This window comes from Pseudoalteromonas aquimarina (assembly GCF_049257255.1).
GTDB lineage: Bacteria > Pseudomonadota > Gammaproteobacteria > Enterobacterales > Alteromonadaceae > Pseudoalteromonas.
In genome coordinates this window covers 288,357-344,893 of record NZ_JBMMUG010000005.1, presented here as the reverse complement: position 1 = coordinate 344,893, position 56,537 = coordinate 288,357, and the positions used below count along the sequence as shown (strand labels likewise).

The 56,537-nt window shown below is 40.2% G+C and carries 57 protein-coding genes, 2 tRNA genes and 1 pseudogene (2 of these 60 cut by a window edge); 31 read left to right on the top strand and 29 right to left on the bottom strand.

Annotated elements, in window-relative coordinates:
• Together AAEU29_RS14815 and AAEU29_RS14810 are read right to left on the bottom strand one after the other, a co-directional pair.
• On the bottom strand, nt 1-1,038 hold the 5' portion of the coding sequence (locus tag AAEU29_RS14815; protein WP_421974044.1) for an ATP-binding protein. 849 nt of this gene lie to the left of the window's left edge; the window shows 1,038 of its 1,887 coding nt (coding positions 1-1,038); its start codon is at nt 1,036-1,038; its stop codon lies off the left edge, out of view.
• The gene (locus AAEU29_RS14810; RefSeq protein WP_421974043.1) at nt 1,031-1,990 is read right to left on the bottom strand and encodes an ABC transporter substrate-binding protein; all 960 of its coding nucleotides are present in this window, start codon (nt 1,988-1,990) and stop codon (nt 1,031-1,033) included. The genes AAEU29_RS14815 and AAEU29_RS14810 overlap by 8 nt, the downstream gene beginning before the upstream one ends.
• A 198-nt stretch (nt 1,991-2,188) precedes the next feature.
• Between AAEU29_RS14810 and AAEU29_RS14805 the strand changes: the two genes are divergently transcribed.
• Nucleotides 2,189-2,929, top strand: coding sequence for a helix-turn-helix domain-containing protein (locus AAEU29_RS14805; RefSeq protein ID WP_421974042.1), 741 nt, complete (start codon nt 2,189-2,191; stop codon nt 2,927-2,929).
• Between the two features lie 55 nt (nt 2,930-2,984).
• Here the strand turns inward: AAEU29_RS14805 and AAEU29_RS14800 are convergent, their stop codons facing one another.
• Nucleotides 2,985-3,404 carry an MAPEG family protein gene (locus AAEU29_RS14800; RefSeq protein WP_421974041.1) on the bottom strand — a complete coding sequence of 140 codons (420 nt, stop codon included), beginning with the start codon at nt 3,402-3,404 and terminating at the stop codon, nt 2,985-2,987.
• Nucleotides 3,405-3,498: 94 nt separating this feature from the next.
• On the opposite strand from AAEU29_RS14800, the gene AAEU29_RS14795 reads away from it, so the two are divergent.
• Nucleotides 3,499-4,491 carry a GlxA family transcriptional regulator gene (locus AAEU29_RS14795; RefSeq protein ID WP_421974040.1) on the top strand — a complete coding sequence of 331 codons (993 nt, stop codon included), beginning with the start codon at nt 3,499-3,501 and terminating at the stop codon, nt 4,489-4,491.
• A gap of 345 nt (nt 4,492-4,836) precedes the next feature.
• Here AAEU29_RS14795 and AAEU29_RS14790 read toward each other — a convergent pair whose 3' ends face one another.
• The gene (locus AAEU29_RS14790; protein WP_421974039.1) at nt 4,837-6,111 is read right to left on the bottom strand and encodes a Xaa-Pro dipeptidase; all 1,275 of its coding nucleotides are present in this window, start codon (nt 6,109-6,111) and stop codon (nt 4,837-4,839) included.
• Between the two features lie 188 nt (nt 6,112-6,299).
• Here AAEU29_RS14790 and AAEU29_RS14785 point away from each other — a divergent pair, with 188 nt between their 5' ends.
• The 4 genes from AAEU29_RS14785 (at nt 6,300) to AAEU29_RS14770 (ending at nt 11,990) form a co-directional block, all read left to right on the top strand.
• Complete coding sequence (locus AAEU29_RS14785; protein ID WP_421974038.1) at nt 6,300-7,448, top strand: efflux RND transporter periplasmic adaptor subunit; 1,149 nt, start codon at nt 6,300-6,302, stop codon at nt 7,446-7,448.
• A gap of 9 nt (nt 7,449-7,457) precedes the next feature.
• On the top strand, nt 7,458-10,586 hold the full coding sequence (locus tag AAEU29_RS14780) for an efflux RND transporter permease subunit (RefSeq protein ID WP_421974037.1): 3,129 nt from the start codon (nt 7,458-7,460) through the stop codon (nt 10,584-10,586).
• A 172-nt stretch (nt 10,587-10,758) separates the two neighbouring features.
• Complete coding sequence (locus AAEU29_RS14775) at nt 10,759-11,790, top strand: GGDEF domain-containing protein (protein WP_421974036.1); 1,032 nt, start codon at nt 10,759-10,761, stop codon at nt 11,788-11,790.
• An 8-nt stretch (nt 11,791-11,798) separates the two neighbouring features.
• Complete coding sequence (locus AAEU29_RS14770; protein WP_421974035.1) at nt 11,799-11,990, top strand: hypothetical protein; 192 nt, start codon at nt 11,799-11,801, stop codon at nt 11,988-11,990.
• A 42-nt stretch (nt 11,991-12,032) separates the two neighbouring features.
• Here the strand turns inward: AAEU29_RS14770 and AAEU29_RS14765 are convergent, their stop codons facing one another.
• Nucleotides 12,033-12,923, bottom strand: coding sequence for a sulfite exporter TauE/SafE family protein (locus AAEU29_RS14765; RefSeq protein WP_421974034.1), 891 nt, complete (start codon nt 12,921-12,923; stop codon nt 12,033-12,035).
• A 320-nt stretch (nt 12,924-13,243) separates the two neighbouring features.
• Here AAEU29_RS14765 and folM point away from each other — a divergent pair, with 320 nt between their 5' ends.
• From folM to folX, 3 genes are read left to right on the top strand one after another with little or no spacing between them, the layout of a single operon-like run.
• Nucleotides 13,244-13,951, top strand: coding sequence for a dihydromonapterin reductase (folM, locus tag AAEU29_RS14760; RefSeq protein ID WP_421974033.1), 708 nt, complete (start codon nt 13,244-13,246; stop codon nt 13,949-13,951).
• A gap of 9 nt (nt 13,952-13,960) precedes the next feature.
• Nucleotides 13,961-14,515: a GTP cyclohydrolase I FolE gene (folE, locus tag AAEU29_RS14755; RefSeq protein ID WP_372766650.1), complete on the top strand. Its 555-nt coding sequence runs from the start codon at nt 13,961-13,963 to the stop codon at nt 14,513-14,515.
• 2 nt (nt 14,516-14,517) lie between these two features.
• Nucleotides 14,518-14,880: a dihydroneopterin triphosphate 2'-epimerase gene (gene folX / locus AAEU29_RS14750; protein ID WP_274762757.1), complete on the top strand. Its 363-nt coding sequence runs from the start codon at nt 14,518-14,520 to the stop codon at nt 14,878-14,880.
• Here the strand turns inward: folX and AAEU29_RS14745 are convergent.
• Complete coding sequence (locus AAEU29_RS14745) at nt 14,877-15,299, bottom strand: YqaA family protein (protein ID WP_274762756.1); 423 nt, start codon at nt 15,297-15,299, stop codon at nt 14,877-14,879. The two genes, folX and AAEU29_RS14745, sit on opposite strands and share 4 nt — an antisense overlap.
• Nucleotides 15,300-15,390: 91 nt before the next feature.
• Here AAEU29_RS14745 and AAEU29_RS14740 point away from each other — a divergent pair, with 91 nt between their 5' ends.
• Nucleotides 15,391-15,888, top strand: coding sequence for a TlpA family protein disulfide reductase (locus AAEU29_RS14740; protein ID WP_372766654.1), 498 nt, complete (start codon nt 15,391-15,393; stop codon nt 15,886-15,888).
• A gap of 117 nt (nt 15,889-16,005) precedes the next feature.
• Nucleotides 16,006-16,455, top strand: coding sequence for a c-type cytochrome (locus AAEU29_RS14735; protein WP_421974032.1), 450 nt, complete (start codon nt 16,006-16,008; stop codon nt 16,453-16,455).
• Between the two features lie 87 nt (nt 16,456-16,542).
• Here the strand turns inward: AAEU29_RS14735 and AAEU29_RS14730 are convergent, their stop codons facing one another.
• Nucleotides 16,543-17,196 (bottom strand): cytochrome b/b6 domain-containing protein, encoded by a 654-nt coding sequence (locus AAEU29_RS14730; RefSeq protein WP_421974031.1) that lies wholly within the window; start codon nt 17,194-17,196, stop codon nt 16,543-16,545.
• A 227-nt stretch (nt 17,197-17,423) separates the two neighbouring features.
• Between AAEU29_RS14730 and AAEU29_RS14725 the strand changes: the two genes are divergently transcribed.
• From AAEU29_RS14725 to AAEU29_RS14715, 3 genes are read left to right on the top strand one after another with little or no spacing between them, the layout of a single operon-like run.
• Nucleotides 17,424-18,239 (top strand): AraC family ligand binding domain-containing protein, encoded by an 816-nt coding sequence (locus AAEU29_RS14725; protein ID WP_421974030.1) that lies wholly within the window; start codon nt 17,424-17,426, stop codon nt 18,237-18,239.
• Entirely contained in the window at nt 18,236-18,919 is a 684-nt protein-coding gene (locus AAEU29_RS14720; RefSeq protein WP_372771546.1) for an AzlC family ABC transporter permease, read from the top strand. Before AAEU29_RS14725 ends, AAEU29_RS14720 begins: the two co-directional genes overlap by 4 nt.
• Entirely contained in the window at nt 18,916-19,218 is a 303-nt protein-coding gene (locus AAEU29_RS14715; RefSeq protein WP_421974029.1) for an AzlD domain-containing protein, read from the top strand. The genes AAEU29_RS14720 and AAEU29_RS14715 overlap by 4 nt, the downstream gene beginning before the upstream one ends.
• Nucleotides 19,219-19,248: 30 nt before the next feature.
• Here AAEU29_RS14715 and AAEU29_RS14710 read toward each other — a convergent pair whose 3' ends face one another.
• Nucleotides 19,249-20,403: an iron-containing alcohol dehydrogenase gene (locus AAEU29_RS14710; RefSeq protein WP_421974109.1), complete on the bottom strand. Its 1,155-nt coding sequence runs from the start codon at nt 20,401-20,403 to the stop codon at nt 19,249-19,251.
• Between the two features lie 138 nt (nt 20,404-20,541).
• Here AAEU29_RS14710 and AAEU29_RS14705 point away from each other — a divergent pair, with 138 nt between their 5' ends.
• The 3 genes from AAEU29_RS14705 (at nt 20,542) to AAEU29_RS14695 (ending at nt 22,415) form a co-directional block, all read left to right on the top strand.
• Nucleotides 20,542-21,414 carry a LysR family transcriptional regulator gene (locus AAEU29_RS14705; protein ID WP_421974028.1) on the top strand — a complete coding sequence of 291 codons (873 nt, stop codon included), beginning with the start codon at nt 20,542-20,544 and terminating at the stop codon, nt 21,412-21,414.
• A 75-nt stretch (nt 21,415-21,489) separates the two neighbouring features.
• On the top strand, nt 21,490-21,972 hold the full coding sequence (locus AAEU29_RS14700) for a glutathione peroxidase (protein ID WP_274762748.1): 483 nt from the start codon (nt 21,490-21,492) through the stop codon (nt 21,970-21,972).
• A gap of 2 nt (nt 21,973-21,974) precedes the next feature.
• Nucleotides 21,975-22,415: a MarR family winged helix-turn-helix transcriptional regulator gene (locus tag AAEU29_RS14695; protein WP_421974027.1), complete on the top strand. Its 441-nt coding sequence runs from the start codon at nt 21,975-21,977 to the stop codon at nt 22,413-22,415.
• Here AAEU29_RS14695 and AAEU29_RS14690 read toward each other — a convergent pair.
• Nucleotides 22,412-22,591: a PA3496 family putative envelope integrity protein gene (locus tag AAEU29_RS14690; RefSeq protein WP_274762746.1), complete on the bottom strand. Its 180-nt coding sequence runs from the start codon at nt 22,589-22,591 to the stop codon at nt 22,412-22,414. The two genes, AAEU29_RS14695 and AAEU29_RS14690, sit on opposite strands and share 4 nt — an antisense overlap.
• Before the next feature lie 278 nt (nt 22,592-22,869).
• On the opposite strand from AAEU29_RS14690, the gene AAEU29_RS14685 reads away from it, so the two are divergent.
• Nucleotides 22,870-23,688, top strand: coding sequence for a DUF2884 family protein (locus AAEU29_RS14685; RefSeq protein ID WP_421974026.1), 819 nt, complete (start codon nt 22,870-22,872; stop codon nt 23,686-23,688).
• Between the two features lie 58 nt (nt 23,689-23,746).
• Here AAEU29_RS14685 and AAEU29_RS14680 read toward each other — a convergent pair whose 3' ends face one another.
• Both AAEU29_RS14680 and AAEU29_RS14675 read right to left on the bottom strand, forming a co-directional pair.
• Nucleotides 23,747-26,509, bottom strand: coding sequence for an HD domain-containing phosphohydrolase (locus AAEU29_RS14680; protein WP_421974025.1), 2,763 nt, complete (start codon nt 26,507-26,509; stop codon nt 23,747-23,749).
• 16 nt (nt 26,510-26,525) lie between these two features.
• Nucleotides 26,526-27,389, bottom strand: coding sequence for a diacylglycerol/lipid kinase family protein (locus tag AAEU29_RS14675; RefSeq protein ID WP_421974024.1), 864 nt, complete (start codon nt 27,387-27,389; stop codon nt 26,526-26,528).
• A gap of 221 nt (nt 27,390-27,610) precedes the next feature.
• Between AAEU29_RS14675 and AAEU29_RS14670 the strand changes: the two genes are divergently transcribed.
• The 3 genes from AAEU29_RS14670 (at nt 27,611) to AAEU29_RS14660 (ending at nt 30,441) form a co-directional block, all read left to right on the top strand.
• Nucleotides 27,611-27,751, top strand: coding sequence for a hypothetical protein (locus tag AAEU29_RS14670; protein ID WP_157813522.1), 141 nt, complete (start codon nt 27,611-27,613; stop codon nt 27,749-27,751).
• Between the two features lie 409 nt (nt 27,752-28,160).
• A complete protein-coding gene (locus AAEU29_RS14665) occupies nt 28,161-29,777 on the top strand; it encodes a sensor histidine kinase (RefSeq protein WP_421974023.1) in 1,617 nt (538 codons plus the stop codon).
• On the top strand, nt 29,758-30,441 hold the full coding sequence (locus AAEU29_RS14660; RefSeq protein WP_421974022.1) for a response regulator transcription factor: 684 nt from the start codon (nt 29,758-29,760) through the stop codon (nt 30,439-30,441). The genes AAEU29_RS14665 and AAEU29_RS14660 overlap by 20 nt, the downstream gene beginning before the upstream one ends.
• A 76-nt stretch (nt 30,442-30,517) precedes the next feature.
• Here AAEU29_RS14660 and AAEU29_RS14655 read toward each other — a convergent pair whose 3' ends face one another.
• Nucleotides 30,518-30,820: a DUF3718 domain-containing protein gene (locus AAEU29_RS14655; protein ID WP_421974021.1), complete on the bottom strand. Its 303-nt coding sequence runs from the start codon at nt 30,818-30,820 to the stop codon at nt 30,518-30,520.
• 277 nt (nt 30,821-31,097) lie between these two features.
• Complete coding sequence (locus AAEU29_RS14650) at nt 31,098-31,400, bottom strand: DUF3718 domain-containing protein (protein ID WP_274762739.1); 303 nt, start codon at nt 31,398-31,400, stop codon at nt 31,098-31,100.
• Between the two features lie 241 nt (nt 31,401-31,641).
• Here AAEU29_RS14650 and AAEU29_RS14645 point away from each other — a divergent pair.
• Nucleotides 31,642-31,732, top strand: a tRNA-Ser gene (locus AAEU29_RS14645).
• A gap of 19 nt (nt 31,733-31,751) precedes the next feature.
• Nucleotides 31,752-31,844: transfer RNA gene (locus tag AAEU29_RS14640), tRNA-Ser, on the top strand.
• Nucleotides 31,845-32,279: 435 nt separating this feature from the next.
• Here AAEU29_RS14640 and rraA read toward each other — a convergent pair.
• From rraA to AAEU29_RS14620, 4 genes are all read right to left on the bottom strand, one after another.
• A complete protein-coding gene (gene rraA / locus AAEU29_RS14635; RefSeq protein WP_421974020.1) occupies nt 32,280-32,765 on the bottom strand; it encodes a ribonuclease E activity regulator RraA in 486 nt (161 codons plus the stop codon).
• 110 nt (nt 32,766-32,875) lie between these two features.
• Nucleotides 32,876-33,193, bottom strand: a complete 318-nt coding sequence (locus AAEU29_RS14630) for a YbjQ family protein (protein ID WP_421974019.1) — start codon at nt 33,191-33,193, stop codon at nt 32,876-32,878.
• A gap of 131 nt (nt 33,194-33,324) precedes the next feature.
• Nucleotides 33,325-34,002, bottom strand: a complete 678-nt coding sequence (locus tag AAEU29_RS14625; RefSeq protein ID WP_372768211.1) for a LipL32 family surface lipoprotein — start codon at nt 34,000-34,002, stop codon at nt 33,325-33,327.
• A 97-nt stretch (nt 34,003-34,099) separates the two neighbouring features.
• Nucleotides 34,100-34,978: a helix-turn-helix transcriptional regulator gene (locus tag AAEU29_RS14620; protein ID WP_421974018.1), complete on the bottom strand. Its 879-nt coding sequence runs from the start codon at nt 34,976-34,978 to the stop codon at nt 34,100-34,102.
• 167 nt (nt 34,979-35,145) lie between these two features.
• Between AAEU29_RS14620 and exaC the strand changes: the two genes are divergently transcribed.
• Both exaC and AAEU29_RS14610 read left to right on the top strand, forming a co-directional pair.
• Nucleotides 35,146-36,666 carry an acetaldehyde dehydrogenase ExaC gene (gene exaC / locus AAEU29_RS14615; protein ID WP_421974017.1) on the top strand — a complete coding sequence of 507 codons (1,521 nt, stop codon included), beginning with the start codon at nt 35,146-35,148 and terminating at the stop codon, nt 36,664-36,666.
• A 176-nt stretch (nt 36,667-36,842) separates the two neighbouring features.
• Nucleotides 36,843-37,820, top strand: a complete 978-nt coding sequence (locus tag AAEU29_RS14610; protein ID WP_421974016.1) for a tetratricopeptide repeat protein — start codon at nt 36,843-36,845, stop codon at nt 37,818-37,820.
• Nucleotide 37,821: 1 nt separating this feature from the next.
• Here AAEU29_RS14610 and AAEU29_RS14605 read toward each other — a convergent pair whose 3' ends face one another.
• From AAEU29_RS14605 to AAEU29_RS14585, 5 genes are all read right to left on the bottom strand, one after another.
• A complete protein-coding gene (locus tag AAEU29_RS14605; RefSeq protein ID WP_421974015.1) occupies nt 37,822-38,307 on the bottom strand; it encodes a hypothetical protein in 486 nt (161 codons plus the stop codon).
• A gap of 32 nt (nt 38,308-38,339) precedes the next feature.
• Complete coding sequence (locus tag AAEU29_RS14600) at nt 38,340-40,514, bottom strand: cation:dicarboxylate symporter family transporter (protein ID WP_421974014.1); 2,175 nt, start codon at nt 40,512-40,514, stop codon at nt 38,340-38,342.
• A gap of 42 nt (nt 40,515-40,556) precedes the next feature.
• The gene (deoD, locus tag AAEU29_RS14595; protein ID WP_421974013.1) at nt 40,557-41,294 is read right to left on the bottom strand and encodes a purine-nucleoside phosphorylase; all 738 of its coding nucleotides are present in this window, start codon (nt 41,292-41,294) and stop codon (nt 40,557-40,559) included.
• Nucleotides 41,294-42,073 carry a deoxyribose-phosphate aldolase gene (gene deoC, locus AAEU29_RS14590; RefSeq protein ID WP_421974012.1) on the bottom strand — a complete coding sequence of 260 codons (780 nt, stop codon included), beginning with the start codon at nt 42,071-42,073 and terminating at the stop codon, nt 41,294-41,296. The genes deoD and deoC overlap by 1 nt, the downstream gene beginning before the upstream one ends.
• A gap of 349 nt (nt 42,074-42,422) precedes the next feature.
• Nucleotides 42,423-43,319: a DUF808 domain-containing protein gene (locus AAEU29_RS14585; RefSeq protein ID WP_421974011.1), complete on the bottom strand. Its 897-nt coding sequence runs from the start codon at nt 43,317-43,319 to the stop codon at nt 42,423-42,425.
• A gap of 79 nt (nt 43,320-43,398) precedes the next feature.
• Between AAEU29_RS14585 and AAEU29_RS14580 the strand changes: the two genes are divergently transcribed.
• Complete coding sequence (locus AAEU29_RS14580) at nt 43,399-44,061, top strand: MliC family protein (RefSeq protein ID WP_421974010.1); 663 nt, start codon at nt 43,399-43,401, stop codon at nt 44,059-44,061.
• Here the strand turns inward: AAEU29_RS14580 and AAEU29_RS14575 are convergent.
• A complete protein-coding gene (locus AAEU29_RS14575; RefSeq protein ID WP_421974009.1) occupies nt 44,058-44,405 on the bottom strand; it encodes a thiol-disulfide oxidoreductase DCC family protein in 348 nt (115 codons plus the stop codon). The genes AAEU29_RS14580 and AAEU29_RS14575 overlap by 4 nt on opposite strands.
• A 105-nt stretch (nt 44,406-44,510) precedes the next feature.
• Between AAEU29_RS14575 and AAEU29_RS14570 the strand changes: the two genes are divergently transcribed.
• Nucleotides 44,511-44,810, top strand: coding sequence for a DUF6482 family protein (locus AAEU29_RS14570; protein WP_274763353.1), 300 nt, complete (start codon nt 44,511-44,513; stop codon nt 44,808-44,810).
• On the opposite strand, the gene AAEU29_RS14565 is transcribed toward AAEU29_RS14570, so the two are convergent.
• Nucleotides 44,791-45,387 carry an acyl carrier protein phosphodiesterase gene (locus AAEU29_RS14565; protein WP_421974008.1) on the bottom strand — a complete coding sequence of 199 codons (597 nt, stop codon included), beginning with the start codon at nt 45,385-45,387 and terminating at the stop codon, nt 44,791-44,793. The genes AAEU29_RS14570 and AAEU29_RS14565 overlap by 20 nt on opposite strands.
• 117 nt (nt 45,388-45,504) lie before the next feature.
• Between AAEU29_RS14565 and AAEU29_RS14560 the strand changes: the two genes are divergently transcribed.
• A complete protein-coding gene (locus AAEU29_RS14560; protein WP_274763355.1) occupies nt 45,505-45,999 on the top strand; it encodes a glutathione peroxidase in 495 nt (164 codons plus the stop codon).
• A gap of 53 nt (nt 46,000-46,052) precedes the next feature.
• Here the strand turns inward: AAEU29_RS14560 and AAEU29_RS14555 are convergent, their stop codons facing one another.
• The 4 genes from AAEU29_RS14555 to AAEU29_RS14540 form a co-directional block, all read right to left on the bottom strand.
• Entirely contained in the window at nt 46,053-48,869 is a 2,817-nt protein-coding gene (locus AAEU29_RS14555) for a TolB family protein (RefSeq protein WP_421974007.1), read from the bottom strand.
• A gap of 94 nt (nt 48,870-48,963) precedes the next feature.
• The gene (locus AAEU29_RS14550; RefSeq protein WP_421974006.1) at nt 48,964-50,478 is read right to left on the bottom strand and encodes a PH domain-containing protein; all 1,515 of its coding nucleotides are present in this window, start codon (nt 50,476-50,478) and stop codon (nt 48,964-48,966) included.
• Nucleotides 50,465-50,989, bottom strand: a complete 525-nt coding sequence (locus tag AAEU29_RS14545) for a PH domain-containing protein (RefSeq protein WP_421974005.1) — start codon at nt 50,987-50,989, stop codon at nt 50,465-50,467. Before AAEU29_RS14545 ends, AAEU29_RS14550 begins: the two co-directional genes overlap by 14 nt.
• Before the next feature lie 84 nt (nt 50,990-51,073).
• Nucleotides 51,074-51,925 (bottom strand): D-hexose-6-phosphate mutarotase, encoded by an 852-nt coding sequence (locus tag AAEU29_RS14540; RefSeq protein WP_421974004.1) that lies wholly within the window; start codon nt 51,923-51,925, stop codon nt 51,074-51,076.
• 256 nt (nt 51,926-52,181) lie between these two features.
• Between AAEU29_RS14540 and AAEU29_RS14535 the strand changes: the two genes are divergently transcribed.
• The 3 genes and pseudogenes from AAEU29_RS14535 to AAEU29_RS14525 all read left to right on the top strand — a co-directional run bounded on the left by AAEU29_RS14535 (nt 52,182) and on the right by AAEU29_RS14525 (nt 55,221).
• Nucleotides 52,182-53,108, top strand: coding sequence for an endonuclease/exonuclease/phosphatase family protein (locus AAEU29_RS14535; protein WP_421974003.1), 927 nt, complete (start codon nt 52,182-52,184; stop codon nt 53,106-53,108).
• Nucleotides 53,109-53,366: 258 nt separating this feature from the next.
• Nucleotides 53,367-54,446, top strand: coding sequence for a DUF2157 domain-containing protein (locus AAEU29_RS14530; RefSeq protein WP_421974002.1), 1,080 nt, complete (start codon nt 53,367-53,369; stop codon nt 54,444-54,446).
• Nucleotides 54,443-55,221: pseudogene (locus AAEU29_RS14525) on the top strand (DUF4824 family protein). Before AAEU29_RS14530 ends, AAEU29_RS14525 begins: the two are co-directional and overlap by 4 nt.
• 62 nt (nt 55,222-55,283) lie before the next feature.
• Here AAEU29_RS14525 and glmS read toward each other — a convergent pair.
• A protein-coding gene (glmS, locus tag AAEU29_RS14520) for a glutamine--fructose-6-phosphate transaminase (isomerizing) (RefSeq protein ID WP_274763300.1) crosses the window boundary here: on the bottom strand, nt 55,284-56,537 show its 3' portion. It continues 570 nt past the right edge of the window; only the last 1,254 of its 1,824 coding nucleotides appear in the window; its start codon lies beyond the right edge, outside the window — the gene reads right to left on this strand; the stop codon is at nt 55,284-55,286.

Genomic DNA, 56,537 nt, shown 5'->3' with positions numbered 1-56,537 from the left:
ATTTTTCAGCATTTGGTTAATTTCACAAGGTACAGGGTGAAGTAATAATTTGCCTGCTTCAATTTTTGAAATATCTAAAATATCGTTAATCGTTGCTAATAACTGTTGTCCGGAGCTTGTGATTACATCGAGGTGTTGTTGTTGTTGTTGCTCTGTCATTTTTGTTTTACCAAGCAAAGTAGCTGTACCTAAAACGCCGTTGAGAGGTGTACGAATTTCATGACTCATTACAGCAAGAAAGTCCGACTTGGCTTGCATTGCCTCTTGGCTCTTGTTGGTTTGCTGTTTTAACGCGGCTTGTTTCTTTAACAAATTTTCTATTAAGGCGTTATAGGCATTTACTAGTTCGCCAATTTCGTCGCTGCGTTTTAAATCAACTTTTTTAGGTTTACGAGACTCAATACCCGCACGAATTGCATTGAGCAGTTGATAAATCGGCACAATTGCTTGCGAACGGATGGCGTAAATACTAAGCGCCATAGTGATCGAAAAACCAAGCAGTGCAGCAAAAAATATGTATTGATTAGAAAGGGAAATATAATTGCCTAGCTGCTTTGTATTAATTACTAATATAGCCACCATGTCTTCAACGGCGCGTCGATCCTCTGATACGGCTTCAAAATTAGTTAGGTAGATAAGCTGTTTATCAAAATAGTAATAATCGGCTGATTGATTGAAGTTGAGGTTATTAAGCAGATGACTGAATTTAAAATGAGAAGAGGTAAACGATTCACCGACCAGTTCACCTTGGTTACTAGCCAAAATAATGCCTGAGTTTGCACGCGCAATTAATACGTGATCAACGGCATTATTTGCACCTATGGCACTGGTAATACGTTTAAAATTAGCTGGACTAATGCGATTGGCTGTTGCAACAACAATGCTTTCTACAATCAGCTCGGCTTCATGTTTGAGCATTGCTTTGGTAAGTTGTGTTGCATTTTGTTTATTAAACAATACTAGCCCTGCTAAAACAGCAATATAAACTATGCTGAGAAACAAGGTTATGCGTTTACCAAGCGTTAATCCCTTAGTCACTTAGTGTACCTATTTTTAAATACTGCGGAAGCTGTGCGCAATCAAATTCAATGCTGTTTGTGTCATTAAGCACAGCACACACTTGCTGCATATTGTGTTTTAATCCCTGTTCAGATAATAGCGTTTTTTGCTCGGCAGCCGCTAATATTTTTAAGTCTGTGAGTGCTGCCGCAAATTCATCCGCATTAATGCCTTCACGTTTTGCCATAATGCTGTTCGCTTCAAGAGGGTGCTTTTCGGCGTAATCTAATGCTGCTTGCCACACTCGATGAAAGCGGTTTATCCAAGTTGGGTCTTGCTCTAATAATTCACTCGATACTGTAACCACATCTAAAATTGTTTTAGGAATACTACGAGAGTTAAAAACCATTTTTACATCATGGTTATTTTGTAACAAATTTGCATAGGGTGGATAGGTGACGTAAGCGTCAATAAGATCTTTATCAAACGCTTCAGAAGCATCAAGCTGCTCAATGTTTAGCATATCAATGTCGTTTAATGTCAAATTATATTTTGCTAACGCTTGATGTAAAAAGAAGGTGCCTAAAGAGCCAAGCTCAACACCGACGCGTTTATTTGCAATTTGGCTAAAGTCGGCGATATTTGGCTTTGCTAAAATCATATCACCCCCATTAGAGTAGTCTGCAACAAGTACAATTGAAATTTGCTTTTGGTGTTTTGCAGCAAGGGTGACGGCTTCAATCATAGTGCTGGTCATAGCATTGGCTTTGCCTTGTCGGAAATAACGTTTAACTTCTGCTAGGGAAGGCGCTTCAATAATTTCTACATTTAATCCTTCTTTTTCATATAACCCTTTTTCTTTTGCAAGATATAAAAACTCGTACCCAGGCCAAGGATTTATTGCCAGCTTAATGGTTGGGTTGGCGGGTTTAGAGCAGGCACTTAGCAGTAAACACAATGTGCCTATTAAAATAGCGTTAATTCGATCCATTTTTAGCCTTCGTCTTTTGCTTTTTTATTTAGTATAGAAAACTTGTTTATAAGTGGTATAAATCCAAATAAAAATATGAAATTCTTCAATATTCTAAAATATTCAGCTGTTTATTATTCAAGGACTAGCCAAGAATAAGCACGTTCGCAGGCCAGCAACAAGCATTATTAACGTGTTTAACGCATTAAGGAATATACAATGACATTAGGTGAAAAGTTAAAACAGTTAAGGCAAGAGAAGGGGCTTAGTCAGCCTGAATTAGCCACTGAAGCAGGTATTGAACAATCGTATTTATCAAAATTAGAAAATGATAAATCGCTGCCATCCAATGATATCTTACGCAAAATTCTCGCGGCGTTTCAGGTGTCGCTTGCTGATTTAATGTCTGACGAATTAGTGCAAAAAGACATGTTACGGCTAAAGCAAATACCCGATGTTGAGCAATATTTGGCGCAGCAGTCACAAAATCAATTTATAAAACGCCGTAATCTATTATTAGCAGCCAGTATTTGCATGGTAATTGCTGTTACGCTTTTCTATACCGGAAAAAGTAAATTACTCTTTAATGAGCATGTATATCAATATGAGTCTTTGGGTGTGATTTATGACAACGAACCAGACTCAATGTTTACAAGGTGGTCTATAGATTATTTCCCTCACAGATATAACGACAACGCGAGTGAGCAAATAAAACAAGAGTATCAAAAGTTAAAGCTAGAAATTGCAAGGCGGTATCATAAAGAATATCAACTCACTTCTAATTACTTAGGTGAGCAATACAGGCAACAAGTTGATGGTGGACGCAGAGTTTATAAATACACTGACACGGTTGATTTCGTTCAAGCAAGATCGATCAATGGCTGGTTTCAAATTTTTGGAGTTTTGTTATTTTCCATAGGCATTATGGGCTTTGTACTTGAAAGGCGGTTGTTTAAATAACACCATAGGAAAACCCCGAAAGCACTTAATAGACATTAAGTGCTTTTGATAACAGTTAGAATAAACGACTTATTAAAAAAGTAAGCCACATAAAAAGCAGTAATAAAGCGCTTAAGCCAAAAACAATGGTGCGCCTTTTTATATTGCGGGCGCTAAGGTGCTCGACCGAGTGCCAAAGACGCAGTGCTACATAAAGCCATGCAGCAATAATCCATGCTGTACCTTGAATGGTATTGAGTGCCAAAAATGCCAACAACACAATAAACAAAATTGGCTGTTGAAACTGATTGTCATAACTGCGTCCTGCCAACAAAATATCAACAGGCATTGCACTGTAATCCAAATTTTGAACTACTTTGTAATCTAGCTGATTATTTCGAACTGCTTTTATGCGCTTAGTAGCGGCATAAATCAGTATTGTGAAGGTGTGAAGCACAATGGCTAAGATCGGTCCGTAAATCCAAATGGTGTGCATAAAAACTCTCCTATTTAACGTTTGCAGCCTAGTTTAATAGGTAAAAGCTTGCTATAAAGTGTCTTAACTGACTAAAAAAGGTTAAATAAAGACAATGCACAAAATAGGTATATTGATTAATCAAGGCGTGATGGCAACAGCAGTAACGGGCGTGATTGATGTGCTCAATGTCGCAAATAGCATTTATAAAAAGCGTACTGGCGCAAATGCAGATGCGTTTAGTTGGCAGCTAATTGGGGTCGATAAAAAATATGTCGAGTCGAGCCAAGGTTTAGTGTTTAAAGCCGATGTATGGCTTGAAGAAACCAGCGAATTTGATGTTGTTATTTGGCCTGGTAGTCAGTACCGCAGTGACCAAGAGTTATGGCAATTGTGTAAAAGCTTAACGCCGTTTCATCCGCATATTAAAAAGCTTGCTGAGAGCGCTGAACTTGTGATGTCAGGTTGTACTGCGGTACCTATGTTAGCGCATACCGGCTTGCTAAAAGAGAAAAAAATTACAGCGAGCTGGTGGCTAGATAGCTTTTTTCAACGTCATATTAAAGGCTGTAAACTCGATACCAGTGAAATGCTAAGACTAGACGGCAAGTTTCTTACGTGTGGCGCAACATCGAGCTTTTTGCTATTAACTTGGTATTTAGTGCGCCATTACTTAGGCAAAGATATAGCTGATACTGTGGCGCGTTATTTACTGATCGATACTGAGCAAGTAAAACAAAGTGCGTTTTTTGCTTTGAATGATTTACCTGAACATAACGATAGCGAGATGCGACAACTGGAACAATGGATAAGTGATCATTTAGAAACCAGCATTGATGTTTCAACCATGGCGTATAAGTTGAACATTAGTGAGCGTACATTAACGCGTAGATTTAAAAAGTTATTGGGCGTTGCGCCAATGCAATATGTGCAAATAGCCCGCATAGAGCGCGCCTGTGGTTTATTAAAAACAACAAATAAAACGGCGCAGCAAATAGCACTGAGTTTGGGTTATCAAGATGATGCAGCTTTTCGTAAGCTGTTTATCAAACATAAAGGCATCGGCATGGGTGAATACCGCCGCAATCGTGAGTTTTTTGAATCGTAAAAAAGGGGCATCTGCCCCTTTTTTAATTAGGGTCTGTTGACCTTTCAAGTTCGTTTTTGCAGCAGTTTGATTGGGTTTTATACAAGGCAGAGGCTGCGTGGCATAGTTATTCTATGTGAGCCAGCCGATAACACAGTAGAAAATCCAATCAAGCGCTGCCGAACGGTTCTTTTGAGCGCACTTTTATCATTGTTACCTGCATGGATGCAGGTAAGGGGCGTTAGCAGGACGCGGAAGCTTTGCTCGATATTCGCTTAGATTGCTAGGCCACACATCGAGCGCCGCGATAAAATCACGCTCAAAGAGAACAAAAATAGAACAGCAAAGATCAACAGACCCTAACCGTTATTTAATTAAATTGATTTCGACCTTGCCATCTTTAATCACTAAGTCGACTTGCTCTAACGTGCTAATGTTTTCGAGAGGATTGCCTTTAACAGCAATCACATCTGCAAATTTACCCACATCGAGCGAGCCTAATGAATCTTGTTTTTTAAGCATGGTTGCCGCATTGATGGTAGCAGCTTGTAATGCTTGCAGTTCGGTCATACCAAACTTTACCATGCGACTAAATTGATGACCGTTATCGCCGTGAGGGTAAACTCCTGCATCTGATGCAAATACCATATTTACACCTGCTTTAACGGCTTTGGTAAAGCTAGCGCGTTGACGAGAGCCAACTGTACGCTCTTTATCTAGGCTTTCTTCTAAAATGCCGGCTTTTTTGCCTTCGCTAAGAATGTACTCGGTGTTGTAAATATCCATTGAAAAATAAGTGCCTTTTTCAAGGGCTAGCGCAATCGCTTCATCGTCAACAAAGCTCACATGCTCAACTGAATTTACACCTGCTTTAATCGCTGATTTAATACCCTCAGTGCCATGGGCATGCGCTGCTACCGTTAAACCACGTAAATGTGCTTCTTCAACAATGGCGTTCATTTCTTCTTGTGAATACTGCTGAGCACCCACTTTAGTGCCTTTTGAAAGCACCCCGCCAGTTGCACAGAACTTAATTACATCCGCGCCGTATTTTATATTTTCGCGCACTTTTGCACGAACCGCCCAAGGGCCGTCAGCCACACCTTGGCTGGTGACAGCATGTTCATGGGTAAGTAAATTATTATCACAATGACCGCCTGTAACACCTAAGCTTGGGCCTGCAGCAAAAATTCGCGGGCCTGGTACATCACCATCACGAATCGCATCTTTAAGAGCAATGTCAGCATAACCGGGTGCACCTAAGTTGCGTACTGACGTAAAGCCAGCTTGTAAGGTGCGTTTTGCGTTTCTTACGCCGGTAATAGCCGAGCGTTGCGTTGTACGCTGAAGGCGTTTATAACCATGTACATGCGCATCACTTGTAAGATGCACATGCATATCAAAAAGGCCTGGCAATAAAGTGTAGCCCTTTAAATCCATGACTTTGGCATCACTGGCATAGGCTTTGCGATTAGTTTTACCAACACTGATGATTTTATTATCTTCAATTACTACGGTTGCTGGTTTGATTAATTTACCCGTAGTGACATCAAGTGCGGCATCGGCATTAAGCACTAGTTGGGCTGCGCTGGCTGAAAAGCTGCAAAGTGTCGCTAGTGCGATAAGTGAGCGTTTATACATTTTTTTAAACTCCTGCTGATTTTTTAGTGTTATCCCACAGCAATAATAAATAGTGAAGAAAAACGCGATAATTAACACATTTAAAAATCTTTTTGCGAAATATAAACGTAACATCAAGAATATAGCGCTAAAATTATGAATAATTTTGCGTTATATTTAGCGTGCATAAAATCAACAGGAAGTCATAAATGAAAGCGTTACTTGTCAAAATTTTCATACCCATAGGTATTATTATTTTTGGAATGGTTGGATTTAGCCTGATAAAGGCAAGTGCAGCAGATGATGGTGACAAGAAACCTGTTGATACCCGCCCAACAGTCAGTGTTAAAGCGCTAAAAGCGGTTGAGCATCAAGTGATACTTACCAGTTTTGGTGAAGTAAAACCACTCGAAACCACCCGTTTGGCTGCACAAGTGTCTGGTGAAGTAACTAGCTGGCACAAAAATTTTGTGGCAGGTGGCTTAGTTAAGCGTGGTGAAGTGTTGTTTTCGATTGAAAAAGACAACTACTTAGCTGCGTTACTGCAAGCCGAAGCTGCGTTGACTAGCGCACAAGCGGTACTAATTGAAGAGCAAGCAAAAGCACAAGTTGCCGAAGATGAAGCAAAGCGTTTTCCAAACAAACCGCGTACCGATTTATTTTTAAGAAAGCCGCAAGTATTAAGCGCCCAAGCCCAAGTTAAATCTGCACAGGCGGCGTTAATGCGTGCACAGCGCGACCTAGAAGATTGCGATGTGAAAGCACCATATGATGCACTTATCATTTCGCGCGAAATAGGTGTAGGCCAGTTTGTAAATAAAGGCACGCAAGTGGCGCAACTTAATAACATTGAAACAGCTGAAATTATCTTACCGATAGCGGGCTTTGATAGCTTATTTTTACCAACTCCTTTGGCTGAAACGCCGGTTAATATTTCTTACAAAGGCATTAACAGTTTTGTTCGCCAAGGCAAAATTGCTCGTGATTTAGGGGTGATTGATAGTGCAACTCGCATGAGCCATATCGTGGTGCAAGTCGATGATCCTTACAACCTTAAAAGCAGCGGTAGTGACCTAAAATTTGGCAAGTACGTTGAAGTATCGTTTGCTGGAAAACAACTATCTGAAGTGTTCAAATTGCCACAAGAACTCGTTAACAATCGCACGGTGTGGGTAGTTGATAATGAACAAAAATTACAGGCAAAAGAAGTAAATGTACTGCGCAGTGAAGGAGCCTATTTCTTAATTGATAAAGGGTTAGCAAACGATGAGCAATTGGTTCTGACGCTACCTGAATATCCGCAAGTAGGCATGGAAGTAAAATTAGCCGCTAGCAATGCAAGTGATGGGCTAAAGTAAGGACTCGCCATGACAGATAAACAACAATCAGGCCTAATTGCTTACTTTGCCAATAACTCCGTTGCTGCCAACTTAATGATGTTTTTCATTATTTTAATGGGCTTCGTGAGTTATTTAACGATTCAGCGCCAAATGTTTCCAAGCATTGAAATTAACTACATTACCGTCAATGCAAATTATCCAGGGGCCTCGCCGCAGGAAATTGAAGAAGGCATTTTAATCAAAATTGAAGAAGCGATTAAAGATATCACCGAAGTGGAAAAGGGGATTTCTCGTGCCTTTCGTAATGGCGGTAGCCTCACCCTTGAAATTGACCCAGATAAAAACTTGGCTGAAGTGCTTGATAAAGTAAAGCTGCGCGTAGACGGGATAGCAACTTTCCCAGCAGGCATGGAGCCGGTCACTGTATCGCAAATTGAGTTTCAACAAGACGTTATTAATATGGCGTTGGTAGGCGATTTACCGCTTACGCAATTAAAACCAATTGCCCGTCAAATAGAAACTGAATTACTACAATTAAAAAATGTGTCGTTAGTTAATCTGAGCACACCGGATGATGAAATAGCGGTCGAGATCCAGCCAGATCAACTGCGTAAATATAACCTCACTTTAAATCAAGTAAGTGATGCAATTCGCCGTTATTCTGCCAATATTTCTGCTGGTCAGTTGAAAACGGATTCAGGTGTTATTTCCGTTCGTGTAGAAAACCAATTTTACAAAGGCGATGAGTTCCGCCAAATACCAGTCAAAGTTGGCAGTAATGGCGCTAAGGTTTTGCTAGGCGATATAGCGGAGATAAAAGATCAATTTGTTGAAGGCGAGCGCTATTTCAAAATGTCGGGCGCCAATGCAATTTCATTGTCTGTAAAGGCAACCAAAGATCAAAACATGATTCCAGTAGCGGAATCAGTGAAAAAATTTATTGCTGAGCGCAATAAAACACTGCCGCCTGGTGTAAAACTCGAAACCATCGTTGATATGACGTACTACTTAAACGCACGTTTGGATATGATGTTGAAAAACCTGTTCCAAGGGGCTGTACTCGTCGCCTTAATGCTGAGCTTATTCTTGCGCTTTAAGTTAGCACTGTGGGTTATGGTGGGTCTACCAGTGTGTTTCTTAGGTGCGATGATGATGATGCCGATGGTTGGCGTTAGTATCAATATTGTGTCGTTATTTGCGTTTATTATGGTACTAGGCATCGTAGTAGATGATGCCATTGTTATCGGTGAAAGTGCTGCCAGCGAAATAGAGCGTTCTGGCCCCGGGGTTAACAGTGTGGTGCGTGGGGCGCAGCGAGTCGCTACACCTGCCACCTTTGGGGTGTTAACAACAATTGCGGTCTTTGCGCCATTTACCTTATCCAGTGGCCCTGAGAGCGCGTTTTTTGTCAGTATCGCGGCTGTGTCTATTTTATGTTTAGTTTTCAGCTTAATTGAGTCAAAACTAATTTTACCTGCGCACTTAGCACATACTCATTTTAGTGATGTAAAACCAAATGGTTTTAGAGCGAAATTTAATGACCGTTTCTTTGGCTTTGTGAACGGACCTTATCAGCGCTTTGTTCTAAAATGTGTTGAATGGCGCTACGCAGTATTTGCCGTGTTCTTCGCACTATTGATGATCAGTGTTGGCTTGCTAGCCGGTAATTATGTTCGTGTAGTACCAACGCCAAAAGTACCCCATGACTTCCCGACAATTCGTATTGAAATGAATGACAATGTGTCTGATACGCAGACTATTTCAGCATTACAGTCGATAGAGTCTGTGATCATGCAAATCGATAAGCAAACACAAGCTGAAAGCGGGCAAACGATGATCCGCGATATGTTAGTGTTCAACCAAGGACGTACTGAAGGGCAGCTAGTAGTTCCTTTGGTAGATGAAGAGTTAAGACCTTACAACACGTTTGAGCTTTCGCGGCGCTGGCGTGAAGCGCTACCAGAAATTCCGGGGCTTAAATCAATTAACATTCAAGATGATGTGAATGGTGGCGGTAATGATGGTGAGTTTGGTTACTTGCTATTTGGCCCTGATATCGAAACCTTAAATGCCGCAGGGCGTCAGTTTATTGCGATGCTACAACAGCAAAAAGGCTTATTTGATATTAGCTCTACTATCGATCCTGCCAGCAAAGAAGTGCAAATTAGCCTAAAACCAGTGGCGTACGATTTAGGACTTAATCTTGCCAATATCGCAAATCAGGTGGGCGCGAGTTTTTATGGTGGTGAAGCACAGCGTGTTATTCGTAATGGCGAAGAAGTACGTGTAATGGTGCGTTACCCTAAATTAACCCGTGAAGCCTATTCATCACTTAAATACACAGTAATTACCACGCCAAATGGTAAAGAAGTGATGCTGGGAGATGTAGTTGATCTCGTTGAAAAACCGGGTATCAGTTATATTCGCCGTGAAGGTGGGTATCGCAGCGTATATATTTGGGGCGCGATTGATGAAGAAGTAGTAGAGCCTGATGCTGTGGTTAAATCGGTAAAAGAAGAGCTGCTGCCAAAACTAAAAGAGCTTTTTCCAACGGTGAAATCAGAACTGGGTGGTTCAATTGAAGAGCAGCAAGCACAAGCAAATGAGCAAAAGCTGTTTTTTATTGCCGGCATGTTTATTGTTTATATACTACTTGCGGTGCCGTTGAAGAGTTATTTCCAACCATTGATTATTATGTCGGTGATTCCGTTTAGTATGGTTGGTGCAATCTGGGGACACTTCTCATTTGGTTTAGATATTTCATTAATGTCGACCTTTGGTTTAATAGCCGCAGCGGGGGTGGTGATTAATGACTCTTTGGTTATGACCGACTTTGTTAATCAAATGCGTGCCCAAGGCGCCTCAATCAAAGATGCGGTGACTAAAGCTGGTTGCGCACGTTTTCGTGCCATAACACTAACATCAATTACCACTTTTGTTGGTGTATTACCGATTATGTTTGAAACTAGCCTGCAGGCGCGCTTTGTTATTCCGATGGCTGTTGCGCTTGGTTTCTCGGTGCTTTTTGCCACCTTGGTAACCTTGGTGCTTGTCCCTTGTATGTACCTAATTTTACAAGATATTGGTAATGTATTTGCGGCACTTTTGAATAAGCTGCGAGGAAAAAGCAAGGCTAAAGTGAGTTCGCTAAGCTAATAAAATCCTTAATAAAGCCCTAATTGCTAGGGCTTTTTTTTAACCTAATGAAAATGTTTAATAATCATCTCTGTTGCTAGCAAATCAATTTTCCTCGACTACACTTTTTTTAGAACATCTAAATTGCGGCTTATCAGCGCGCAAAGGCTAAGGATCGCATAAGGAATGCAAAGTGGAGTTTAGTTTGAAAAATACCATGTCTCACTCAGCGGAGTGTTTGCGAAAAGCCGTACCTTTAATGGTTAAATACAATATAGCGGTGACGCCTGCTAACTACGCCCTTTGGTATAGCTATGTGTCGGGAAATCACCCTAATTTAAACCAAAAGTTAGATTCAGCTCTTAAAACATACGGCACTTGTCCCCCAGCATTATCTCGCGATTTATTTGAAGAGTTTCTATCAGATAAAGATCTCGAGCTATTTGATTCAGTTGCAGAAGATATTAGTGCTGTGGTTGCATCGGTTGAAAAAAATGTTGGGCAAACGCTTAATTCAGCAATTGATTTTAGTGAGGTGCTAAGTTCGTGTAATCAAGAACTTGATGGCTTTACTATCGATGAATCATCAGAAAAAGACATTCTGGAAGTCGTGAACAAACTGTCTGAAGAATCAAAAAGCATGCAACAAACGGCCGAACGTTTTCAGCAACAATTACGTGCGGCTTATAAAGAAATATCCAGCTTGCGAAGCGAGCTTAAAGAATCGAAAAAAGCAGCGTCAAAGGATGCCTTAACAGGACTTAATAACCGTAAATCGTTCGATGAAGATTTAGAGTTACTGTGTAATAGCCATCACAGTATTTTAAAGCTCTATCTGACATTTGTAGATATTGACCACTTTAAAAAATTTAATGACGATTTTGGTCATCAAAAAGGTGACATGGTATTGAAGGTTGTCGCTGACAGATTAAGAAAACATGCAGATCAACTTAATGCAGCCTATCGTTATGGCGGTGAAGAGTTTTGTATTTTGAGTCAGTTTAAAGACAAACGAGATGCGGTTAATTATCTTGAAAAAATTCGCATTGATATTGAAAAATTGGCGCTTAAAGATGGCAAAACAGGTAAAGCACTACGCAGTATTTCAGCCAGTTTTGGTTTAGCTGAATTTGATGGAGAATCCTGTGAGATGTTTATTGAACGAGCTGATCAAGCACTCTACAAAGCGAAAGAAGCAGGTAGAAACTGTATTATTGTTGCTTAGGAAAGATGATGACCACATTAATTGAAATGCTTGCAATGCAAAAAGCGCAAAGTGAAGGTCGCTTAAAGGTGACTGCAGATGACATCATGTGGGCACAAGCTAACATTGATTGCTTTGAAGCGTTGCGGGGTTATATGGGACTTGATGTGGCAGATAATGATGTACTGTTTGATGATCAATTAAATAGCTATGAAGACTAAAAAATGCCGTTGAATACGGCATTTTTTTATAGCTGTTGTGGCTTAGACGTTGGCGACTTCAAACAGCGTAAAACCAATTTCAAGCCCGATCAGCGTAAGTAAAAAACTCAACAAAACTGACTTAGGTACTTTCGCGCAGCAATACGCCCCAAGCGGTGCGCCAACTACAACCACAGGAATCGCCGCGAGTACAAACTCTGATATTTCAGGTGTAATAGTCTCTAAATAAAAATAATTAATTAAGCTCGCAAACACCGACGTGGTAGCCATGATTAGAACTGAACTCGCCGTCGCAATTTTCAGATCCGCTTTAAAATAGAGCATGAGTAATGCAAATATTGCTATATCCGCACCTGAGCCTATTAATCCACTCACAATGCCACCTAAAAAGGCCACTAAAACTACGAAAAAGTTTTGTCGCTTGCAGGTAAGATCAATGGTTAAACGTTCTTTGCCGCGCCAATGAGCACGCAGCAAGGTAACCGCAAAAATCAGCAAGAAAACACTAAACAGTGATTTTGTAACAAGCCGTGGTACTAAATCGGCAATAAATAATAGGCTGATTGCAACCCCAGGCAGTGCCCCCATCAGTGCTAGCAGCACTACCGAGCGGTAGTACTTTATGCCGCCAAAAATGATGGTTATGCTAGCTGCTGTCATGCCAAAACTTTGAATTGCGAGTGAAAACACTTTCGCGGTAGCGGGCTCAATACTAAGCACTTTAGTCATCACCGGAAAAGCAACAGCACCCCCGCCAAGGGCTGTACCACCTGCGACAAATGAGCCAAACACCATAGTGATTGCAATACTGATTTGCGACATAAAGTTAGCAAATGCAGAGTGAACCCCTTGAAGTGAAAGCCAGCAAATATACACACATGCGATGCACAAAAGAGGAATGTATTGACGATAGTTTTGCTTTTTATAATTCATGAACAGCGTTGTCATTCTGACGAGGTGACAAAAATAGCAAAAAGTGTGAAAGAATGACAATTGAATAAATTTGCACTTAAGATAATACAAACTTTTATAAGCAAGCCTAGTATTACTATCTTTGCTGCAAATACATATCAGCAAACAATATTTGCTGAAAAGTGCCTGAAACGTAAAGTTTTGCGAACTAAAACACTTTAATCCCAGTATAAAACTTAGGTTAACCCGTTTAATTTACTTAACTACTTAATAAATCAAGATGTTAGGTTTATAGTTAAAGATATAACCGAATAAACCCCAAAATACATTATCAAAATTATATGGCAACAATATTAATTACAGGTGCGGCTCAGCGCATTGGTTTAGATGTAGCAAAACATTTTCTTGGTAAAGGTTACCAGTTGATAGTTACCTACCGTACCAAACATGCTTCAGTGGCTGAACTTGAGCAACTAGGTGCGATATGTTTATTGTGCGACTTTGAACAACCTGATGCGGTAGATGTGCTGGTAGAGCAAGTTAAATCATATACCTCAGAGCTTTGTGCCATTATTCACAATGCATCAAGTTGGGATTGTGAAAGCAAAAACCCTGACTTTAATGGCTTATTTGATAGCATGATGAATATTCACGCAAAGGTGCCATATTTGCTTAATTTGGCGCTAACTCCGCTGTTACAAAATACCAGCGAAGAGCATAGCGATATTATTCATATCACGGATTACGTGGTCGAAAAGGGCAGCCCTAAACACATTGCTTATGCGGCAAGTAAAGCTGCGCTTGATAATCTCACCCGTTCTTTTGCTGCAAAGCTTGCACCTAAAGTAAAAGTAAATTCAATCGCGCCGTCATTGATTATATTTAACGATCATGATGATGATGCTTATCGTGCAAAAACCCTGAAAAAGTCAATTATGGCGTTAGAGCCAGGTACTGCTGAAGTAATTAATGGTATCGAGATGATACTTAACAGCAATTATATGACGGGACGCACACTACAACTCGATGGTGGTCGCCACCTCAATTAGGACAGAATTATGGAAAAGAAACTAGCTGAAAATTATTTGAATATTATTGAAGCGGTTGGTGAAAACCCTAATCGTGAGGGTTTACTTGATACGCCGAAAAGAGCGGCGAAAGCCATGGAATATTTGACTAAAGGGTATCGACAAACACTGGAAGAAATCACCAATAATGCGGTTTTTAGTTCAGATGCAGATGACATGGTACTAGTGCAGGATATTGAACTGTATTCAATGTGTGAACACCATCTACTGCCGTTTGTAGGGCGCTGCCATATTGCTTATATTCCTAACGGTAAAGTGTTGGGTTTATCAAAGTTTGCGCGTATCGTTGATATGTTTGCACGCCGTTTTCAAATTCAAGAGCAACTTACCCATCAAATTGCTGAAGCTGTGCAAGAAGTTACAGGTGCAAAAGGTGTTGGCGTGATTGTTGAAGCGAAACACATGTGTATGATGATGCGCGGGGTGGAAAAACAAAATTCTAAAATGCGTACGTCTGTGATGTTAGGTAATTTCCGTGAAGATCCAAAAACCCGCAATGAATTTTTGCAGTTAGTTAAGGGGTAACTATGCTAAATGCGATTATAAACATTACTAATTTACGCCTGCGCACATATATCGGGTTTAATCCTGAAGAGCGTGAGAAAAAGCAAGATGTGATCATCAATATTGAAGTGCATTACCCAGCAGATATGGCTTGTGTTACCGATCAAGTTGACCAAGCGGTCAACTATAAAGTGATTACCAAAGCGGTGATTGAATTAGTTGAAAACGGTCACTTTTTATTACTTGAAAAGCTGGTGGCAGATGTACTTGAAGAGTGTCATCGTCACCCGAGTGTGACCTTTGCAAAAGTTTCCGTTGATAAACCCCATGCATTACGATTTGCAGACTCTGTTTCTCTCACGCTTGCTTGGCAAAAACAACACTAAAAAAACTGTAGCGCCATAGCGATGACTATGGCGTAACGCAGCGCTTTTCCAATCGCCACTAACAAAACAAAAATGCTAAAAGGCACCCGCATAATGCCCGCTACAAATGTTAAAGGATCACCAATAATTGGTAACCAAGCGAGTAATAAACTTGCTCTGCCGTAACGATTAAAACTCTTTTGCGCTTTTTCTAATTGTTGCTCAGATACGGCAAACCATTTTCTATCTTTAAAGCGGTTTAATTCCTTTCCTAGCCACCAATTAACACAGCTACCAAGTGTATTACCTAAGGTGGCACTAAACCACAATAGAGCAATGTTGTGTTGTTGCTGAGTAAGGTATGCAAGCATGCCTTCGGATGCTGTGGGCAGCAAGGTAGCGGCAATAAACGCGGTGAAAAATAAAGAAAGGTAACTCAAGAAGATATTTCAATAATTGTTAGGCGATAACTTGACGCATGATGCTAAATTTTTAACACTGAGTCCAGCGCAAAAATTATATGGAATATAAATGAAAAAGCTCTTACCTCTTGCCCTAGTGGCAACACTTTTTGGTTGTGCACAAACGCAAAATAACCAAGCGACATACCAAAAACCAACTTATGAAACTTATATTTCGCAAGGACAGGCATTTCCAATTACTCAGTTTACTAATACACAAGGTGAAGTTGTGGCATTAGCTGAAGACAAACGTAAGTTAGTGTTACTGTTTGCCACTTGGTGCAGTGATTCGCAGCGATTTGTAAAACAATTAATGGCATCACCTTTAATTGCTGATCCAGATTTACAAATTATTGCGGTAGGGCGTGAAGAAGATGATCAAAGCTTAGTGAACTTTTCTGAAAAATTTGCCACTAACTTCACCATGGTGGCCGATCCAAATCGTCAAATTTACAGTCAATTTGCAAATGCGGGAGTGCCACGCATCATCTTGTTAGATAAGCAAAATCGTGTGGTATCGACCTTGATAGGCGAAGCACCAAACACAATTGAAAAAGTGCTTTGGTAAAACGAAAACAGTAAATCTAAACTTATAACGCGTAAATTCGCGGATTGGTCGCTTCCAGTTGCAGCATAAAGTATGATGCTGTAATAATTGATAAGTTTATAATATTAGGGGCAAACTATGAAATTAAGAACATTAGTTCTTGCTGCTGCGATAGCTGCACCAGCGCTTGCAAACGCAAACCCTGCATTCAAAGAAGCAGAGGATGCTATCGAATACCGTCAACATGCGTTTCAACTGATCCGTGCACAAATTGCAAATATGGGCGATATGTTGAAGGGTAAAGTTGAATTCAACGCTGAAACATTCCAAATGCGTGCAAATAATGCTGCTGCATTATCGAAAATGCCTTGGGAAGCGTTTTATGCGGGCACTGACAAAGGTGATACATCAGCATTACCAGCAGTATGGTCTGATAATGAAACCTTTATGCAAAAAGCTAATGCATTTGCTGATTATGCAGATAAGCTAGCAGTTGCAGCACAATCGGGTGATCCTGCTGTAATCAAGCCTGCATTTGGTGCATGGGCAAAAGGTTGTAAAGATTGTCATAAGTCATTTAAAGACTAATTGCTGCGTATTTTAATGCTCAAATATATAAAAGGTCAGCAAGTGCTGACCTTTTTAATGCAACTCTATACCTGTTAATGTTAACAGTTAGCTTAGTAATGTTTTAACTGACTCAGCACCCCAAGTCGTCAGTAGAGCGGTTAATAACACACAAAAAATCGCAAAACCTACCCATCCACTCTTCATTTTGGCATTTTGTTTGTAACTTTCTGTTGTTTTGCCTGTGATCATCGGCGGAACGAGCGCTTTACCTTTCAGTTTATACACCACAATCGCTGTAATATGTAGCGCAATAGCAATTAATATCCAGTCGAATATTTGATGATGCAAGCTGCCAGCAAGAGACGATAAATCACCGCTAACCATTGCGACTAAAGGGCCGTCATACATAATGTCGTCGGTGGTCATCAGCCCTGTGACTGCTTGTGTTACTAATAGAATGAGAAACGCGATTACCATATAACTGCCGGCCGCATTATGGCCAGGGGTTTCTTGGGGTGCACCTTTGATGGCTGCTAACGTGTTTTTAGGTGAGTGAATTAATGCAGATAATTTTGCCGTATCACTACCAATAAAGCCCCAAATAAGACGTGTTGCTAATAACGAAAGCAAACTAAAACCCGCTACAAAATGTAATTCCATAAGGCTATTTTCAGCCGAGTAATAAAGTAGTGCGATCAGTGCGACCATACTCCAATGGAAAAAGCGGATAAATCCATCCCATACTTGTGTTTTTTGCATATCGCCCCCTGACAATATTCTTCAATAACTTACATAAGAATAAAGATATGTTGCCATAAATCAGATAGATTCGGTAAGTAAATACGTTAAACACCAATAAAAATGCTATCGAGCAATTTTGTACAATTTTTAAAAATGTAGTTAGCTATACTGGGCTTTTAGTTACGTCCTTTGAGGTGCTAAAGCACCTTTGAAAACATAGAGCAGATTCATAATAAGCGGCACCAATGGAAAAGACGGTTTTTCAATATCATCATGAACTAAATGGCTTAGAAGTACTGCATGCTCAATATAAGCAGCAAAACTTTGCTCGCCATAGTCATGAAGGTTACACCATTGGATTAATTGAAAACGGCGCCCAGCGTTTTTTTAGAAGTGGTGCCAACCACGTGGCGCCAACAAGCAGCATTATTTTAGTTAACGCCGACCAAGTGCATAATGGCCAAACGGCTACTGAACAAGGTTGGGGTTACCGTGCTATGTACCCAACGCCTGAATTATTTGAAGGCTTGACTGATGGCATTGGCGAAACGAAACTAGGTGCCCCTTATTTTGAGAAGGCGGTGGTATTCGACCCAATGTTAGCAAAGCAAATGGCATTTACCTTTGACTTACTCACAAGCGAAAAAAGTACATTAGCCAAACAGTCAGCGCTTTATCAGTTACTGATTAATTTAATAACTCGCCACAATAAGCGTTCATTTTGCTTGCGTGCAACATCGCGGAAACCACAATTAGCCACCGCGCTTGATTACTTGCGAGATTATTATTTCGAAAATATTGGTCTTACGGAGCTTGCGGCGATTGCCAATATGAGCCCATTTCATTTTATTCGACAATTTAAAGCCGAAACGGGCATGACCCCTCATGTTTATCAAACGCAATTTCGTGTCAATCGGGCAAAGCAAATGTTACGCTCTGGGCTTGCTATTAATGAGGTTGCATTGGCGGTTGGTTTTTACGATCAAAGTCATTTTCACCGTTATTTTAAAAAGAATATGGGGTTAACGCCTAAACTATATTGTAAGGCCGTAAGTGTATGAAAACAGCTATCGCTAAAGGTTTTTGGGACATGTTACCGCTCAATCTTGCGGTCATTCCATGGGGGATTTTATGTGGCTCACTCGCCGTGCAATCTGGGTTCAGCCCATTAGAAGCACAGTTAATGTCGCTGTTAGTTTTTGCAGGCTCAGCGCAGTTAGTGGCAATTGAGTTGATTGTTGGCAATGCGTCACTTATCACCATTTTAGTTACCACCTTTATTATAAGCGCACGTCATTTTTTGTATGGTTTAAGTGTGCGTCATAAGCTGATAGATAAACCGCTAAAATGGCGATTAAGCTTAGGTTTTTTATTAACTGATGAGCTGTTTGCGTTTTCGCATCACAGGCGCGCCTATCAAGGCAAAATTCGCTTAGTATATGCGTTAGTTGCTGGTGGTAGTTTTTATATTGCGTGGAATATTTGGACTTTGATTGGCGTTGTTGCAGGCGCGATGCTGCCTGACTTAACTCAGCTGGGTTTAGATTTTGCTATAGCATCCATTTTTATTGCTTTAGTGATACCGAGCATTACTAATTGGCCAACCTTATTAGCATGTTTAACTTCGGCAATTAGCATTGTGGTTTTTAAGTTGTGGCATTTTGAATTAGGGCTGATTTTTGCAGCCTTGCTTGGTATGAGTGTAGGTTATGTGCTTGAAAGCAAGCGAGGTGAAAAATGATAGAAATTATTTTGCTGATGGCATGCGTTACTTTTACAACGCGCTTTTTATTTTTATCTAAACGTCTACCTTTTAGCATCGGCCCGAAAATGCAACGCTTTTTAAGCTTTAGTGCACCTTGTGTATTAACCGCAATTTGGGTGCCGATTGTGTTTGTGCAAGAAGGCAAGCTGGCAATTTCATTTAATAATCCCTATTTAGTCGCTGCCTGTGTGGCGGTGTTGCTGGCATATCGCTTTAAGAATTTATACATCACTACGGTTGTAAGTTTAGCTGTGTTCTTTTTATTAAAGCTCTAACTGGGTTTTCAGTTAGAGCTTGTCGTGTCTTTAGAGTGATGCCTTAAGTACATCACGGCTAATATCGAGAGTGACTTGTTGGTTTTCACCTAGAGCAGTCATGCCATGTCGTTCAAGTTGCTCAACAATCGCATCCACAATTTCTTCGCCTAATTGGTAATCGCTAAAGCGAGTTGGCATCTTTACTGAGTGGAAAAATGCCTCGGTTTTTTCGATTGCAAGATTAATGGTTGTGTCATTATCTTGCTCTGAAATACCCCAAATACGTTCAGCATATTGCAGTAATTTAGCTTCTTTTTGCTGGCGCATTGCATGCATCATACGTGGCAACACAATAGCCAATGTTTGTGCATGATCTAAACCATAAAGCGCAGTAATTTCATGGCCTAACATATGAGTCGACCAATCTTGTGGTACACCGGCACCAATCAGGCCGTTTAATGCCATGGTTGCAGACCACATTAAGTTTTCGCGAACTTCCATATTTTCAGGTTCAGCAAACACGCGCGGACCTTCTTCAATGAGTGTATGCAATAAACCTTCAGCGAAACGATCTTGTACTTTGGCACCGTGGTCAAACGTGAGATATTGCTCCATTACATGCACAAACGCATCAACAATACCGTTAGCTAGTTGCCTTTCTGGTAGTGTTTTTGTTACTTGCGCATCTAGCACAGCAAATTTAGGTTGTACTTTTTCGCTAAAGAACGGCAGTTTGTCGTTAGTGTCGAGTTTCGAGATAACCGAGTAGCTATTTGACTCTGAACCTGTTGCCGGCAATGTAAGTACCACACCGATAGGTAAAGCGTCTGATACCTCTGCTGCTTTTGCCAGAATATCCCATGGCTCGCCTTCAAATTTTGCTGCCGCAGCAATAAACTTAGTGCCATCAATTACAGAGCCACCACCCACAGCAAGTAAATAATCAACGTTATGTTCTTTAATTTGTGCAACAGCGCGCATTGCGGTTTCATAGCTTGGATTTGGCTCAATACCAGAAAATTCAAACACCTGATGTTCGCTTAGCGCATCTACTACTTGCTGATAAATGCCATTTTGTTTAATGCTGCCACCACCATAAATGATCATCACTTTTGCAGATGTTGGGATTTCCTGTTGAATTGTCGCGATTTGGCCCTGGCCAAAAATAATTTTAGTTGGATTTACAAAACTAAATTCCATGATATTGCCTCAATTAGGTACGGTAATTAAAGCCAGTTTAGCGTGTAACTGCACAGGGATAATCCCCCTAATTGGCAAATAACTTTTGCATATGTGCAATAATAAGTGTGTTAGTGTCTTTATTTTTGTTGTGGAGAGGGTATGGATTGGCAAGGTTTTAACGAATTCTTAGCGGTTGTTGAAAGTGGTAGCTTTACCCGTGCGGCAAAAATTTTAGATGTTTCAACTTCTCACGTCAGTCGCAGTGTTGCTCAGTTAGAGTCACGTTTGGGGGTTGCACTGTTAAAGCGTACCACCCGTTCACTGAATTTAACGGAAGCTGGGCAACAATATGCAGCATCACTTCATTCCATCCAATCTGCGATGGAAGAGGCTAACTTAGCACTGCAAGGTGAACAGCAAGAACCAAAAGGTACAATTCGTGTGTCGTGTGCTGGCGATTTTGCGGCAAAACAAGTTGCGCCTAAATTAGCACAGTTTTGTCAGCGTTATACTCAGGTATCTATGGTGATGGACTTTAATAACCGCAATGTAGACTTAATTGCAGAAGGTGTTGATTTAGCGATTCGCTTTGGCCGTATGGCAGATTCCAATTTAATCGCTCGTCCTTTAACCACGCGAGTTATGACTTTAGTTGCTTCTCCTGAATACCTAGCAAAGTTTGACGCACCGACACATCCAGAGCAGCTTATAGAGCATAATTGTTTGTATGCGGTAACTAATCGCTGGCGCTTTAAAGTTGATGGCACCATCAAAGAATACAAAATTTCTGGTCGATGGCGCAGTAACAATGGTGAGGCGCTACTTCAAGCGTGCTTGTCGGGGCTGGGTATTGCGCATCTTGCTCAGGATATTGTCGAAGAGTATGTGGCAAACGGGCGGTTGGTTAGTTTACTAGCGCCCTATCAAGTAGCGGATAACGCCTCGTGGTTAGTTTACCCAAATCGCGATCTAATGCCGCTGCGAGTTCGCTTACTCATCGATTTTTTAATTGCAGAGTTTAATCAAAATTAATACTTCAATTTTTGAACTATTATTGCGCGATTATATCGTGCGCGATATATTTGCTGACAATAGAGGAGAATGACCATGACACCGTTTTATCAATTAAGTATTAATAGCCTGCAAGGGCAAAAAATCGATTTTTCAGACTATCAAGGCAAAGCTGTATTAGTGGTTAATACTGCCAGTAAATGTGGTTTAACGCCGCAATATGAAGGGCTGCAAGCACTTCACAAAAAATATGCAGATCAAGGCTTAGTTATTATTGGCTGCCCCTGTAATCAATTTGGACAACAAGAGCCAGGTAGCGCAGAACAAATTCAAGGCGAGTGTTTAATTAATTATGGCGTTGATTTTACGATGACTGAAAAGATCGATGTAAATGGTGAAAATAGTCATCCGCTTTATAAATACTTACGCAATGAGTTAACAGGCATTTTGGGCAATAAAATTAAATGGAATTTCACTAAATTTCTGATTGGCCGTGATGGTAAGCCGTTAAAGCGTTTTGCACCAACTACAAAACCAGAAGCGCTAGAAAAATACATTGAACAAGCATTGGCGCAGTAGCCATGGCAAGTAATGCTGACCAATTATTAGAAAACCAACTTTGTTTTCCGATTTATGCTGCATCACGCTTGGTGACGCGGCTATATCAGCCTGAGTTGGATAGACATAAGTTGACCTATCCACAGTACGTGATTTTACTTATTTTGTGGCAGCAAGATGGAGTGACAGTAGGTGAGATAGGTCAGCAAGCTATTTTAAATAACAACACGCTAACGCCAATTTTAAAACGCATGGAACAAAGTGATTTAATAGAACGTCGGCGCGATGAGTGGGATGAGCGTAAGGTGCGTATTTATTTAACGCAACAGGGGCATTCACTACAGCAATCACTTTCGTGTTTGCCTTCTCAATTAGTTGATAAAGTAGGGCTAGACCTTGAAAAAGCAAAGCAGTTAAAGGCATTGCTTGGCGATTTAATGGATAAGCTAAACGATCAGGTTTAAAGCTCATCCCAATAGTTATGCGTATCATCCATGCCGATGGATTTACGCAGTCGCTTTTGTTCTAAAATATCTTCTAAACGTTTTTTTACTTCACGTTTATGTTGGGTATCTTCGCTGTTTTCCAGTTCTGAATTCAGCGGCTCTTGATTATTGATGTCTTGGTAATTGTCTTTCATGATCACCCTCAACATTGCATTTTAACGCGCTCATAATCAGTAAAAACCCATATTGCAGTTAGCGCAAGTAATGTGTAAAAATTTTGATTGGTCAAAAAAACGAATCTGGTGGTTAAAAAAACCATTTATTGGTTTTTGATTTTTGTTTCCATGCTGTGATTTATATTAATTATTATTTATCTGTTTGATTTTTATCGTTTTTGTAATTTTGGCACTGAGTTTGATAAAGCTATAACACTTAGAGAAAAAATTAAAACGCGACAGATACGGGAATCATTATGAAAAAATTACTTATCACAACAGCAGTAGCAGCATGTATGGGTCTTTCAGCAAGTGCAATGGCACACCAAGATGACCACGATAACAACATCAACTTTTCATCTGATAGCTGTAATTTAAAGTTTAATAATAAACTTTCGATTACCCCAGATACGCTCAATATTGAAGCACCATCAGGTGTAGTAGCAATTGACCAAGATGGTAATTTAAAAATTAATGGTGAATCGCAGTCTTTATCAGCTAGTGACCAAACGCTATTGGCGCGCTATTCGGAAGATGTACGCGGTCAAGTACCTCAAGTTGCCGAAATCGCAATGGAAGGTGTTGCACTTGCAGGTGTTGCACTGAGCGAAGTGGGTAACGCGTTTGGCCTTGAAAATATGAGCGCGATGGAAGAGATTATGTCGGAAATCGGTGAAGAGATTCAGCACGCATTTTATGATGGTGGCACTTTTGTAATGGACCAAGGTCGCTTTGATAACATTGGCGACACATTCGACAATAAATTTGACGAAAAAATGGAACAAGCGATGGAAGAAATGATGATGGAATCCATCGGCAGCTTACTAATTACCCTTGGCAGCGAAATGCTTAGCTCGGGTGGTAATATGAGTGACTTCGAGCAGCGCATGGAGCGTATGGGCGAGCAAATCGAAGAAAAAGTAGAGCTGCAAGCTAAAAACATTGAGCAAAAGGCAGATAAAATGTGTTTCGATTTCAAAGCACTTGCAATGCAAGAAGATGAGCTACAAGCACGTATTCCAGCACTAGCAAATTACGATGTGTTTAAAGTGGAAACTAAAAAATCATCAATCTAATGTAGGTAAACATTAGTTATAGCGTCAGTCATCATTTAGGGAGCAGTTGCTCCCTTTTTTAATTTAATTGCTCCGCTTTTAGATGGTTTTTTGCATAGTGTTCGGGGATTTCTTCGGCAATAAAAAAGTCGAGTAGAGTCTGGTCTAATTCCCCTTTTGTTGCGAGCTGCTGCATTATATTGATTGCTTGTGACAGGGTTTTAGCTTGTTTATATGGCCGATCTGAGGCTGTCAGCGCTTCAAAAATATCGGCAATGGCTAAGATGCGCGCTTCAAAGCTAATTTCATCACCGCACAGCCCTTTGGGGTAGCCTTTACCATTGAGTTTTTCATGATGCGCGCCAGCAATTTCAGGTACTCTGCTAAGGTGTTTCGGGAATGGAAGCTTTTCAAGAATTTCAATTGTTTGCACAATATGATGGTTAATTGCATAACGTTCTTCTTGATTAATTGTGCCTGCGCTAATGCTCAGGTTGTATAGCTCACCAAGGTTATTTCTAAGCTCAGGTTGTTGCAAATTATACTTTGCGCTATCGCAGCGTAAATTCTGATTATAAAGTAGATGGTTTGGTCTATCGGCTAAGACACTTAGCTCAGAAACCTCAGAAAAACCTGAATATTGAGTTAACTCTTCTTGAGATAATCCTAAGCGTTCATCAAAGTGTGGCTGCCATCTTAGCTGTGTTATTTCATTTAGCTTATCTATATCATTGTTTGATACAAACTCAGCGTTATTGCAATACGCCACATGCGCAAAATCACGTTCCAACTGTATGATTTGCTCTGCAAGTTTAGTGTCGATGCTGTTTTTATCTTCTCCTGCGAGTTTTGCTTTAAGCGCAGCAATTTCTAAGTCGCGTTTTAGAACTTCAAAGCGGGTTCTAATTTCATGAATACGGTTGTAAATGGTTTCTAGTCGGGTTGCTTTATCAACTATGTACTCAGGCGTTGTGACTTTGCCACAATCATGTAACCACGCCGCGATGGAGAGCTGGCGCTTAGCATTTTCATCAAAATTAAAATCAGGAAATTGGTTTGACTTGCTAGCTGCTTCAGCGATGTGTGTTGCAAGCTCTGGCACCCGTTGACAATGTTTACCCGTGTAGTGAGATTTAGTATCTATTGCGCCAGCAATGACTTGAATAAAGGAATCGAGTAACTTCTCTTGTTTATTAACTAGTTTTCGCCCTTCAATTGCGACACCAAAAAATGCCGCCACTTGCTCAGCGAGTTTTAAGCTAACACTGCCTTTCGGCGTGCTTGCTAGGTAAAAATAAACCTGTAAACCAATTACTTGTTGCTCTCGGTTTTTTAGCGGTACTTGTACTTGGTAACATTCTGTATTTTCAAGTGATAACCACTGCTTCAAAGCATTTGGTACATCGCTAACTTCTGTTATATCGCTAAGGCTGTATAAAGTGTGCCAGTGTATGGTTGGCAGATTGTTTATTGAGTATTGCTGATTGTCATAACGTAAAAACTCTGCGTTTAAGTTTTGATTCTGCGCTAGTAATACTAGGCATCCCTCGGCCTTCATTATGCGTGTTGATTTAATTGTAATTTTATCGATTAGGCGTTGTAAGTTTTGCTCTTTTGATAATGTGCTGAGCAGACTAAAAAACTCACTTAAATTACCATGAAGGTGTTGCAAACTCGCTGCGAGCTGTTCGATTTCAACAACATTAATGTAGCAACTAAATGCACCAGGTGTTTCGAAGTTGGCTAATTGAGATGCATAGCGATGCAATTGTCTAATTGGTCGTGTAATAACATGTGCAACCAAATAGCTTAATGGTATCGCTAATAAACATAAGCCTAATAAAATTAATAACCAAGTATAAAGTTGCGAATAAATAGGGCGCAAAATGATATCTGCTTTGGTGGCAGCCACAAGCATTACACCACTTTGGCTATTTGGTTCGATTTGCGTGGCATTTAGGTACCACTTGTTATTATTCGCAATAACTTCTGTAAGTTGATTAATATCTGTTGAGCGTACTATGGTGGCTGAATGAGTTAACCATGATTGCCAAGGCGCAATTTGGTCATCTTCCAATTGAATGTCTTTACCATCTTGTAGCGCGAGAATTTTGTTGTTGCTGTTCATTAAAAACAACCAAGTATTAAACTTTAGCTCATCGTGATACATGGTTGCATACAAAGAATGCGAATTAAGATCGACACTTACAGTCAGTTGGTTAGATTGCCTAACCAATGAAAAAACTTTGCTTTGGCTATAGTTATCTTTATAGGGTTCAACCAATGTGAGCGCATTTGATTTTTGTGCCTGTTGGTACCAAGGGCGCTGTTTAATGTTGAGACTGGCTGCGAGTTTTTGTTGTTTAAGTAAGGCTAATGATTGATTGTAAAAATAGCGAATTTCAGTGTCGTGATGGATCTTCTGCAATACAAAGTAGGTGTTGTTTGGCGTGTTAAATAATTGCTCTGATTCGGGGGTGTTTATTTGATGGAGTGCCCAAAGAATGTCGTTATTTGTAGTGAGTGTAATGGCATCAACATGGTTATCGCTATGCAAGAACATACTTAGCTCTTTTAATAGCAAGGAGGGAAACTCGTTTAGCAGTTCTTGTTTGGTATTGTATCTATAAATCAGACTGTTAATGACTTTTTGCGCATTGCTATAATCAGAGCGAATACGCGTTAATACATCTTTTAGTGCTTGCTGATGATTACTGAGTGCTTGCGCTGTCGCGAATTCTAATCGGCTTTGGTAATTAAGATAAATAAATGTGCTGCTAATTGGCGTGCATGAGATCAAAACGGCAATCGTCGAAAATTTGATAATGCTCAGTTTTGGCATAGTTGGCTCACTACAATTATAAAATTTTTATAGTTAACGCATTTTCTGCCACTTCAATAACCGCTGGAGTATAACCTGCTGACTCACCATCCGCTTGGATTGGTAGCCCCGGGGTTAAGACTTCAAGTTGTGTAAATGCGTGTTCCTTCACTTCGGACAACTTTGTGTGTGTGCCTTGGTAGAGTTTTGGCAGTGCCCATAACTTCTTTACAAGGTGTGTTTTTTCAACGCTATAGCGCATTAATTTTGATGAATTAAGCTCGGCATTAGGGGCAATCTTCATCCCTCCGCCAAAGTACTTACCATTGGCAAACACAGTAAGAAAGTTTTTATAGTTTATGTTATGACGTCCTTGTTTCAGTGTTAAGAGTGACTCTTTGAAGAAAAAAAGACAAGTAAATGCATGGTATAAATAACTAAAACGCGCAAGCCATCCTTTATTACCTTTAGTTCTTTCAACTATTTCAGCATCAAAACCAACACCGGCACTGTTTATAAAGTAACGCTCATTTACCTTTCCTAAATCAATGCGTAGCGTGTTTTCACTCAGTATGAGTTGTTTAAACTCGGCATTGCTGTAATCAAAGTTGCGTACAAAGTCATTACCTGTTCCACAGGGTAAAACAGTGATTGGGCGCGATGAAAAAGCCATGCAATTAGCTAACAGATGCAGGGTGCCATCACCACCTAACATGATCACTTCATCATATTCGTTGAGGTGTTGTTGAAAAAAAAGCTGGTTGTCAGCCAATATTGGTGACGTAGTAAACACGTAATATGACTGTTGATGTTGCTTCAAATAGCTCACAAGCCAGGTTAGCCAATATTTTTTTTGCTTATTTGGCAGCGGGTTTAAAACGATTAAATAATGTTTATTCATGAAATGGTGATAATGACAGTGTTATCGCTAAGCTTGCCCGTTAAAGGCTTTTAGGTCAAATGCATAGGGTGTGATGCTGCACAATTATGCACTTTATATGCAACTTTTTTGATTACCTATTCGCATTAAAAAAATTTATGCGAAAATTGTAATTTTATTGATTGGATTTTAACCATGTTTGAACGCAAAATAACATTTAGTTAAACAACAGGAGCAATCACATGACTAAACAAGCGTTAAACCAAGGTGGCCAGTCTCAAGGTCAACTAACTCGTTCAAATAATGGTAAAAAAAGTTTACTAGCTAAATTGAATCGCTATGGTAAAAAACTCGCATTAGCAGGCGCAGTTGCATATAAATAAACTATGATTTATTTGCGACCAATCGCACCTGTTTAAAAAGGCTGTAATGATAAATTACGGCCTTTTTTAATTTAATTATCTAATGTTTTTATAGCTCTAAATGTTGTTTAACTAAATTTTAAACATGGCTTAGGTAAGTTTAATTGTTTCAACAGGCTTAATTTAGCCATGGTGATTATTATATGTCTCGCGTTCCTGTATTACCGTCGGCTGTAGTTGACGCAAGAATATTATAGTCGATGGTATTTTCAGGGGACAGGAACGCAATCCCAATATTGTTGTTGTCAGAGTTAATAGGTTGGTGAATTATTAGCTCTTTTTACAACTCACAATATAGTAAACTCGCATATTTACAGCTAACTTAGTATAAACACTTAATTAGTTGTTAACCCATTGAATGGAAAAGCAGTTGAATCACCTTCCTTATCAAATTCAAAGCCGCCTTACGCATAAGCTGCTTATTGCTTTAGTGATTATTTCTTTGTTCAGTTTGGCAATGGCTGGTTTGTATTTTGATAGTTCTAACCGCTTTAAACAAAATGCTCAAAAATCTGAGCTAGTTCATAAAATCCTTAATCAGTATTCAAGTATTGCGCTTTATACCTTTGAAAAGCTGGTGGCAATTGGCGAGATGTCGCGAAATGGCATTGTGCTTACACCAGAGCTGCGAGAAGAAAACGAAAAAAAATTACGTACATCAATTGTTGAAGTACGAGACTCCTTATTAAAAAAACTTACATTAGCGCCTGAGCTAAGTACTCGTAATGATTTGGCTGTGCTGGATAAAGTGACGCAAAAAGTTGAGCGTATTATTACAACGTCACAAGAGATTCGCTTTTTAATCAGTAAAGGAGAGCTTTCAGAGGCACAAAGCTTATATCGCTTATTACAGCAGCAAGGAGTTCATGCTGAGTTTAATGCTTTGATCAGTGAAGCAGTAAAACAAGAAAACCTGCAAGCGGAAGCAATACGCGATAATACCAAGGTGATGTCTGAACGAAATAATCGCTATTTAGCGATTGCTCTTGGGCTTTCTAGCTTATTTATGATGCTCACAATTTGGTTTTTTTGGCAGCGAATTTCAAAAGCGACAAAGCAATTACAGTTTGCGGCTAGTCAATTTACAGCTGGTAAGTTAGAGCACCGAATTCCTAAATTAAAAGACACCGAATTTGCCAAGCTGGCAGATGCGCTGAATTTTATGGCGAGCGAATTAAAAACTAAGCACAGTGAGTTAGGTGAAGCCAAGTTACAACTTGAAGAAAAAGTACAAGAGCGCACAAAAGCATTGGCATTGAGCAATGAGAAACTGGCTCATGTTGATAAACAAAGAAGACAGTTCTTGGCGGACATTTCACATGAGTTACGCACTCCGCTGACGATTATTCGTGGAGAGTCAGAAATATTATTGCGCAGCCATTCTGACAATGTGGATGATTATTTAGCAACCTTAGTTGCGGTGGTGGATCAAGTAAGTCATACCACAGCGCTGATTGATGATTTAATGCTAGTGGCTCGCTCGAGTGCAGGTGAGTTAAGGTTATCGTGTAGTGAGGTAAACTTAACCAAGCTGGTACAAGATCTTTGTTATATTTATGGCCGAAAAGCACAAGAGCGTAACCAAGAGCTTAGTTTTGAGCTAAATGAAGAAATTAGTTTAGAGTTAGATGAAAGACGTATACGCCAAGTATTGATGATTTTACTTGAAAATGCGCTCAGCTATTCTGCGCCAGATGCAGTAACCGAAGTGAAATTAATGCGTCGCCAGCAGGTTGTCGTTATTAAAGTGATAGACTCAGGGCAAGGCATTACAAAGCAAGAACAAGACTATATTTTTGAGCGTTTCTATCGAAGCAACCGCTCTAATACACCGGGTTCTGGCTTAGGTTTACCTGTGGCCAAAGCAATTGTTGATGCTCATGGTGGCCATATTAGTTTAAAATCAAATACTTCAGGTGTAGGCTCTGTAGCAACTATACTGTTACCGTTAAATGGTGAGGAACGTAATGAGAATTTTATTAGTTGAAGATGATGATCGCGTTGCAAGTTTTCTTGAACGAGGCTTGCGCGCTGAAGGATATTTTGTAGTTCGTGCTAGTGACGGTAAAGAAGGGTTAGATCTTGCGCTTGAAGGTGACTTCAATTTAATTTTGCTTGATATCATGTTGCCAGGCTTAAATGGTTTAGAAGTGTGCCAAGCATTGCGCATTAAAAACTTCGAAATCCCAATTATTATGCTGACTGCAATGGATGCATCGCAAGATATAGTTCATGGTCTTCGCCTTGGTGCTGATGATTATGTAACAAAGCCGTTTGCTTATGAAGAGCTATTAGCGCGCATAGAGGCTGTAACTCGTCGTAAACCTTCACAAAAAAATCGCTCGAACACACTCGCATTTGGTCCTTTAAGTTTTGACCGTGACAGTTACATTGTGACGCTTGCAGAACAAGAGATTTCTTTAACTGTAAAAGAAATGGCGATTCTTGAATTGTTAATGACAAACCCTGGAAAGTACTTAAGTCGAGAGCGCATTTTAAGTAATGTATGGGGTATGGAAATGGATCCCATGACTAATGTTGTTGATGTGTACATAGGTAAACTACGCAAAAAACTGATGCTGCCAAATAATGATGAAAGTATGATTGAAACCAAGCGTGGTATTGGCTATCGCTTAGTGTCACCAGAATAACCTTTTATCGGTATCAATTAAAAAGGGCGAACTCAGTTAAATGAGTTCGCCCTTTTTACTTCAGGTAATCTAGGTATTAACGTTTTGCGATGTAGCTAGTTTTATTGCTTTGTGGATAAAGGTTTTTTACAACTTTAGCTGCGTTCATATCTTGAACAAACTGTTCAAGTGATTTGCCATCGCACTGAATATTTTGTGCAGCTTTACGGATGTGCTTATTTTCTTGCTTAAGTAAACGGCGCACTTTGCTGGCTTGGTCGTTTGCAGCCGCGGCACAAATTTGTGATGCCAGACTATTATCAGATGGAACTACTTTTGCTGCTGCGTTGAACGATAAAATACTTGCTGCTGCGATAACTGCTGTGATTGATTTTTTCATGTCTCATTCCCTCGTGGTGTTTGGGTTAATTCGTTTTGTTGGTATCTATATTACGAATATTTTTTGCAGGTAATTTACGAAAGTGAATGACGGTAATTTGAGGTGATTGGTGGCGAATATCGGTGATTAAGGTGTTATCTTCTAAAATTATTACTTTTTTCTAAGTTTAATGAGTCGTTAAGTGTGTAATGGGCTTGTTGTTCTAACCAAAAAATTACAAAGAAAAAGGGCGAGTTACTCAAGTAACTCGCCCTTTTAACTTCAGGTAATCGTGGTATTAACGTTTTGCGATGTAGCTAGTTTTATCGCTTTGTGGATAAAGATTTTTTACAACTTTAGCTGCGTTCATATCTTGAACAAACTGCTCAAGTGATTTGCCATCGCACTGAATGTTTTGTGCAGCTTTACGGATGTGCTTATTTTCTTGCTTAAGTAAACGGCGCACTTTGCTGGCTTGGTCGTTTGCAGCTGCAGCACAAATTTGTGATGCCAGACTATTATCAGATGGAACTACTTTTGCTGCTGCGTTGAACGATAAAATACTAGCTGCTGCGATAACTGCTGTGATTGATTTTTTCATGTCTCATTCCCTCGTGGTGTTTGGGTTAATTCGTTTTGTTGGTATCTATATTACGAATATTTTTTTAAGGTAATGTGTGAAAGTGAATAACGGTAATTCGAAGTGATTGGTGGTTAATGGGCGTGATAAATTGAAATTTCCATAGATATTTAATAAAAATGTTAATATTTTGATGCTTATTTGAGCAAACAAACTTTTTGCTATTTACAGTTATGATTTGGCTGAGTATTATTTTGCGCATGGAGAGATGGCTGAGTGGTTGAAAGCACCGGTCTTGAAAACCGGCATAGGTTAATAGCCTATCTAGGGTTCAAATCCCTATCTCTCCGCCATTTTATAAGTATTTGCGCTGGAGAGGTGGCCGAGTGGCCGAAGGCGCTCCCCTGCTAAGGGAGTATAGGGTTTGTAGCCCTATCGAGGGTTCGAATCCCTCCTTCTCCGCCATGTATAAAGCAAAAAACCCCGCAACTTGTTGTGGGGTTTTTTGCTTTATGGAGTGTGAAGCGAGGCTTTGATTCGAACCCTTTGTTCGACAAATTGTCAGGAACAATTTGAGCCGCGAACGCGCCACGAAGTGGGCGAGTGCAGGATGCACAAGCGCTAATCCCGAATTCTCTCTATTCCAAACACAAATTAAAACCAATCATAATTGTTGTGGGGTTTTTTGCTTTATGGTGTGTGAAGCGAGGCTTTGGTGCGAACCCTAAGTTCGAAGCTCTTTATTCGAAAGAATGGTCAGGAACAATTTGAGCCGCGAACGCGCCACGAAGTGGACGAGTGCATGATGCACAAGCGCTAATCCCGATTTTTCTCTATTTCAAACACAAATTAAAACCAAACATAATTGTTGTGGCTTTTTGCTCTCAAAAATACTTGGCTCTAAAAACAGAGTTCTTTTTGGCTAACTAATAGTCCATTCCGATCACCGTAAACCCAATCCCCATTGTGAATTGTGATATCCAAAAAGCTTACAGCACTCACTTTTTCACCTAAACCTTGCTTTTGGGTTTTTCGTGGCGTGCTGCCTCTAGCCATAATTGGCAGCGGCATCTGTTCTAAAATCTCAATATCACGAATACAGCCGTTAATGATGATGCCTTGCCAATGATTTTTAATGGCATGCTCGGCAAGATTATCACCCAAAAAAGCAAATGCGAGAGAGTTGTTTGCATCCACTACTAAGACTTTGCCTTCACCATTGGTTTTAAGTAACTCACCTACTAGCGAGTTATCGTTAGGGCATTGAATAGTAATTGCTTGTCCACAGAGTTTTGTTTCTTTACCAAAATGAAATAACCCTGCATTTGCGACTTGCAGAGTGTCACTATAATCATCGTAAAGATCGGGTGTTGTAAAAGAGGTCATAAGCAGAGCAATTAATTGTAAGTAACTAAATTAAAACACTGCTAAAAAGGTTGGATAAATTTATCTGGTTGATAATTAGTATTTTTAAGCGAAATAGCTGGGCTAATTCGTTATTTTGCGAGTTTAACAGCGGTACCATAGGCCAAAATTTCAGACATGCCAGCAGCAACAGCACTCGTTGTAAAACGCACATTTACAATGGCATCGGCGCCTAAGCGTTCTGCTTCTTCCACTAACCTTGCTTGCGCCACGGTGCGTGCATCACTCATCATTTCCGTATAGCCTCTAATCTCACCACCAACAATAGTTTTAAGTCCCGCCATAATATCGCGGCCAACGTGTTTAGAGCGTACAACATTACCGGTTACTAACCCGAGCATGTGAGTTATCTCGTAGTTTGCGACGTGTTCTGTATTGGTAATAATCATTTTCATACTCCTATTAGGTTTTAAATAAGAGTAATCACTTGCTCACGAATGATTGATGAAAGAATGATGGGCGGGTGATAAAACGGATAAAGGGAAAAGTGAGCTCGATAAGCTATCGAGCTCAAAAAGAATTAACCTTCGTTTACAAGGTTATGTAATTCTTCCAAAGAAGCGGCAATTTTAACGCCAGGTACGTTTGTACCTACGGTTGCTTCAAACGATCCTTCAACCGCTGAACGGAATGAAGTGAAAGAAATACGGTATACACCACGCACAAGTGCTTTAGTTGGGTTGTTCACATCTGATGTTTGACGAAGTAATGAATTGTAGCTCTGACCACCTGGATTTTGTGGTAATTCGCTGCTGTCATCATTGTAAGTAAGTGTTTGTAGCGACTTACCGCCATTTTTGATCTTCGCTGGGTCAATGATGTCCATGCGGTCAAGCACTAGGTACGTATCAAAAAATGTTTTTGAATCTGAACCATAGTTTTTAGTGTAGTTAGCATTTACAAAGTCGCTATCCGCAGGTGTTGATGTTGCAGGTGATACCATTGAAACACCAATTTCATCTACTGCAGCAGGAACCCAAGCGTAAAGGTAGTATGCGTCTTTATTTTTGTATTTGCCTTCAGGTTTTACTGATGCATCAACATAACCAAAGTAGTTGGTGTAGTTTGCATACGGTAAACGCGCTTCAACACCAGCAACGCCTTGAGTTACTGAGCTTTTAAGCGCTGGGCCACTTGATGATACACATGCTGTTAGAGCAACAGCTGAAGAAGCAATTAGAAGTGCTTTTTTTAACATTGAAATATCCTTTTCAATCCTTGTTATAAAATCGCGGGTATCATACAGGGCTTGCTGCTTTTTTCAACGTATTTGTAACTGAAATAGTTGAAATAAATTAAACTAATTGATTTTGATAGTGTTTAGGGCTGCAACCAAAGGTTTGTTTAAAGCGGCGGCTAAAGTAACTGAGCTCACTAAACCCATAGTCATAACACACTTGAGTTACTGCTTTTCCTTGCTTTAATTTACGTGCTGCAGCATGCAACTTTTGCTCAACAATAAAGGTTTGTGGCGTACAGCCTAGATGGCGTTTGAATTCTAAAAATAGTTTACTGCGGCCCATGCCAGCACTTTTGCATAGCATTTCAATGGTAATTGGCTTTTTTAAGTTCTGATTTATAAAGGAAATAGCAGATTGCAATCCGTTATGGCCTAGCAATTGGCTGCAATGTTGCAGCACTAATTGACGCGAACGATCTTGTAACATACGTACTAATAGTTCGCTAATTCCAAGGTCAATTAACACTTCTCTGTCGTGTTGATTCTCACTAAATGTATCCACCAAACGTTGATAAAGCTGCTGAGTAAAGGGGTTATTGTGTAACTGCAACGTCGCTGTTTGTTCACTGTAAAATGCTTGCTCCAAACGCATTCTTTCAGCGACTTCTTGCACTTTTTGGCTGTCTACTTCAATGGTTAAACACGACGTTGGGGCGCTTAGGTGGGCATCGGGGAAGTCGATTTCGACTTGTTCACCACCTGCAATAATAAAGCTTTGTCCGGGTAAAAACTCTTGCCCAAATTGCAGGCTGTGGTGATGCATTACTTTTTTTCCAGTGTGCATTGCGCAAAACATCAGTTGCTCTGCTTGAAAGGGAATTCGCTCACAGGCTTGGTAAGTATCGTACACACACAATTGCACATGTTCACTATTAAATGCGGCGCGGTTATCAATCAACGTACTGATTTTATTGCGTTCTTGCTGTAGCGACATGCCTGTCTCCGAAAATTCACTGTTCTTCATAATGGCTAAATTATGCACTCTCAGTCAAGTTATTTGGATGGAGAATCAAGCACAAATCAAATTGAACGACTAGGCTGTGGGGGCACATATTCAAGTTGAAGAAACTTTCTAACAATAACACACATAAAGGAAATAAAATGATTTATGCCAATCCTGGGCACGCAGATGCCAAAGTGCAATTCAATGCACAATATGAAAATTATATCGGTGGTGAGTGGGTTGCACCTGTTGACGGTCAGTATTTTGATAATACGACACCGGTAACAGGCGAAGTCATTTGTCGTATACCACGCTCAAATAGTAAAGATATTGAACTGGCACTTGATGCAGCGCATAAAGCGAAAGATGCTTGGGCGCAAACCTCGGTTACTGAGCGCAGTAATTTATTGCTTAAAATAGCTGATCGCATTGAGCAAAATCTTGAAATGCTCGCGGTAGCAGAAACTTGGGATAATGGTAAAGCAGTACGTGAAACGTTAGCTGCAGACTTACCGCTTTGCGTTGATCACTTCCGCTATTATGCAGGCTGTATTCGTGCGCAAGAAGGTTCAATTGGCGAAATTGATGCAGGCACTGTTGCTTACCATTTTCATGAGCCTCTGGGTGTCGTTGGTCAAATTATTCCGTGGAACTTCCCATTATTAATGGCCGCTTGGAAATTAGCACCGGCATTAGTGGCTGGTAACTGCGTTGTACTTAAACCTGCCGAACAAACACCAGCTTCTATTTTAAAACTGATGGAAGTAATTGGCGATTTGTTACCGCCGGGAGTGCTTAATGTGGTCAATGGCTATGGCGCAGAAGCAGGGCAAGCATTAGCAACAAGCACGCGTATTGCCAAAATAGCGTTTACAGGTTCAACCCCTGTAGGTGCTCATATTCTAAAATGCGCTGCTGAAAACATTATTCCTTCGACAGTAGAACTTGGCGGAAAATCACCGAATATCTATTTCTCAGACGTAATGCAACAAGATGAAGAATACATAAGCAAATGTGTTGAAGGTGCAGTACTTGCGTTTTTCAACCAAGGTGAAGTGTGTACTTGTCCATCGCGTTTATTGGTTCAAGAAGATATTTATGATGAATTTATCGCTCGCGTAATTGAGCGCACAAAACAGATTAAACGCGGAAATCCACTCGATACCGAAACCATGGTAGGCGCACAAGCCTCTCAAGAGCAATTTGATAAAATATTAAGTTATCTTGCAATCGGTAAAGAAGAGGGCGCAGAGTTGTTAACGGGTGGAGACGTAGAGCAAGTGTCAAATGAGCTTGGCGGCGGTTATTACATTCAGCCAACACTGTTCAAAGGTAATAACCAAATGCGAATTTTCCGCGATGAAATTTTTGGTCCAGTGGTAAGTGTTGCAACCTTTAAGGATGAAGCTGAGGCATTAGCGATTGCAAACGATACCGAATTTGGCTTAGGCGCTGGTATTTGGACTAAAAACATGAATCTTGCGTATCGTATGGGACGTGGCATTGAAGCAGGCCGTGTATGGACAAACTGTTATCACCATTACCCTGCACACGCGGCATTTGGCGGATATAAAAAGTCAGGTGTTGGCCGCGAAACACATAAAATGATGCTAGAGCATTATCAAAATACGAAAAACTTACTTGTGAGCTATAGCGATAGCCCACTAGGCTTCTTTTAATTTCTAACTTTGAATGTTACCAAGGCTCTTTTTTAAGGGCCTTTTTTATATCAGATTGTTTGATAAATTTAGCAATTCAATTGCCTGTTAATAAAATGTAATGGATTGTTTTGACTAATGTTTTATCTGTAAGAAAATATGTTAGCGATTGTTTTGTGTGTTAAATTGCAGTAAAAATGAACACAAACCAAGCAAACAATGGACTGTCTATGTTGTTCTTTAACGTTAAAGATCAAGCCTTTGAACACGACGAATACCTTCAATGTTGCCAATGTAACCAGCGGGCGGTGAGTGCAAAAGCAAAGCTAAAATTTCTTTGCTTTGGTTTAATTCCAATACTTCCTTTTAAAGTCGAGCGCGAGTCCTACTGCGCTAATTGTGATTGCAAAAATTTGCCAGAAAACAGTCTTTCATCTCAAGTACCTCCGGTTGCGATACTGACTAAATTCATTGGTTTACTGCTATTGATTGCTTTTGTTTCGTGGCAATGGCAAAAACATGTGCGCGCAACTGAAATCGAGTTAGATATTGTAAATAACCCGCAATCTAATGACTTTTTCTTTTTTGATTACAGTAAATTACTAAATGAAGGCTATTACCAAAAACGAGTTGTAGCGGCGAAAGTGATCGCCTCTGAAAACGATACTGTAACCTTACAATTTAGCCGTTATAACTATTCGCGAGAGCGCGATCTTGAAATATCAGCACGCAGCGATAATTTTGTGCAAAAAGGGTACTTTTTTACTGAAAGTAAAGATTATCCTCAGCAGCAGATTAATGCGTTTTTTAAAAACGGTACTATTTATGCGGCCTACAGGCCAAATGCAATGAAACTGTTTGGTGGCTTTGTGGTAATGCCTTCTAAATCCAAGCCGCTCTATGATGGTTTTCAACTAAATAAAGCAAATCAAGAGGGTATTGCCTACTACCAAGAGAAAGAGTTTACTCTTGCATTTGAATCATTTAAGCAAGCGGCAGAGCAAGGTGATGATTGGGGGCAGTTTAATTTAGCTAAAATGTATTTAGATGGTGAAGGGACTAAAGTTAATAAAGAGCAAGCCGCTTTTTGGTTGATGCAGGCCGTAAACAAGGGAAACCACAATGCGAAGTTGTTGTGCCAAGAAACTCAATTATGTGCTGAGTTAGAGCAATAAGTTAGTTGGCACTTTCTAAATCATCAATGCAGGACTTACACAAATCAAGGTAGCTGTTGATGTTGTTTTTGCTCCATAGCTGCCTTTTATCTGTGCTTTCTTGCAGTATAAAGTTATTAAAATCTTCAAAAGCAAATGGTGTAAAGTTAGCAACATAGTGCTTAAGGGCTTGTTGCACTGATTTGTGCCCAAGCGCAGAGTCACTGATAACACTTTCTGCGGCTTCGACTAATAAACCAGTAAAGCGCAGCAGCTCAACTTTATGTGAACCCGCACGTTGTACTTTGATAAAACGTTCACGCAACAGGTGCTGCTCTTCTTTTGCAAGCTCTATCACAATTTCGCTTAAGTATTTTGTTTCGCGATTAGCGCCATCAAGCGTACTGGCCAGTTGTTTGGCTTTGCGTTTGTAGTTTTCCCCTCTGACATAGAGGAAAATCATGGCGAATACGGCCAGTGCAATACTGCCCATTACGGTGATATTCATAGCTATCCTAATCGCGCTTTATTGTTATTAAACTAGTCTTTAGTAACTGATTTATCAAATATTATATCGTCAATAACTGACCATCTTCGAATGTAAGGTTTACTGCCTTTGCCTAAAATCCAATAGTCGTAAACTTCTTGCACTTTGCCATTTGCACGGCGAATATCGAGCCATGCATTAAGGTAGTTAGCAAGGTCATTATGACGCTTTGCTACTGCAAAACCGGTTGGGTATTTTGTTTTTACACCCTCAGGCACAATGACCCCAAAATCTGGATAAAACATGGTCCAAGCAAATCCAGCTTCAGCGCTAATAATCAGTGCATCGTATTTGTCTGGGTTGCTAAAAAAGTCTCGGTAACTGGTGATATTTGTCAGTGTGTAGTGTTTATTTCGCTTAAATTCTTTGTCCAGCAAGGCTTGGTATTCTATTGTGGCAAAGTTAAGTAACTCATGTTCTTTTAAATCAGCAAGCGTTTGAAACTCCTTACTGCGATGATCAAGTGTTACTAAAGCTAGCTGTAATTCGAGCACCGGATCGGTGAACAGCACTTTCTCGATATCATCTAAATTAATTTCTAACCCTGACATCGCAATATCAAAATAGCCTTTGTTTAGGTACTCGATAAGTTGTGGCTTTTTAAATGGAATAAATTCTACTTTGACACCTAAATCTTCCGCCAGTTTATGCGCCAAACTGATATCAAAACCTACTAATTCATCATTATGATTGAAGTAACTAAACGGTACATTATCGGCAATATAACCGACTCGTAAAAGGTTACGTTTTTTAATCACACTAATGTTTGTGAGTGATAACTTACCGTCTTCATATGATTTTGGCACATGGTTGAGTACATGCTCTGGCACTTTATCACTGACCACCATGTTAGCGATGATATCGTCTGCAGCGTCAGCATTTTTTAGTAACTGTGTATTCAAGGTGAAGGCTGCCAACATACAAGCAGGCAATAACCCACCAATCAGAGAAAAATATAAAATGCTTTTAGCGCGTTTATAACTGAGTTGCTTACGCACATAAAAAATACTTAAGAAAGTAACCGCAACGATATACACCACGGTAGTGGGTGATACAAATTTCGCGCTAATAACCGACATTGCGAGGTACAATTGGTAAGTATCTGCAGGTACACGAACGGTTTCTAACATGTACGGAATTGCAATATGCACATTGGCAAAATAGCTGAACAAAGCGCTGATGGTGATATTGGGCACATCAGCAAGCGTCGCTTCGTGACCCGTTAGCCAGGCTGCAAATAACACAAAAATTAGCGTCGTAAGTTTTCCTAAACTAGGGAAAGTAAAAGCAATAGGCACTAATACTTCAGCAATATGGTCCGATTTGGCATCCGCGATATTATTTTTGTGCATATAGCTTTTAATGCCTTCGGTAATTACAGGCAAGGTGATAAACACATTACCTGTGGTAAAAGCGGTGATCAGTGCATTTCGTGCTACATCAATTAGTTCATGGTATTTCACAGGCGTAAGTGCCGAAACTAGCATTGGCAACAACACAAACATCAAAAATACGCCGAGTAAAATCACCAGTACTAAATACACTTGCAGAGTACTTAGTTGGTCAATGCTCATGGTACCTGCGGAGCTTGCGGTAATGGCAAAAATACCAATTGGAAATATTTTAACGATTTTCTTCGAAATAACAGAAAGGCCTTCCCCAACCACATCTAAAATATTGAGCAAACTGCTTTTTCGTACATTGCCCATCAAGGCCATACCCAGAGCAATACAAAAAATAACTAAGGCGGGCACATTGCCTTCAGCCATCGATGCAAACGGGTTTGAGGGGATATAGCGAGCGACAAAATCGATCTCTTGCTTAGCAGAAATCAATGCCGTAGAGAAAAAGGTGCCAGCATCGTGTTTTGGTAAAGTAAAAGCAAAACACCAAATAACAAATAGGCCGATACCCCATAACGACAGCATCACAGTAGCTGCTTTAAGTAAAATGGAGCGCACCTGATCGGGTTCAAATTTACCAAGGCCAACAATCAAAGAAACAACAATATAAGGGAAGATGGTGATTTGCATCAGTTTGATAAAGCCGTTGCCAACTGGTTGTAAAAACGCCAACCGTTCACCAAAAATAACACCAGCCAGTACACCCCATATCAGTGCCCATAACATTAAGTTTTTCGTTGCAAAGTAGTCGAGAATTTTTTTCATTAAAACACAAATAATTAAGGGCCAATATGGCCCTCTATTTAATCATAAACTGACGCTTGTTTGTAACGCCAAGGTTATCATTTCAGCAAAGGAGGTTTGCCTCTCTTCACTGCTAAGGTGCGTATCGTGTGTAATATGATCTGATACCGTTAAAATGGTTAATGCATTTGCACCAAGCTCGGCAGCAACACCATAAAGCCCTGCCGCTTCCATTTCGACACCTAAAATGCCCATTTTATCCATTAGCTCGAACATTTCTGGTTGTGGTGTATAGAATAGGTCAGATGAAAAGACATTGCCTACTTTCACTGGTAATTGTGATTTGCTTGCTTGTGATAAGCAGGTGTTTAATAAATTAAAGTCTGCAATTGCAGCAAAATCATGGCCTTTAAAGCGCATGCGGTTTACTTTTGAGTCGGTACAGGCACCCATTGCAACCACAATATCTCTGAGTGCCACTTGATTTGATACTGCGCCACAACTGCCTACACGAATCAAGTTTTTAACCCCGTATTCTGTGATCAACTCTTTTGCGTAAATTGAACAGCTAGGAATACCCATGCCACTGCCCATCACTGAAATGCGTTTACCTTGATAATAACCGGTATAGCCGAGCATATTGCGTACATCATTTACTAATACCGCATCATCGAGAAAATGTTCTGCAATGAATTTTGCACGCAGAGGATCACCGGGTAATAAAATGGTTTCGGCAAAGTCATCTTGCTTTGCATTTAGGTGCGGTGTGGCTGCAAATTCAATTTGATCAAATGAGACCATTAGTAGTCTCCTTGTGTAGATACTGATTGCGTATCAACATGCAAAATGGCATTTACATCCGCCAGTAAGCCAGATGCACCAAAGCGGAAGTTGCTAGGATTAACCCAATCTAAATCAAAAATGCTGGCTGCCAGTTCAATGTATTGTTTGGCATCAACTACAGTACGCACACCGCCTGCGGCTTTAAAACCAACCGTTTTACCACTAGCTTTTATTGCTTCTAGCATGATTTTGGCGGCATTTAATGTGGCATTTACAGGTACTTTTCCTGTACTGGTTTTAATAAAGTCGGCACCAGCATCAATAGCAATATGTGAGGCTTTTGCTATGAGCTCATCGCTTTTTAGCTCGCCAGACTCAATAATTACTTTTAATAATACATTATTGCCACAAGCTGCTTTGCATTGCTTTATCAGTTCAAAACCAACGGTTTCGTCGCCTGAGATAAGCGCGCGGTAGGGAAATACAACATCAACTTCATTTGCACCAAAACTCACGGCTTGTTTAGTTTCTGATATTGCTTTTTCTATATTTGCGTCGCCATGGGGGAAGTTGGTTACGGTTGCAATTTTTACATCGGCATTGAGCTGTGTTTTTGCAAATTCAATGTATTGTGGGTAAATACAAATGGCAGCGGTGTTTCCTACATTACTGCTAGCTTGTTGGCAAAGCGTGTTAATTTCGCTGTCGCTTTCTGTACCAGTTAAGCTTGTTAAGTCCATGCAGCGCAAGGTAATTTGTGCAGCTTTAGTTAAATTTAATTGGCTGTTTAAGGTCATACTTTTCTCCAAATAAAATACCAATTCTGTTAACAATGTGAGCCGGTTTAGGCCGCTAAAATAATTAGCCAGTTAAGTGAATTGGTATAAAAGTAATCCCAGAACAATTGAGGAGGGAGAGATAGACTCTCGATCAATAAGCTCACTCATATGCTCTAAGAACATGAGTGGACTTGGTTCCTTGAAGACTTATGGCTGTAACGATCCCCTGATCCTAGCGCCATAATTTAAATCCATTTATACCAAGCGCTATTGTCAGCTATTTTGCAGCTAACAGCTAGCGCTATTTTGGCGTTTGATGATCTAGTTCATATTTTTACGTACTTAAACTCGTTAACCCGAGTCCAGATTAGTTATTTCTAAATTTACTTAGTAAAAGTGTGGCGGCCACAATTACTGCACCCGCGACAAATCCGATAATGGCATTAAATAACGTAGGTAAGAAAAAGCTCAGGTCAGCATTAAGCGTAAGGTTGATAGTCTCAACGAGCTGCTCGATCGAATGGTGCAAAAAGCTACTACCGTGTACCAAAATGCCACCGCCCACTAAGAACATGGCAAGTGTGCCGACAATTGCTAAAAGCTTCATTAAATACGGGGCGAACGAAAGTAAACCGCGGCCAATTTTTTGCTGCCATGCATGAGGTTGTTCGAGCAACAGAAGGCCTGCATCATCAATTTTTACAATTAGCGCCACTAAGCCATACACGCCAATGGTCATTAATACGGCAATGACACTTAATACAGATAATTGTGATGTAAAACTTTCGTTGGCTACGGTGCCAAGTGAAATCACAATAATTTCAGCTGAAAGAATAAAGTCGGTGCGAATAGCCCCTTTTATTTTTTGCTGCTCATAATGTTTGTCGTGAATATCCAACTGGCTGTCTTTATCTTCAGCATGCTTACCATGAAGCCAAGGGCCAAGTACTTTTTCACACCCTTCAAAGCATAAAAATAAACCACCCAACATTAGCAGAGGTGTGACTAAAAAAGGCGCAAAGGCCGAAATAAGCAACGCCAATGGCACTAAAATAAGCTTGTTGACGAAAGAGCCTTTTGCTACTGCCCATACCACGGGCAATTCTCGGTCGGCTTTTACACCAGATACCTGTTGCGCATTTAAGGCAAGGTCATCACCCAATACACCAGCGGTTTTCTTAGCGGCCACTTTGCTCATTACCGCGATATCGTCGAGCAATGTCGCAATATCATCAATCAGAGTGAGTAAGCTTGCTCCTGCCATTTTTTATTCCTTTGATTGTAATTCACGCAGAGTTAAGTATTTTACAACTATAGTGTTTTTCTCTTTAAAAGGAATCAAGATGTTAAAACATGTTTTTATGTTACTGAGTATTGCAGTACTTACTGGCTGTAATACAGCAGCGCCAACAGCAAAAATTGAAAGTTCACCAGCCAAATCGCCAAAACAGGCAATTACTATGATGTATGAGTGCGAAAATGGTTTGAGCTTTGTTGCACGATTAGAAGAAGATACTTTATGGGCATTTTTACCCAAGCAAACCCTCGCGCTTGAGCCAACTAGAACAGCATCAGGAGCAAAATACCAAAAAGGAACGGATTATATTTGGATGAAAGGTGAAAGTGCGATGGTGAATTACCAGCAAACGCTTTACAAGCAATGTACTAACAATCGCCAAGAAGCGATTTGGCAAGATGCAAAATTTCGCGGCGTGAGTTTTCGTGCGGTAGGTAATGAACCGGGCTGGTTAATGGAAATAAAACCAAATGAGTCGATTGAATTTAAGGGGAATTATGGTCAGCAAGTAATTAATTTTAAATATAAAGCTCCGATGGAATTAGCAAACAGCTCGCAGTTTAACTTGGCTCAAAACGATAACCTTTTAACTTTTGAAATCAGCAATACCCCTTGTCGCGATACTATGTCAGGGCAAGCATTTGCATCGTCAGTAAAGGGTAAGCTTAATGGCAAACCGTTTAGCGGTTGTGGCAGGGCGCTGTTTTAAAGCTGGCATTGTTTACATTCATAGCGTTTTTCATAACGGCGCTTAGCCCACGCGTTGTACAGCAAACAAGTCATCCAGTAAATGCCAGGCAGGGAAAGTAGATAAGACAGCCAACCTATAGGGTGTGAGCGCCAAAGTACAAAATTTGCATCTAGGCCAATAAACCATTGGCCATTTTCATCTTGCACATGTAGTAAGCGTAACATTCGCGCTTTTTTGTCAGCTGTAAAATTTTGTTGATGAACATCTTTAAAATCAAAAAGATGACTAGATAATTTTCGCCACAGAGTTATTTCCCTACAGCACAATGGGCACTTGGCATCGTAATAGACTGTTTTCTTCATAATGATCCTCGTTTTTATGGTTATACGATTTAGTTTGAAAAAAGATTGAACAATTGTCTGAGGTATTGCGTATTGAGTGATAATTAAACAGTTAGGAGAGTCACCATGCGCCGTGAAGATTTTAAAAATCAAATTGAAAGACACTCATTGGTACCAACTATTTTTGGTTATGCAGACGCTAACCACTATCTTGTAGGCGCAGAAGATGAAGATGGTAACTTTTATTCACTTTCTGACGAGCAAGATAATGTGCAGGTATTTAATTCAATGTTTGAGGCGGAAACATGTTTGAAGTCGCTAGGTTTTACTACTGCAAACCTGCATTTTCAAACAGCCTATGATGAGATGATAGGCAATGATAAAAGCAGTGATACTCGCATAACCATTAGCTTAGGCGAGCAATAAGTTCATCGCGTTTGGTTAACGCAAAATTCGTTGTATCGACATAAAGCTCCTCAAAACTATCGTCGATGTATTGTTGATTAGCAGTGTACCAATCTACCACTGTTTCGAGTGGTACAGGTTTGCGAAATCGCTTTCCTGTATTTTTTAAGGCAAGGGTAATTCCTGGTAAATTGCGGTAACTGGCAAACCAATCGTCACTGGTTATAAGCTGGGTTTTATGTTGATAATCGCGAGGTAAAACAGCATTGTAATTAATATTTTCATCTAACAATGTTTGATAAAACTGCTGACACAATGGGGTGTAATGTGCCCCTAGCTGTTTTGCTAATAAATGATCAAACAAAATATCTAAGCCTACTCCTGCATACCTGCGCATTGCGCCAAATTCACTTTTAAACTGTTGGCTTACACTGTGAGCATCGGTATAACTGTCGATACTGCGATGCAAACGAATACCAAGCTCTAGTTCACGGGGCAAGTGCGAAAGTTGGCTTCCTTTAACAAAGTCACCTAATAGGTTTCCTGTTAAACTGGTACTGGTTAGGTGAGCTAAGTGTAAATGTGCAAAATAATTCAAATTTTGTTCGATCTTTAAGGTAAAAATAACCGTATACTGAGTATATTAAAATAACCGGAATTGCATATGAAACTTTTTAAAAAACTCCTTTTAACTTCGGTAGTTGTTCCATCTTTAATGGCATTTTCAGCGGTTGCATCTGAGTGTAATGATTTTACCAACCAAGAGTTACGTAAATTACGTTCAAAAGAAACCATTAACTTGTGTGAATTTAAAGATAAGCCGCTCTTAATCGTAAATACAGCAAGTAACTGCGGTTTTACGCCGCAATTCGAACAATTAGAAGCGCTGCACAAAGAATATAAAGACAAAGGGTTAGTGGTTTTGGGTTTCCCATCAGATAGCTTCTTTCAGGAAGAAAACGATGAAAAAGATACCGCTGATATGTGCTTTATCAACTACGGTGTTACTTTCAATATGATGGCAACAAGTGATGTAAAGGGCAGTGATGCAAATCCTATTTTCAAACACTTAGCAGAAAAAACACGCTCACCAAGCTGGAACTTTAATAAGTACCTAGTGAGTAAAGACCGCCAAACAGTAACGCATTTTGGCTCTCGTGTTAAACCACAGAGTGATGAGCTAAAAGCAGCGATTGATAAAGCGCTTTAAACAAATAAAAAAACCGCTCACCTGAAGTGAGCGGCATAAGTTTTTAATCCTTTCTATAGGCTATACCAAATGCCTAACCAGCCTCGCAATTCATCTTGAATGGTATCTCCTTCAATTTTAGCAATACCAAAATCATAATTAAGATCATTTAAAATGGAGGGTGCTACGGCAAAGTTTAATTTGCTCTTAAATTTCACCCCGTAACTTGTTGCGAAGTCTTGGTTATTCAAGTCATGCTGTGCAACATAAAGCCATGGCATATCTTGCTTAAAGGCAACCCCAGCGCCAAAGCGTTGGTAGTCATCACTTAGTGCAGTGTAGAAAGGTAACTCATTGATAAGTGAGCGATCTGCTTGTGCTTCAGGCTTAATTAAACTTGATGCAAAACCACCAATATTCATAACGGTGTCATCGCGTTGCTGGGTATGGTAGTCAACATAAAGTGGGACCGACCACGCTTTACCAAACACTTTCAAGCTGGCATCAAAGCCTTGCCAACTGCCACTTGTTGCATCACCGCTATAAATGCGTGCTGATGCACTTTGGCCGATAGCAAATGCTTGCCAATCGCGCTGCCATATTTGCTCGGCACCTACTGCAAACCAGTGATTGTAAGCATCGCCAGTATCTTTATAAGAATACGCAAGGTGGCTGTTAACTTTAAACGCACCATTTCGGTAAGGGTAACTCGCTTGTAAATAAGCACCTGTTGTATCTTCTTGAATAGCAAGTACATCAGGGTGTTGATACTGATTTTCGGCGTTAATTTTATAGTCAAAAGCGTGCGCTAAGAACTGCCATTTATTGTATTGATACTTCGCATCAAAATAAGCACCATTCAAGGCATTTTTATTATCAAACGCACCACCAAACTGCCAGCTTAGTTTATTTAATAAATCTTTCCCTTTAACACCTACATGCAAAAGTGCAGTACTTGCGCTGTTGTATTGCTCTGAAAGGGCAAATGACAACGTTTGGTCTGCAGCTGAGTAATCACGTTGAGCGCCTACTTCTTGTTGGTAAATTTTTGCTGGTGGCAAAATATGCTGCTCAGCTTTTTCAGTTGTTGCGTGTAATGTTTGCGCCCGCTGGGTTACTTTTGTAACCGTGGCACTTTCGCCAAGTTGATAAATATCAGGGCCTTCAGAGTTAACTGCTAAATACAGTAATCCGTGTTGTTTGGTTGGCATTGGGTATTGCATAACCTGTTGCCCAGCACTGAGTTGTTCTAGCGTATCTGAGCTAAAAGTATAGCGATAAATATTTGTCTCACCATTTACGCCGGCAACAAAATAAATGCTATTTCCCTCAGGGCTCCACTGAGGATAAGACAAGAATTGATAGCCTTTAGGCATAGGAACATTAACGTCTTGGCTTGTAGCAATATCTTTAACCCAAAGAGACCAGTTTTGATTTAACTCGGTTTTAAGATATGCCAGTTTTCCATTTTTGAATTGTGGAAAATCATACACGGCATCTATAGCTGGAGCGGTTAAGTCGCTAATCTGGCCTGTGGTTAAGTCAATTTTAACTAATTGCGAATAACCTTGTTTTACGCGTTCTGCATAAGCGGTATTGTTATCCGCCAGTGTAAAGCGACGCACATTAGCAAACTGGGTAAGCTGCTTAGTTTCACCTGTGTCACTGTTCCAACTGAACAAATCTTGATGAAGCGTGTTCATTTCGTTATTTGCTGTGCTAAATGCACCGTAAATAAGCGTATTGTTATCTTGCCACAGCGGATTCAAAATACCTTTTCGGTTGATTGAATTCAGGGTTTTTTTAGACTCTTTTTTAAAGCTTGTTGGCCTGCTGTTTACAATATCTTTCGCATCGTCTTCTAGCAGCTCTTTTTGCGCTTCTTCAAACTCTTCAATGGCATTGGCATTTTCTTCTGTTGCATAGATTGTGAGCTTGGTATTGCCATCTTTATCTTTACTAACGATAGCAAGTTTATCTTCATCTGGAGACATGCTTGGCGCTGTTTGAATGTAATCAAGATTAAACCATTCTTTGCTATCTAGCGGTGTTTGCGTTGCTTCTTTACTAAGTGCCTTATGGGTATATTCTGCAACAAAACGGCGATAAAGCTTGCTTGGCTTTTCGAGGAAAACACCTTCGAAAGCTGAGTCAAAATCGCGCTTTTTAACCCCTTGCATGCGTGTCCAAACAGCGTCTAACTGCTCTTTGCTGTAGTTTTCTTCTAGCCATTGCAAATAACGCACACCAACAAGGTAGGCCATTGAGCCCGCCATATAACCGCCGTCTTCTTCACTCAGTTGGCCGTAACTAGGTAAGCTGCCTTCTTTTGCAAATTGCATAATTAGTGACTCTACATAGTTATCATGTAAGCGGCCACGGCCTGTCATTTGCGACTCTAGTAAGGTTGCATAACCTTCCGCGGCCCAGCGTGGTGTAGGGTTGTGAGTAAGGTCATAGAGGCTCGAAAAGTTACGTAACTTTTGGCGCCATTCACTGCGTGTAGGCTGTGCGAGATGCACTAAATGCACGTACTCATGCAGTACTAATAACTGTTGCCAGCCTGAGCTATTTGAAATAACCGTATCTGATTGTGGCGGCGTGGCAAAAAACGCCATCATAGGATCTACACTGCTTGGAATAGCAAAGCCGTTAGATTGGTTAAATGGGTCGAACACAATCACATCAACTTGCTTATCTAGCACGCGATTTTGCTGTTCTTTTACTTTTTCACGCACAATTTCCAGTTCATTCGCAGCTGAGGTCGCCCAGCTTTGGTAAGCTTTTGGGAAGTGAACTTTAAAGTTTTCTGTTTCAATGGTTTGCCAGTTATCGTTGGCAGCTGTTGCAAAGCTTGCTGCAACCATCAATGAGAGTAGCGACTTTTTCATATTATTTGTTCCTTTTTTGATGCGGGCTAGCTTACTGCAACAATTAATCGGAAAAAAATAATAGTGATAAACGGTTAATCTTAATTATTGATGGTTACATCCAACGCTTTTTGCTGGTTTCAGCCAAGAAAATAAGCTGATTCATTACCTGATTTACATGGCTTGTTGGCAAATAAGGAATGGTGATGCCACCACTCGCTAATTGGAAGCGCAATGTACTCAGCTGTTGTTTTCGCATCGGCGGTGTTTGCGTGGTGGCAATTTGTTGAATTTTGAAGCCTTTAAATACTTTGTAACTTACGCCAATTAAGCCCTTTCTTGTGAATACTTGCTCGCCATCAAAGTAGAAGCCAAAGCGCTTATAGCGTAAAAAGCTTAACCCTGCGCCTGCGAGTAAAAGCACAATTAATAGTGGCCATGCGCCATTTAAAAGTGGTTGATAAGCAACCGCACTGAAAATTGTTAGCGGCAATAACCAATAAAGCAGATACGTTTTATAGAAGTAATTAATTGCAATAGGTTGAAAAGGCACTTGGGTGATGTCGATTTGCTTATCCCAGCACAAATTCATTACATGCTTAACTTGTGCTTTGGTGAGCACTGGCACAATTAACGATTGCCCTTTTTTAACGGTATTGGCATGACTGTTATTAATTTGCTTACAGCTGATGGTGTAGCGCTTTAATAGCTTAGCAATCCAGTTTTGCTTGACCTCTATTGATTGAATTTTATTGATACTTAACGACATCTGATGACGTTCAAAAAGGCCTGAGATACGCTTAATTTTGCTTTGCTCTAAACTTAATTCGTAATTATAAAAACGAATAAGGGCACCAAGCACTGATGCTAATACAAAAATACCTATGCCACTGAGAACGATGATGGTGCCAGCTGCAATTTCTGCATGCTCATTACTGTTTAATGAATTCGCAATCAACTCGGTGAGAGGTGCCGCAAAGTCTTGCTTAATATAATCTGTAATTTGCTCAGTGAAGGGCGCAAGTGCAGCCAATACTAAAAACATCATGCCTGACATTAAACCAAATTTAGCTACTTCTAAATTTGCTAATGTGAGATCGGGCGCAATGGCTTTTTCTTGAAGTTCAACTTGCTGAACAGCTGGCTCTGGCTTGGCACGGTAATTAAAAATTTGGTCGCGCATGGTATTAGCATAGTCATTACTTATACCTGGTAACACTACTTCTTGTTGCGATGAGCCAGCCGCATCAAAATGACAATTCACTAAAGAGAATGGTGCGAAGTAAAACGGAGTTGCTAGATTAACATTTTGCACTTTAGCAAAGTTAAGTGTTACGCGCTCTTTTTTAAATACACCTTTGCGTAACACAATTTCGTGCTCGGTGATTTTATAGCGAAAGTTTAAGTAATAAAGCACCGCATAAATCACCAATACCACTGCCAAAATGCTGGCACCAGAAATAAACCAAAACAATTTATTTTCAACTTGTGTTACCCAAATGGCAAATGCTGGTGCGACATTAATCAGGCCATCTTTTACAAAGCGCACAATAAAATGCAGTACAAAGTAAATAATGGCAACGGGCGAAAGTTTTTGCCATGCCGCTGGGTTAGTTTTACTCATCGTCATGCTGTTCACTTGCGGTGTTAGCTAAAATAAACTGTCTTAGTTTGCTTGCGCGTTCTTGCGTGAGGCCATGAATTTCTAAATCTGCTCCTGCGCCCCCTGCCGTAAATAGTTTTAATGTGGCAAGTTTGAGTTTGCGTTCAACCGGGTTGCGGTGAGTTTCAATATGCTGAATACGATTAAATGGAATAGCGATGGTGCGCTGCCAAAAAACGCCGCGTTTTAAAAGTAAATCGTGCTCTCTAAGCGCGATGCCTGTCATGGTTACACTGCGCTTAGTAAACCACGCAATATAGATGTTGAGCAACAGCAATGCCCCTGTAACAAGTGCGGTTATATGGTTTGCTACTGGCGGTAAAAAATAAAGAAAAATCACAACTGCGATAGAAATCGGCAATACAAATATAAACGTACCAATAAGTGCTTCTTTGGTTGCTTGCTGATCTAATGGCTGAAAATCTGCTTGATTGTAATCTGGTAGTATTTGCTCTGAAATTTGTTGATTGCTAAACACGGGCGAACTCTTATTTTTTTTAACTGTGCCTATTAAAACAAAAAACTCAGCATTTGCTGAGTTTTTATGATTTAAGGTTGGAAATTATAACCAACGTACCGTATGCACCAGTGAATGGCTATCACCTGGTTGTAACGTTACTTTATCATCCATTACATTGGCAGCTTCTAAACACAACATGCTGTGGTATTCATCATCGCGGAAGTTACTTAGGCGTTTTGATTTTTCAATCCATGGGTTCCAAAGAACACATGAGCTTGAATTTTCACGGCCAACTTCAATAATGCCGTCAGGGGTATTGATGGTTTGCACTAATGGCGTGTTTTGATAAACCATATCTGTTTCGCGGGCAAAGTTAACAATGTCATTTTGCGCAAATGGCCCTTCGCCAAACTCAATGTAATTTGCACCTTGTAACCCATCGACAGTGGTGTTTTCAATTTCAGGGGTTGGGAAATAAGTATGCAGCGCTTGTGTTAATTCAAATGCAGCATTACCCGTATTGGTATTAATGAGTTCAATATGCAAACTATCGGTGAGTGTAAATACGACTTTCAAGGTTGATTGATGCGGCCAGTATTCTTTATTTACTTGCGCCATTGGCAAAGAAAAACTTACGACAATTTTCTCGTCGTTTTCGATTACTTCTTCTGCTCGCCATAACATAGTGCGTGCAAAACCGTGTTGTGGCCAACCATCATTAGCACTCATGCCAAACCAAGGCCAACAAATTGGAATACCACCGCGAACACCTTTGCCCACTTGGTAGTCTTCATCTTGTGATACCCAAATAAGCGGCTTTTTAGCTTTTGGCGTAAATTCCGTAAGTTGTGCGCCTTGCAGAAAAATTTTAGCGCTACAGAAGTCGGCATCTACCGAGATATATTCAAGACCCGTATCGGTTTGTTGTACGGTAACAGAAGGAGATAAATTCATAAGGCATCCTTGTAAAAGGGAACTCAATTTAATGCAGAAAACAAGATAACTAATGCGGGATCAATTAGCAAATCAGTAAATTTCATATAAGACATTATTTCACAAGTTAACTTTACTAATTCACCAAATAAACCGCTTATTGTAGAAATTTGCATTAAAAATCAACCGAAACAAAAGTCATCTTATCGCAAACTGTATGTGTTTTACTTTTGCCACTTGATATACTGAAATTCTTTTTCTCACAATGAACACACATATGAAAAAAACGCTTATTGCACTTGCTGCGCTAACCGCGCTGATAGGGTGCCAGCAAAAAGAACAACCATCGCTAACGCCAGTTTCAACGACGAGTAGCGAATCTTTAAAGTTAGTGAGCTGGAATATTGAACACTTAGCTGATGAAGTTGGTAAGGGTTGTAAACCTCGTAGCCAAGCTGATTATCAAGCGCTTGCTAAGTATGCCGCCACCTTAAATGCCGATATTATCGCACTGCAAGAAGTGCAGTCTGAAAAAGCACTCAAACGCGTATTTCCTGAGTCGCAATGGCAATATGTAGTTTCAAGTCGCCCAGATAATGAGGCGTATGAGTGCCGTGGCCATGAAGGCTTATTTTCAACACCACAACGCACCGCATTTGTGATAAAAAAAGGTATTAACTATCAAGCTCAAGCTGACTTTAAAGCGCTTGCACTTGATAACCCAGGTTTACGCTACGGTACATCAATTAGCCTTAACAATGGTCAGTTAGAACTACTAAATGTGCATATGAAAAGCGGTTGTTTTGTTAGCGACTATCGTAAAGAAAATAAAAAAGCCTGCACTATGTATCAGCAGCAAGGACCAATTTTAGAGAAATGGGTTAATCAGCGTGTTGAGAGTAAACAAGCATTTGTTGTATTAGGCGACTTTAACCATCGTTTAGTTGATCAGCAAAACCGTTTTTGGCAAGAACTCAGCAAAGAAGATGGCGAGCGTATTTTATTAAGCAGTATGCAAAACTTACAAAGTTGCCACCCAAAATACAAAGCGCCAATCGACCATATTATTACCGGCCCAATTTCAACCCAATGGATTGTTGATGGCTCTCAAAACGTGGATGCGTTTGGTAAACAAGGCGAGTTAGACTACAAAGATATGTTAAGCGATCACTGCCCAATTAGCTTAACGCTATCAATTAAGTAATCCTTTATTAGCGCACATAATACCAATGCACTTTTACAGCTACTTTTTCTAGTGGGCTAAATAAAGTGCTAAATGTGACCATACACATAATAGAATTGGTATAAGTGCGCTTTCCTAATTTTGAATACCCGCCTTTTTTCATTGGGCATTCGAATGTAATTTTCATTTACAAGCACAAACCAAAAGGGGTTATATTGCTTGTTTTTTAGCTACTAGTTGAGCCATGATAATAACTAAACAAAGTGATTGGCTTTTTACATGGATGAATCTCAACTAAATCAATTGGATGCGCAGCAACGGGTTGATCAGATACACGCATTTGAATCTGAATTGACACAATTGCAGCATGCAGGCGTAATCGCCTTGTCAACTGAACAGCAACAGTCTGTTTCTCAGTATCATAAGCAACTACTAGCAGAGCTTGCCCAGCAGTTTGATGTTGATATTACACTTCAATCTAAACACCTCACATTAGGTATGAAAATCGCCTCGCTGTTTGGTGCTTTGGCGATGGCGGTGAGCTTATTCTTTTTGTTTTATCAATTTTGGGGATATTTAAGTACAAGTGTTCAAGTTGGTATCTTAGTTATTACGCCCATAGCATTATTCTGTACTGCGATAAAGTTAGTTAAAAACGAATCTCACAGTTATTTTGCCAAAATAGCGGGCTTGGTTGCGTATGCTGGGTTTGTACTTAATCTCATGTTGCTTGGGCAAATTTTTAACTTGACCCCATCGCCCAACGCTTTTCTTATTTGGTCGTTATTTGCCTTTATTTTGGCTTATGCCATTAACGCAAGAGTATTGTTGTTTTTTGCAATTGTGAATGTGTGCGGTTTTATCGCAATGAAAGTGGGTACATGGAGTGGCATGTATTGGATCAGTTTTGGTGAGCGCCCTGAAAACTTTATTATCCCGAGCATAATACTCTTTTTAGTACCAAATTTTATAAATCAGCGAGCATTTAGTGGCTTTGCAACGATGTACCGTGTTTTGTCCCTTATTATTTTCTTCTTAGTGGTACTTATTTTGTCTAACTGGGGAGCTGTAAGTTATTTCAACTACGATAACGATATTGTGGAAGGCGTTTATCAATTAGTTGGTTTTGCAGTAAGTGCATTGATCATTTGGTTAGGTGTGCGCAAAGAATGGCCGGGAGTTATGCAAACAGGCAATGTGTTTTTTGTATTGTTTCTTTATACCAAATTTTTTGATTGGTGGTGGGATTGGATGCCAAAGTATGTCTTTTTCTTTGTACTTGGGTTGTGCGCACTGCTGGCGTTAATGGTATTCAAACGAATTAGAAATTTCGCTAAACATACTGGAGCAAGCGCATGAAAAAGTACTTAATTTTTGGCGTTGCGTTAATTATAGTTACCAATCTCTTTGTTTTGGGTGGTGTTTTTTATAATCGCACTGGTGAGCCAACGGCACAGCTTGTTTTATCAGAACGAGAAGCGCGCTTGCCATATTTATCTGGTTTTGAAAAAGAAAATTCAGGCGTAGCGCTATCAATTTCTTGGCGTGCATTACCAAATGAAAATAATGAGTTAGCTTATTACAACAACCGAAGTATGGCACTTACTGAGCAGCAATTAAGTGCGCTAGGGTTTAGTGACATTGAACAATTGAAAGAAGGTTGGGCACAAGAGCGAACACTATATTTTGCGCTTGAATACAATGGTGAGTTATACCAGCAGTCATTAGCACATGCGCAGCGTTATTATCAAAAAGCGCTTTCTCGCTTTGAGTTAGATACTAGTGATAGCCAACTTATGCATGCAAAAGAACGAGCATTTGAAACATATGAACGAGAGCAACATTACAATAGCCGTTTGTTCTTTCTCGAGCTAGCAAATATGCTGAGCAAAACAACATTGTGATAGTAAAAGGAAATGCAAAACCTTATTTTAACCAGCAAACAAAAGAGCACTTTTTGCATGTGAGTTCTTTGTTAGTAAACCAAATTAATGTACCAGCGCGTTATGTTGATGATCTCGTAAGTTTAAAAGCTTTACGTGGGACAAAAGCGTCAAGCTATAGCGTGACGGTAAATTGGGGCCAGCGATTAGAGCCTTGGATTGTAGATATTAAACTTCATAACCCGAGCTAACGATCATCTAAAAGGGTAATAAAAAAGGCGCTAATGCGCCTTTTTTTGGAGTTTATAAATGCTTACTCAACCGTAACTGATTTTGCGAGGTTACGCGGTTGGTCAACATCGGTACCTTTAATTACCGCTACGTAGTAAGACAGTAATTGCAGTGGGATGGTGTACACAATTGGCGCCAATACATCGTCAACTTGATTGACGTTAATAACACGCATTGTGTCATCTGAGACAAACTCTGATGCTTTATCAGCGAATACGTAAATAATACCGCCGCGTGCACGTACTTCTTCAACGTTTGATTTCAGCTTTTCCAGTAGCTCGTTGTTTGGTGCAACAACGATAATTGGCATATCAGCATCAATTAGTGCCAATGGACCATGCTTTAACTCACCTGCTGCGTAAGCTTCTGCGTGAATATACGAGATTTCTTTCAGCTTCAGTGCACCTTCCATTGCGATTGGGTATTGATCGCCACGGCCTAAGAATAGCGCATGTTGTTTATCAGCAAACTCTTCAGCTAAGTCTTCAATACCTTCCGCAAGAGACAGTGATTCTTCAAGCTTGTTTGGTAACGTTTTAATAGCGTTTACAATTTCAGCGTGCTCAAGGCCTTTTTCCTGGGCAATTGAAGCTACTAACATTAATAAACCAACAAGCTGAGTAGTAAATGCTTTGGTTGATGCAACGCCAATTTCAGCGCCTGCTTTTGTCATAAACGCAATATCTGATTCGCGCACTAGCGAGCTGCCAGGCACATTACAAATCGTCATTGAGCTCATATAACCTTGCTCTTTTGCTAAGCGTAGGGCAGCTAAAGTATCGGCAGTTTCACCTGATTGTGAAATGGTTACGAGTAAGCTGTTTTCGTGAACAAACGATTTGCGATAGCGGAACTCAGAGGCAATTTCAACGTTACAACTAACACCGGCATATTGCTCTAACCAATAGCGTGCAACCATACCTGAGTGGTATGAGGTACCGCAGGCAATAATTTGCACATGCTTCACTTGTTTGAAAATATCAGATGCCGTATCGCCAAATGCGTCAACCGCAACTTTATCTCCGTCAATACGTGCTTCTAGGGTGTTACGCACAGCGACTGGCTGCTCGTAGATTTCTTTTAGCATATAGTGGCGGTATTCGCCTTTGCCTGAAGCATCTTGGGTGATGTTAGATTCAACTACATCGCGCTCAACAGCATTGCCATTGATATCGTAAATCTCAACAGTTTCACGAGTAATGCGGGCAACGTCGCCTTCTTCTAAAAAGATAAAGCTGCGCGTTACAGGCAGTAATGCTAATTGGTCTGAGGCAAT

Bases quoted from the DNA above. Each gene is read 5' to 3' on its own strand.
- AAEU29_RS14810 (WP_421974043.1), bottom strand. From the start codon at position 1,990: ATGGATCGAATTAACGCTATTTTAATAGGCACATTGTGTTTACTGCTA.
- AAEU29_RS14805 (WP_421974042.1), top strand. From the start codon at position 2,189: ATGACATTAGGTGAAAAGTTAAAACAGTTAAGGCAAGAGAAGGGGCTT.
- AAEU29_RS14800 (WP_421974041.1), bottom strand. From the start codon at position 3,404: ATGCACACCATTTGGATTTACGGACCGATCTTAGCCATTGTGCTTCAC.
- AAEU29_RS14795 (WP_421974040.1), top strand. From the start codon at position 3,499: ATGCACAAAATAGGTATATTGATTAATCAAGGCGTGATGGCAACAGCA.
- AAEU29_RS14790 (WP_421974039.1), bottom strand. From the start codon at position 6,111: ATGTATAAACGCTCACTTATCGCACTAGCGACACTTTGCAGCTTTTCA.
- AAEU29_RS14785 (WP_421974038.1), top strand. From the start codon at position 6,300: ATGAAAGCGTTACTTGTCAAAATTTTCATACCCATAGGTATTATTATT.
- AAEU29_RS14780 (WP_421974037.1), top strand. From the start codon at position 7,458: ATGACAGATAAACAACAATCAGGCCTAATTGCTTACTTTGCCAATAAC.
- AAEU29_RS14770 (WP_421974035.1), top strand. From the start codon at position 11,799: ATGACCACATTAATTGAAATGCTTGCAATGCAAAAAGCGCAAAGTGAA.
- AAEU29_RS14765 (WP_421974034.1), bottom strand. From the start codon at position 12,923: ATGAATTATAAAAAGCAAAACTATCGTCAATACATTCCTCTTTTGTGC.
- folM (WP_421974033.1), top strand. From the start codon at position 13,244: ATGGCAACAATATTAATTACAGGTGCGGCTCAGCGCATTGGTTTAGAT.
- folE (WP_372766650.1), top strand. From the start codon at position 13,961: ATGGAAAAGAAACTAGCTGAAAATTATTTGAATATTATTGAAGCGGTT.
- folX (WP_274762757.1), top strand. From the start codon at position 14,518: ATGCTAAATGCGATTATAAACATTACTAATTTACGCCTGCGCACATAT.
- AAEU29_RS14740 (WP_372766654.1), top strand. From the start codon at position 15,391: ATGAAAAAGCTCTTACCTCTTGCCCTAGTGGCAACACTTTTTGGTTGT.
- AAEU29_RS14735 (WP_421974032.1), top strand. From the start codon at position 16,006: ATGAAATTAAGAACATTAGTTCTTGCTGCTGCGATAGCTGCACCAGCG.
- AAEU29_RS14730 (WP_421974031.1), bottom strand. From the start codon at position 17,196: ATGCAAAAAACACAAGTATGGGATGGATTTATCCGCTTTTTCCATTGG.
- AAEU29_RS14725 (WP_421974030.1), top strand. From the start codon at position 17,424: ATGGAAAAGACGGTTTTTCAATATCATCATGAACTAAATGGCTTAGAA.
- AAEU29_RS14720 (WP_372771546.1), top strand. From the start codon at position 18,236: ATGAAAACAGCTATCGCTAAAGGTTTTTGGGACATGTTACCGCTCAAT.
- AAEU29_RS14715 (WP_421974029.1), top strand. From the start codon at position 18,916: ATGATAGAAATTATTTTGCTGATGGCATGCGTTACTTTTACAACGCGC.
- AAEU29_RS14705 (WP_421974028.1), top strand. From the start codon at position 20,542: ATGGATTGGCAAGGTTTTAACGAATTCTTAGCGGTTGTTGAAAGTGGT.
- AAEU29_RS14700 (WP_274762748.1), top strand. From the start codon at position 21,490: ATGACACCGTTTTATCAATTAAGTATTAATAGCCTGCAAGGGCAAAAA.
- AAEU29_RS14695 (WP_421974027.1), top strand. From the start codon at position 21,975: ATGGCAAGTAATGCTGACCAATTATTAGAAAACCAACTTTGTTTTCCG.
- AAEU29_RS14690 (WP_274762746.1), bottom strand. From the start codon at position 22,591: ATGAAAGACAATTACCAAGACATCAATAATCAAGAGCCGCTGAATTCA.
- AAEU29_RS14685 (WP_421974026.1), top strand. From the start codon at position 22,870: ATGAAAAAATTACTTATCACAACAGCAGTAGCAGCATGTATGGGTCTT.
- AAEU29_RS14680 (WP_421974025.1), bottom strand. From the start codon at position 26,509: ATGCCAAAACTGAGCATTATCAAATTTTCGACGATTGCCGTTTTGATC.
- AAEU29_RS14675 (WP_421974024.1), bottom strand. From the start codon at position 27,389: ATGAATAAACATTATTTAATCGTTTTAAACCCGCTGCCAAATAAGCAA.
- AAEU29_RS14670 (WP_157813522.1), top strand. From the start codon at position 27,611: ATGACTAAACAAGCGTTAAACCAAGGTGGCCAGTCTCAAGGTCAACTA.
- AAEU29_RS14660 (WP_421974022.1), top strand. From the start codon at position 29,758: ATGAGAATTTTATTAGTTGAAGATGATGATCGCGTTGCAAGTTTTCTT.
- AAEU29_RS14655 (WP_421974021.1), bottom strand. From the start codon at position 30,820: ATGAAAAAATCAATCACAGCAGTTATCGCAGCAGCAAGTATTTTATCG.
- AAEU29_RS14650 (WP_274762739.1), bottom strand. From the start codon at position 31,400: ATGAAAAAATCAATCACAGCAGTTATCGCAGCAGCTAGTATTTTATCG.
- rraA (WP_421974020.1), bottom strand. From the start codon at position 32,765: ATGACCTCTTTTACAACACCCGATCTTTACGATGATTATAGTGACACT.
- AAEU29_RS14630 (WP_421974019.1), bottom strand. From the start codon at position 33,193: ATGATTATTACCAATACAGAACACGTCGCAAACTACGAGATAACTCAC.
- AAEU29_RS14625 (WP_372768211.1), bottom strand. From the start codon at position 34,002: ATGTTAAAAAAAGCACTTCTAATTGCTTCTTCAGCTGTTGCTCTAACA.
- AAEU29_RS14620 (WP_421974018.1), bottom strand. From the start codon at position 34,978: ATGTCGCTACAGCAAGAACGCAATAAAATCAGTACGTTGATTGATAAC.
- exaC (WP_421974017.1), top strand. From the start codon at position 35,146: ATGATTTATGCCAATCCTGGGCACGCAGATGCCAAAGTGCAATTCAAT.
- AAEU29_RS14610 (WP_421974016.1), top strand. From the start codon at position 36,843: ATGAACACAAACCAAGCAAACAATGGACTGTCTATGTTGTTCTTTAAC.
- AAEU29_RS14605 (WP_421974015.1), bottom strand. From the start codon at position 38,307: ATGAATATCACCGTAATGGGCAGTATTGCACTGGCCGTATTCGCCATG.
- AAEU29_RS14600 (WP_421974014.1), bottom strand. From the start codon at position 40,514: ATGAAAAAAATTCTCGACTACTTTGCAACGAAAAACTTAATGTTATGG.
- deoD (WP_421974013.1), bottom strand. From the start codon at position 41,294: ATGGTCTCATTTGATCAAATTGAATTTGCAGCCACACCGCACCTAAAT.
- deoC (WP_421974012.1), bottom strand. From the start codon at position 42,073: ATGACCTTAAACAGCCAATTAAATTTAACTAAAGCTGCACAAATTACC.
- AAEU29_RS14585 (WP_421974011.1), bottom strand. From the start codon at position 43,319: ATGGCAGGAGCAAGCTTACTCACTCTGATTGATGATATTGCGACATTG.
- AAEU29_RS14580 (WP_421974010.1), top strand. From the start codon at position 43,399: ATGTTAAAACATGTTTTTATGTTACTGAGTATTGCAGTACTTACTGGC.
- AAEU29_RS14575 (WP_421974009.1), bottom strand. From the start codon at position 44,405: ATGAAGAAAACAGTCTATTACGATGCCAAGTGCCCATTGTGCTGTAGG.
- AAEU29_RS14570 (WP_274763353.1), top strand. From the start codon at position 44,511: ATGCGCCGTGAAGATTTTAAAAATCAAATTGAAAGACACTCATTGGTA.
- AAEU29_RS14560 (WP_274763355.1), top strand. From the start codon at position 45,505: ATGGCATTTTCAGCGGTTGCATCTGAGTGTAATGATTTTACCAACCAA.
- AAEU29_RS14555 (WP_421974007.1), bottom strand. From the start codon at position 48,869: ATGAAAAAGTCGCTACTCTCATTGATGGTTGCAGCAAGCTTTGCAACA.
- AAEU29_RS14550 (WP_421974006.1), bottom strand. From the start codon at position 50,478: ATGACGATGAGTAAAACTAACCCAGCGGCATGGCAAAAACTTTCGCCC.
- AAEU29_RS14540 (WP_421974004.1), bottom strand. From the start codon at position 51,925: ATGAATTTATCTCCTTCTGTTACCGTACAACAAACCGATACGGGTCTT.
- AAEU29_RS14535 (WP_421974003.1), top strand. From the start codon at position 52,182: ATGAAAAAAACGCTTATTGCACTTGCTGCGCTAACCGCGCTGATAGGG.
- AAEU29_RS14530 (WP_421974002.1), top strand. From the start codon at position 53,367: ATGGATGAATCTCAACTAAATCAATTGGATGCGCAGCAACGGGTTGAT.